The following is a 57,529-nucleotide window of genomic DNA, read 5'->3' on the forward strand; positions in this document are numbered from 1 at the left end:
GGCCCTGGCGCGTTGCGAAGCGAATGTGGTGTTGGGCGTTTCGTCATGGAGGTTGGACACAAAGACCAGCGTACGCCCGCCCTTGCTGGCCCAGCCGACAAACCAGCCGGTCTGCAGTTTTTCGCCGCGCGCCGAGCGCCGGCTGGCGTTGCCTGTCTTGCCATAAATCTGCCAGCCATCCATATCGGGCAAGCGGAGAATGTCGCGCGTGCAGCGGTAAGCTTCATCCGACACCGGCAGTTCGTGCCTGACCAGTCTGGTGAGGAAGGCGGCCTGCTCGTCGGGGCTGATGGCCAGCGAAGAACCCAGCCATGACTGGGTCAGGCCATCATGCTTGCCCATATTGCCGCTCAGATCGCGGTTGCCGTATGCAAAAGCATCGACATAGCGCTGGAATTTATCCATCCCCAGGCTTTGCGTCAGCCGTTGCGAATACCACACCACCGAATAGCGCATCCAGTGTGCGGGCGTGGTGGTTTGCGCCCACTGTGGCAAAAAGGCTTCGTCCTTGCCGTTGTAAGGCAGTGCAGGCAGCGTCGCTGTGCGCAAAAATCCGCTGTCGTAGCCCATCAGGCTTAACGGAATCTTGAACGTGGAGGCGGGCGACATGCGGGTGCTACATTCGCCCTGGCGGCTGACGGTTTTGCCCTGACTATCCTGAACCAGAAAACAGCTGGTAGCTTGAGCCGGTAGCGCCGACAAGCTGATGCAAAACAGGGCAAGGGACAGGGATCGGGACATCAATATAGACCGGAATGTAACAAGTAGCAGAGGATGCTAAAACAAAACCGGTATGCGATGAGGTTCAAGCGGGGGCGTGGTGTAACAGGCGCGCCTGCCCGCAAGCATGGGCAGGCGCGCTGCGATCAGGCCGTTTGTTTGGCGAGAGCCGGATCAAAACGCTGTTCCAGATAGGCGATAATGGCTTTGGATTCATACAGCCAGCGTGTCTTTCCGCCTTCTTCTATGCGCAAACACGGCACCTGCACCTTGCCGCCTTCACTTTGCAGGCGCGAGCGCGCGGCCACATCGTTTTTGGCATCGAGCAGCGCGATATTCAGGTTCAATTTGTGCAGGGTGCGCCGTGTCTTGACGCAGAACGGACAGGCGTGGAACTGGTAAAGCGCGAGCGACTCCGTGGCGGCGTCAACATCGGCCTGCTCGGCCGGACTGCGTTTGAGTTTGCCCGGGCGGGTCAAAAAGTCGATGCCAACAATCAGCTGCCCCAGCCCTACACGTAAAGCCTTGATAAACATGATGCGTTTCCCTTTTATGTGTGCTTTGGCCGGCAGTTTACCTGAATGGCTTACTGGCTGTCTGCCAGATAACGTTGTTCCAGATGTGCGCGCAGATACGCCGGGTTCAGCGCCTCGCCACTAGCTTGCAGAATCAGCGCCGGCGTTTCCAGCAGGCTGCCCTGTCGCCAGATGTGGCTATCCAGCCAGCCCGTGACCGGAGCCAGATTGCCGGTGCGGATGTGCGTTTCCAGCTCGGGGGTATCCCGGCGTAAGGTGGCGAAATATTGAGCGGCGTACATCGCGCCCAGTGTATAGCTGGGAAAGTAGCCGAAACTGCCATCGGTCCAGTGAATATCCTGCAAGCAGCCGTCGCGGTAGTTGCCGCGCGTGTCCAGGCCAAGCGCAACCTGCATTTTTTCATCCCATAGTGCCGGAATGTCCTCGGCCTCTATTTCGCCGGCAATCAGCGCCGCCTCGATCTCGAAACGCAGGATGATGTGCGCGGGGTAGGTCAGCTCGTCGGCGTCGACGCGGATCAGCCCGGGTTTGACCCGGCTATAAAGCCGGGCAAGGTTGGCGCTATCCAGTGCTACCTGATCGCCCAGATGCTTTTTCACCAGCGGCGTGATCAGCTCGAGAAATGCCGGACTGCGCCCCAGTTGCATTTCAAAGGCCAGGCTCTGGCTTTCGTGTATGCCCATCGAGCGCGCCTGCCCGACCGGAAGGTGGACCAAGTCTCTTGGCAGATGCTGCTCGTAACAGGCATGACCGGTTTCATGCACGATGCCCATCATGCTCTGCATGAAATCGTCTTCACGGTAGCGTGTGGTGATGCGCACATCCTCGGCCACCCCGCCACAAAACGGATGCAGGGAGATGTCCAGCCGGCCGGCGTCAAAATCGAACCCCAGCAAGCCCATGATTTCCAGCCCCAGTGCGCGCTGTGCTGCGACGGGAAAAGGGCCGTCAGGGCTTAGCGTGACTTCGCCGGCCTGCTTGTCCATCACCTCACGAATCAGGCCCGGCAGCCAGCTTTTGACCTCGCCGAAGATGTGCGTGAGTTGCGTGCTATGCATGCCAGGCTCGAACTGCTCGAGTAGCGCGTCGTAAGGGGCTAGTCCGCTGGCCTCGGCCAGGCGCTGTGCTTTTTCCCGCGCGCATTCGACGACGGGGCGGAAGTTTTGCAAAAAACCTGTCCAGTCGTTGGCGGCACGCTGTGTACGCCAGCCATGCTCGCAACGCGAGCCGGCAAGACTGGATGCCTCCACCAGGCGCTCGGGCAGCAGGTTGGCCTGCTGCCATACCCGCTTCATTTCACGCAGAGATGCGCGGGTTGCGTTATCGGTGGCTTCCGTTTCGGCCTCTTTCAATAGCGTTTTGAGGGTAGGGTCAGTCAGCGTGCGGTGCATCAAGACCTGCAACTCGGCCATGGCCGCGCCACGCGCCTCATTGCCCTTGGTCGGCATCATGGCCGCCTGATCCCAGCCGACCATCGCCGCCAGATGCTGGTAACGGTAAAGCCGGGTAAAGCTGGCCACTAGCGCGGCATAAGACGAGTTGGACATGAGGACTCCGTTGAAAGGTGTGTGCGCGTGATGCGTATGGGTGATTTTATCTGGGTCTTGACCTATATCGGCCAAGACTTGGGTTAAAAATTACCTTGCCCTGTGTATGGGCCCCAATTTTATCCGTGGCCGGTAAAAAATTCCGATAAGTATAATTATCGGAAAAATATTATTATTATGATTTTGTATTTCATGTATTACGTAATAATTTTACATGGTAAAATATCGCAATAAACACCAACAGGAAGTAGCACCATGGCTGAAGATATTTACGCCCGTATACGCACGGCAGCATTCGAACTACTGGCAGAAGGCACCTGGCCAACCGTGGTCGAGGTCAGGGCACGATTAGGCAGCGGCTCCAACACCACCATCAACAACACCCTCAAACTGTGGCGTCAAGAATTCCTCGCAAAAATGGCCACTTCGGCACGGCGGCCGGACTTGCCTTTGGCACTATCGGAAGCGTTTGAAGTCGTCTGGCAACAAGCTTGCGAGCACGCTGAAAATGCACTGGACGTCATGCGTGCCGAAATCGTGACCGAGCGCGTACAGCTACAGGCACAACTGCAAACAGCACAGCAGCTAGCAGAGGACAGACTCGCTTTACTCGCCGAGCAAGCACAGGCACTTGAACTCGGTGAAAAGCGGCAGGCAGAAACGGCTTCTGCCTTGCAAGCCGAAACACAGGCCAGGCAGCAACAGCAGGAACTGCATAAACAGATCTCCGAAAAATTAAGCCACGCCGAGGTGCAAATAATTGCGACCGAGGCGCAGCTGACCGCCAAGCTGCTTGAAGCAGAAGAAGAAACCAAGCGACAGTTACAAGAAGTCAGAGTCGAAGCCGAAAAACGCGAGGCGCTCGCTTATGAGCGCCTTGAGGGCTTGCGCATCAGGCTGTACGAGCAGATAGAAGAAGAACGCAAACAAATGCAGCAGGAGAGGCAACGACTGGAAAACGAAACGCAACAGGCACGACAGGAAACAGCAAGAGTAGAAGCTCTGTGGCAAGAACGCCTGGCTGGGCGCGAACGTGAGATAGGCCATATAAAGGCCAAACTCGAAGGGCTGACCGAGCGCCGCGACGAACTTGAAGTGGCTTTGCAGGCAGAAAAAGAGCAGGGCAGAGCCGCATCCGAAAAGTTGCTGCAACTATCCGGCGATTTGGCTCTGGCCCATGGCGCTGTCGCCGCACAAGAAGAGCGCATTGTCGCGCGCCTGACCATGCTCGTCACCACACAAGGAGAGGCACTGGGTCTATTGACCGAAGCTGAACGCTACGATTATTTACACAAGGCGCTGATCGGCTAATTACGCCTTAGTCGAATAATGGTGTCAGCCAGGTGGCTAATTGCTCAAGTGCGGCGCGATCAATCTCGTCATATTCGCCCAGCCGGCTTGAGTCGATATCCAGAACGGCCTTCACCACGCCTTGGCTATCAAAGACCGGCACCACGACTTCGGATCTGGCCAGCGAAGAACATGCAATATGGCCAGGGAAAGCATCCACATCCTGAACCAGCAGGGTGCAGCCTTGCTGCCAGGCTGCACCACATACCCCTTTGCCAAAATCAATGCGGGTGCAAGCCAATGGCCCCTGAAATGGCCCAAGCACCAACTGCGGCCCTTTAACCAGATAAAAACCGACCCAAAGCCAATCGAAACAGGCATTTAAAGCCGCGGATACATTAGCAAGCGAGGCAATCTGATCCTGTTCGGAGGCAATCAAAGCCTGCAACTGTGGCAATATCTCCGCATAACGTTGCGCTTTATCACCACCGGACACGGCAACTTGATATGACATTTTTTCACCCGGCACATTTACGAAACGGCAAGCCTAACCGGAACATGCAAAAAAGAACACCCGCCACACGGGCGGGCATTCACTCGGCAGCGGGACAATCCGGCATTACATCATGTGCTGTCCGCCATTGATGGCAAAATCAGCGCCGGTAATAAAGGCTGCCGCATCGGAAGCGAGGTAGGCGACCAGACTGGCAATTTCCTCAGGCTTACCCAGACGGCCCACAGGTATTTGCGCAATGATCTTGCTACGCACCTCCTCAGGCACTGCCATCACCATATCGGTACCGATATAACCCGGAGAAATCGTATTAACCGTGACACCTTTACGCGCAACCTCTTGCGCTAGCGCCATGGTAAAACCGTGCATGCCGGCCTTGGCCGAACAATAGTTGGTTTGACCAAACTGGCCTTTCTGACCGTTAATGGACGAAATACTGATAATACGACCCCAGCCTCGCTCCATCATGCCATCAACCGTAGGTTTGGCCGTATTGAAAACCGAGTCCAGATTGGTACGCAGCACCGCATCCCAATCCTGCTTGCTCATTTTGCGGAACGAAGCATCACGGGTAATCCCAGCATTATTGACCACCACATCAATGGCACCAATTTCAGCGGTAATGGCTGCCACCAAATCTTGGCAAGCATCAAAATCGGTTACATCACACTGAAATGCGTGAAAATCGTAACCGCCAGTTTTCATATCGGCAAGCCAGGCGCTTTCCTTGCCGGGCTTGCTATAGGTAGTCACAACGGTATGCCCCGCATCGGCCAGAGCACGGCAAATAGCCGAACCGATGCCCCCCATGCCACCAGTGACCAGTGCAATACGCTTGTTCATGATTGTCTCCTTTATTTGGTTTTATCAAAGTACATGCATTGCATTACTGCAGCATGCTGAAAACAGACAACCAAAACAAGGATGCCGAGCATTCACTCGAAAAAGTGTTGCGCAAGTGCACATCATTCTGACAACCAAGGGTGGGGCATGGCGTGTTTGTACTTTAGTTGCGTGGTGCATATTATTTTACATAATGCACATTATACGAAATACTAGTAGTTACGTGGTTATTGGGGTTTCTGTGATATTTACTGCGACACTACACTGAACATCTTGTAGGTTTTATTTTTGTCTGCTGGAATTTGTAGCATAAATACGCGAGCGCGCTGTGTGCGTATTTCGCAGAGGCGGAGCTTGTCTGCCATGTATGATCCGCTATACCACGCAACAGACCAAAGCCAGCATCGAACCTTCAGTTGGCAGTACTGCGGACTGCTACGACAATGCGCATGCGAAAATCATCAACGGCCTGTACAAGGCGGAGGTTATTCATCGCCGGAGCCCATGAACGAACATGAAGTCCGTAGCGTTGACGACGCTGGAATGGGTTCAATCAGCAACGTTTGCTGGTGCCTCTCGGTTACATTCCGCCAGCGGAGGCAGAAGCAAACTACTATCGCAGTCTGAGCGAGCAGGCAATACCTGCCTGACTCACAAGAGCATAGGTAGGGTATGTGCGGGCGGGGTGTTACCCGCTTCGTGGCGATCCTAGCCCCCTGCCCTGTTGCGCTTAATGGCTTAGCCAGGCATTAAAGCGCATCTCCAGTGCCTGACCATGCTTGACCCAGAAAGCACTGTCTATAGGTGTGGCGTGTGCGAGATTGGCAGGCGCTGTCGGCATACGCACAGCCGTCTCCGCGGGGAGTAGTTGCAGCGCCGACAAGCGGGTCGGGCCGTAATCGATATAGCTGGCGTAGTTTTTCTGGTTTTCCGGCTGGCTGGCAAAAACGACAAAGCGGGTCGCATTGTCAGTGTCGGCGCCCTTGGGAATGGCCCAGTAGTTGAGGTTGTAGATATTGTCGTTCCACATTACGCGCAGCTTGGGCCAGTCTTTCTGTGCGGCGGTGATGCGGCCGTTATAGGCCACGCTCATCACTACCTGATCATAAGCCAGCATATTGGCTGGTTGTGCCGGCGACTCCCACCAGACAATATGCGGCTTGAGCTGTGACAGTTTTTTGAAAGCGCGATCCACACCGGCAGGCGTCGCCAGCACCTGGTAGACATCGGCCGGGGGCACGCCATCGGCCATCAGGGCAAACTCCAGCGTATAGCGTGCACTTTGGTGCATGCCGCGCTTGCCGGGTATACCTTTTACGTCCCAAAAGTCCCGCCAGTTTTTCGGCACGCGCGCGACTTGGTCGGCGTTGTATGCCAAGACTGCAGACCAGCTGAAGATACCGACGCCACAATCGGTGACGCTGCCATTGACGAAATCTGCCGGCATGCCTATACGGCTCCAGTCCAGCCGGGTCAGTCGTCCTTCACTGCAGGCGCGAGTAAGCTCCGGGGAGGAAAGTTCAACCACGTCCCATTGCTTAGTTGGTTTTTTAGCCTGAACAATCTCCCGGTAATAGTCACCGTTGTAGTCACCGCCATTGACGACTATGCCGCTGCTGTTGTGAAAGGGCTGGTAAAATGCAATTTCCTGTGCTGCCTTGTTGGCACCGCCGAATGACAATACGTTAAGTTCCGCAGCTTGCACGTGACTCACCCATGCGCTGGTTAGCACCAGAATCAGGCCTCGAATATGCATATTCCCTCCTAGCTTGCGATTGTTTTATGACTTAGCCGTTTTTAAACAAAGTTAGCTGAAGCATCAAGAAAATCAAACATCCAAAGCTGCTGCATGCCCCGCCCGCAGCGCACCTTCGATAAAGCCCAATGTAGCCGCATCACCAGCCAGCCTGACATCCAGCCCGGCCCGCTCCAGTTTTAGCGCCAGTGTATTGTCCGGCTGCGCTCCCGTTGCCAACACCACCGAGTCGGCCTTTAGCCTCGCTTCTCCTTGTGCGGTATGGTAAATGAGCGTGTGGCCATCGATCAGCGACACGGTCGCGCCTGCTATCAGGGTGACCCCATGTTCATTCAGCTCATGCAACACGCGCCAGCGGCGCACGATAGATAACTCCTGGCCGAAGTAGCCCTTTTCCTCCAGCACTGTCACCTTGCGCTTACGCGCCAGCAAGAACTCGGCCAACTCCAGCCCGACCAGGCCGCCACCGATAATGGCGACATGTTCACCCAAAGGCATCCACAGGTGGCTGAGCTTTTGCAGCGCGGCACTGCTATCGGTCACGCCGGACAAATTACCCGCTTTCATCATGACGCGCTGCGGCAGCGATAACTTGCGTCTGGCAACTTCTTCCGCGCCATCGCCGGTCAGCAGCGCCCGAAGTTCATCGCCACTAAACACATGGGACTGCTCGACACCGGCAAGAGCAGGCGCTGCGCGGCGTGCACCGCTAGCGACAATGACGGTGTCAGGCTGCAAGGCCGCGACCGTCTCGGCGCTAGCTTCGAACTCCAGGCGGATATCGATGGGCAAGACCCGTACTTCATGCAGCAGATAATCCAGCAGTTTGCCGTTTTCCGGGTAAGCCAGCGCGGCAAAAAACAATGTGCCACCCAAGCGTTTGCCTTTTTCCAGCAGCGTGACGCGATGACCGCGCATGGCGGCACTGCGCGCCGCCTCCAGACCGGCTGGGCCGCCGCCGATTACGACGACATGGCGCGCCTGCCCGGCCGGTGTGGTGGGTAGCTTGTACTCGTGGCCGGTTTGCGGGTTGACTGCGCACTTGACGCGCTCGTTAATGAAAATCTGGCTGACACAGGCATAGCAATAGATACAGGGGCGGATGGCTTGTGCGCGGTTTTCGATCAGCTTGATCGGCAAGTCGGGGTCAGCCAGCAGTTTGCGCCCCATGGCAACAAAATCGCACAGACCCGCTTCGATCGCGCTATTCGCTTCGCCAGGTTCCAGCCGGCCTACCGCAATCACGGGGATACCGATGGCGGTTTTGATTTTTCCGGCCAATGGCAGCAAGGCGGCGGGGCTTTGCATCAGAGGCGCGACCGTAAAATTGGCCCCCTTGCGGGTGGAAGCATAAGCAGAGACATGTACCGCATCTGCACCCGCTTCCTCGGCCAGACGCGCAGCAGTGACCGCATCCTCCTGGCGGACACCGCCGTCAAAGTCGATTTCTTCACCGTCGAGTCGCACCCAGACAGGAAAACCTGCGCCGCAGCGCGCCTTGACGGCACGTATCACTTCACACATCAGGCGGGCACGCTTAGGCAAGCTGCCGCCATAGTCGTCGTCACGCAAGTTGGTGTAAGAAGATAGAAAGCCGGCAATGATATAGGTGTGTCCGGCGTGGATTTCGACGCCGTCAAAACCGGCCTGTTTGGCCCGTAGTGCCGCAGCGGCGAACCATTCGACCATCTGGGCAATATCGGCGTGATCCATCACGCGTATTCTGGGCGCACTCTTGATCTGGTTACTGATAAAGCCGGCCTTTTCTTGAGGGGTGAGCGCCGCCATCATGTCCGAATTTTGCTGCCTGGGCATGGAGGGCACCCATAGCTCGCGTCCATCAACCAGATCGCGAATGGCTGTTTTACCTGCGTGTTGCAGTTGCGCTGCAATCTTGCCGCCATGGCTATGCACGCGGCGGGCAATTTCGGCCATGCCCGGAATAAACCGGTCGTCAGACAAGCCAACCTGATACGGCTCGGCGGTGCCTGCCGGAAAAGCCACCGACACCACACCCATAATCAATAGCCCGGCTCCGCCTTTGGCACGCGCCTCGTAATAAGCCTGGATGCGTTCACCGCAACTGCCGTCATGCTCGGCAAAGTTGGAACCCATCGGCGCCATCATAATGCGGTTTTTCAGTTGCAGCGTACCGATACGGGCGGGCGAAAGTAAGGCTGGATACGCACTCATCGAGGGCTCCTGGCTTGAGTCTGGACGCGCCGGCTTGGGGTCGGCAGTATGGTAAGGCAATGTCGTCCTTAGCCAGAGGCCATACATCGTCCATATGGAGGGTGTCACCGGCCTGGCACGCTTACAAAATGGCCCGGCATCCAAATAAAGGGGACAGCATGAAAACCATCGTGATCACCGGTAGCGCCTCGGGTATTGGTGCCGCAACCGCACAGCACTATAGCGCGGCAGGCTGCCGTGTTATCGGCATCGACCTTAGGGGGGCCGATATCGAAGCCGACCTCTCCTGTGCAAGCGGACGAGACAAGGCCATCAGTGAAGTTCTGCAAAGAAGTAACGGTCATATAGACAGCCTGATTTGCTGTGCAGGCCTTGGCGGCAATCACCCCCCGGCTTTGGTCGCCTCGGTCAATTACTTCGGCGTCACGGTTTTGCTTGACGGCCTATTCGAGGCACTGCGCGCCTCAGGCGGCAATGCCGTAGTGGTGGCCTCGGTAGCCGCGACACAGGGCAACTGGGATGGCCACCCGTTACGCGAGGCTTTTTTGGCCGGCAATGAGGAGCAGGCCCGCACTTTGGCCACCGATGCCGGACACGGCATGCTGGCTTACGCAGCCTCCAAGCATGCCATCGTCTGCCATATCCGCGCCCAGAGCAAAATCTGGGGCGAGGCCGGCGTTCGCCTGAATGCCGTAGCACCCGGCGCGGTAGAAACTCCGCTTTTGCAGCAAAGCATGGATGACCCGCTGATAGGCAAAGCGACACGCGATTTTTTGCCGCCATTGGGGCGACGCGCACAACCTGCCGAAATCGCACAGGTGATTGCCTTTCTCGCCTCCGATGCGGCCGTCTATGTGCATGGCAGCTTGCTGGTAGCAGATGGCGGCATCGATGCCATGTCGCGGCCGCAACGTTTTTAAGCCGAACCAGGTTTGCCTAGTCCATTTCAGGGAGGCCGATCGTGCCATTCACCGGCAACATCCCTCCCTCTAGTAGGTCTTTACTGCGATACACCCCGTGATGGAGGATAAAGATGACTGATATGGCGATCTCCCTGGAGCTGCCCGTATTCAAAAGCGAATTGCCTACCCGCTTTGCCCGCGGCTGGCACTGCATCGGCGTTGCTGCCGACTTCCATGACGGGCAGGCGCATACGCTGAACCTGTTCGGCACCCGTCTGGCCGCATTTGCCGACAGCCAGGGGCAGGTGCATGTGCTGGACGCGTACTGCCCGCATATGGGCGCCGACCTGTCGCGCGGCACGGTTGAGGGCGACTTGCTGGTCTGTCCTTTTCATCACTGGCGCTTCGGTGCGGACGGCAAGTGCAAGGAGGTACCGTACTGCAAACGCGTGCCGCCCAAGGCCAAGACCCGCCGCTGGCTGACCTGCGAGGAAAACGGCCTGCTGTTTGTCTGGCATAACGCCGAGGGCAAGGCACCGGCGGCGGAAGTGGTGATCCCGCACCTGCCTGAGCTGGACAGCGACGAATGGTCGAGCGACTGGATGCTGGATACGCTGATCATTGATACCAACCCGCGCGAGCTGGTCGACAACCTGGCCGACGCGCAGCACTTCGGCCCGGTGCACGGCTCGCCGACCAAGTATTTTGCCAATGTGTTCGAAGGCCATATCGCGCAGCAGATATTCCACGGCGACTCCGAGCGTCTGGGCGGCGATCTGGTGGCCGAATCGGCGTACTACGGCCCGGCCGTGCACCTGACACGCATGCGTGCCGAGTTTGACGGGCGCGTGGTTGAATCGATTCTGCTCAATGCCAATACGCCGATCACCCAGACCAGCTTCGAGCTGCGTTTTGGCGTGCTGGTAAAAAAGCAGCCTGACTGGAGCGAGGCGCAGAACGCGGAGCTGGCACGCAATTATGTGCAGCAGAACCGCAATTCCTTCTATCAGGATGTGGACATCTGGAAGAACAAGATCCGCGTCAACAACCCGGTGCTGGCCGAAGGCGACGGCCCGGTCTATCAGCTGCGCGAATGGTACGAGCAGTTCTTTATGGATGAGAACCAGGTGCCGGCCAAGCTGGCAGAACGCGTCGAGATCGTGACGTGGGACAAGCGCTAAATTGAAGAACATAAAACCGGCCTCGGCCGGTTTTATGCTTTTGCTGCACGGCAGCTTACCTTCGTGGCAGGTGTTCGCAATGTACTAAGCCAAACAAGAAAAAGGCAGCTTGCATCTGCCTTTTTGCTTTGAGAGGTTGCCGGAGCCGGCAAATTTGCCTGCCTGTGGCTGGCTGAGCATGATACGCACCCGTTCGGTTTGTCGGCGCACACCAGTTTTGGTGAAGATAAAGTGCAGATGGGCACGCGCGGAGTCGTGGCGTATACCCAGTTCCGCCAGTGCATCTTCGTGCCACAACCATGGCTGCCTGTTTTTTAGGCGGACCATCCCAAGCATTGCCAGGCAAGGCCTTCCCGAGTTTATCCACAAGCCACCCCCAGCTTTGTCCGCGAGTACGGTGGATGAGTCGGCGTATGGAAAAAGGGATGGCGTGCGCTGCATGATGTCCTCCCATTAATGCGCCGGAGTTTGCCATTTAGCCCACGCCATCCCTGGCTCAGGTTTGACTCGCCTGTTGCCCGCTAACTGCCCCACACTTTTTTGGCGGGGATAGCGACACCCAGCAAACCCTGTATCGCCGTCGAAATGCCGTCGACCGGGTAGGCCTTGCCGCCGTTGCGCGCCTCCGGCCCCGAGCGCCAGCCATCGCACACCGATACCCGGTCGCCCTCGATCTCGAACACCTGGCCGCTCACCCCGCCACTTGCCTTGCTGGCCAGCCACACCACCAGCGGCGCGACATTGGCCGGGTCGTAGTGGTCGAAGCCGGCGTCCGGCTTTTTCACCAGCTCCGGCATGCCCTGTTCGGTCATATGGGTGCGCGCCGCCGGTGCCAGCGCATTGGCGGTAATACCGTAGCGCGCAAGCTCGGCCGCCTGCACCAGCGTCAGCGTCGCGACGCCGCCCTTGGCTGCGGCGTAGTTGGACTGGCCGATCGAGCCTTGTAGCCCGGCGCCCGAGGCGGTGTTGATAATGCGCGCATCGATCTGGATGCCGTCTTTGCTGAGGTTGCGCCAGCGCTCAGCCAGCACCCGAGAGAGGCAGAAATGCCCCTTCAGGTGCACGCGCATCACTGCGTCCCAGTCATCCTCGGACAGCGACACGAACATGCGGTCGCGCAGGATGCCCGCGTTATTGACCACGGCGTGCACCTCGCCAAATGCGGCCAGTGCCGCATCGACGATGGCGCGCGCGCCATCGAGCGAGCAGATGTCGCCGGCGTTGGCCAGCGCCTTGCCGCCACTGGCCTGAATGTCGGCAACGACAGCTTCTGCTGCCTCCAGCCGGATATCGTTGACCACGACATTGGCGCCCTCGCCTGCCAGCGCCAGCGCATAAGCGCGGCCAAGACCTCCGCCGGCGCCGGTGATGATCACGGTACGGTTGTCACAGTGTTTCATGATGTTTCCCATGCTTGGTGTGGGGCTGCCGCGTGGCCGCGCTCCACCATGTTTACAAACGCTCGATAATGGTGACGTTGGCCTGGCCGCCGCCTTCGCACATGGTCTGCAGGCCGAAGCGCCCGCCCGTGCGTTCCAGCTCGTGCAACAAGGTGGTCATCAGCCGTGCGCCGGAGGCGCCCAGCGGGTGGCCCAGCGCGATCGCGCCACCGTTAACATTGATGCGTGCCGGATCGAAGCCGGTTTCGATCTGCCATGCCATCACCACCGAGGCGAAGGCTTCGTTGATTTCAACCAGGTCGATATCGGACAACTTCATGCCGCAGCGCTTGAGCGCGTATTCGGTCGCCGGAATCGGCGCGCGCAAGTGCCAGATCGGGTCATCACCGCGCACCGACAGGTGGTGGATGCGCGCACGTGGCGTCAGGCCGTAGCGCTTGAGCGCCGCCTCCGACACCACCAGCACGGCAGCAGACGCATCGGCCGTCTGGCTGGATACCGCCGCGGTGATGCCGGGGTAGGCTGCATCAACCGGCTCCAGCTCGGCCATTTTGGCGAGGCTGGTCTCTCGCACCGTCTCGTCAAAATCAAGGCCGTTCAGCGCGACAATCTCGCGCGCGAAATGGCCCTCTTCTGTGGCGTGGCGCGCCTTGGCGTGGCTTTCCAGCGCGAAGGCTTCCATCGCTGCGCGCGACAGGCCCCAGTGATCGGCGATGCGCTGGGCGGCGTAAAACTGATTGACCGGCGCGGCGCCAAAACGCGCCTGCCAGCCCCGGCTTTCAGCAAACGGTGTGCTGTAGCCATAGGCTTGACCTGCCAGCATCGCCGCCGAGATCGGGATGCGGGTCATGGTCTGCACGCCGCCGGCCAGCACCACGTCCATGGTGCCGGACATCACCGCCTGCGCGGCAAAATGCACCGCCTGCTGGCTGGAGCCACACTGGCGATCAATGGTGGTGCCGGGTACAGCCAGCGGCATGCCGGCAGCGAGCCATGAAGTACGGGCGATGTCGCCGGCCTGTGAACCGATGGTATCGACACAACCGAACACCACGTCGTCGTAGTCCTCGGCCGGAATCGCATTGCGAGCAACGATGGCGCGAATCACATGCGCGCCAAGGTCGGCCGCGTGCACATCGGAGAGCGAACCCTTGCGTTTGCCTGTGGGGCTGCGCAAGGCATCGACGATATAAGCTTGAGCCATGGGGCTTCCTTGTCAGATAAAGGTTTTGCCTGGACCGATCTCGGTGTCGGGCGCGAACAGCCAGTCGGCGACGCGGGCCTTGTGAAACGCGGCGTCGCCCCATGACGATGCCAGCGCCCAGATGCGCTTCATGAAAATCTGCAGGTCGCACTCCCAGGTGTATCCCATCGCGCCATGCAGCTGGATGCCGTTACGCGCCGCCAGTGCCGCCGCCTCGCTACAGGCCAGACGCGCCTGCGACACATACACGTCGCGCAAGGGGTGGCCATGTTCGACAGCCCAAGCCGCGCGATTGAACACCGGTTTGGCGAATTCGCTTTGTACCGCCACATCGGCCATATGGTGCTTGACCGCCTGGAAGCTGCCGATCGCCTTGCCGAACTGCTTGCGCTGCGCGCTGTAGTCGATGGAAATATCAAGGATGCGCTGGGTCAGCCCCAGCAGCTGGCCGCAGATGGCAAGGTTGCTGCGGTTGATGAGCTCTCGCCACAGCACCTCGCCCTGAGCCGCATCGGCCACACGGGTGCCGGCGCCAGTCTCCAGGCTGACGCGGTACAGCCGCCGCGCCGGGTCCACGCTGGCCAGCGCACTGACATCGACCGCGCTGCGCGGTACGGCATGCACCTCCGAGTCGGCCCAGGCCAGTACCAGATCGGCGCGATCGGCGTCGGCCACCAATGGGTTAAGCGGATGGCTGATGGCAAGTTGCAACTCGCCGGCAGCCAGGCGCGGCAAGGTCGCTTGCTGCAAGGATGGCGCATCGGGCAGCGCCGCGATCAGGCAGGCGGCCGGATAAGCGGTATTGAGCGCAGCGTCCGGTACCGCGTAGTAGCCGAATTCCTGGCTCAGCAGCGCCCAGTCGGTGTCAGCAAGCCCCAGTCCGCCAAAGGCCTCGGGCACCGACAAGGCACTCAAGCCCTGCGCGGCGATCAGCTCTTGCAGCTGCGGGCTGATGCCTGCATCCAGCTCCCAGCCTTCGCGCACGCGTTCGGGGCTGGCTTCGACCATCAGGAGAGCGCGCATGGCATCGCGAAATGCGCGCTGGTCGTCGGTATAGGTAAAGTCCATCGTATTCCCCTTTACTGGCGCGGCATGCCGAGCATGCGTTCGGCGACGATATTGCGCTGAATCTCGTTACTGCCGGCGTAGATTGGACCGGCCTGCGCGAACATGAAACCCTCCATCCAGCGCCGTGACTCGGGCGTATCCAGCTCGGCGCGACTGCCCAGAATGCGCAAGGCGGTGTCGTGCAGCAGCAGATCAAGCTCGGACCAGAAAATCTTGTTGGTGCTCGATTCCGGCCCGATCTTGCTACCCTTTGCCAGCATGGAGACGGTGCGGTAGGTCGACAGCGCATAGGCCTCGGTGGCCGAGATCGCGCGTATCACCGCATCGCGGATGGACAAGTCACGGTCGGCAGCGTCGCGGTTGGCCAGATACAGCGTGCGCAGGCGGCGCGCGGTCTGCTGGTAGCGCGCAGGCGAGCGCAGCAGCAGACCGCGCTCGAAACCGGCGGTAGCCATCGCCACATTCCAGCCCTCGCCCTCGGCGCCCAGACAGCAGTCGACGGGCACGCGCACATTGTCGAAGAAGATTTCGGCAAAGCCGGCCAGACCGTTGAGCTGGCGGATAGGCCGTATCGTCACGCCGGGGGTATCCAGCGGCACCAGCAGATAGGACAGGCCGTGATGGCGCTGTGAACCGGCTTCGGTGCGGAACAGGCCGAAAATCCAGTCGGCCCAGCGTGCGCGCGTCGACCAGGTTTTCTGGCCGTTGATCACGTAATGGTCGCCGTCGCGCACGGCCGTGGTGCGGATTGCCGCCATGTCCGAACCGGCACCCGGCTCGCTCCACGCTTGAGCCCACATATCGTCGCAGGCGGCCATGCGCGGCAAGAAGCGCGCCTTCTGCGCCTCGGTGCCGTACTCCATCAGCGTGGGTCCCAACAGGAACACGCCGTTCTGGTTCAGGCGCAAGGGCGCGTCGGCTGCCCAATACTCTTCCTCGAAGATCAGCCACTCGAACAGGCTGGCGCCGCGCCCACCCAGCGCTTCAGGCCAGGTGATGCCGGCGTAGCCTGCGCTATTGAGCGTCTTCTCCCAGGCGCGGTGCGCCTGAAAGCCCTCAAAGGTGTCGTAATCCGGCAGTGCCTCGCGCGGCACATGCTGTTGCATCCAGGCGCGCACTTCGGCGCGAAAGGCGTTTTGTTCTGCTGTGTAGTGCAGGTCCATGGCCAGGCTCCGCTTAAAAGTGCGCCGTGCGCTTTTCGACAAAGGCGTCCCGGGTCTTGGCCGAGTCCGGACTCATATACGCCTGCAGGGTAAAGCCCTGCTCCCAGCGGTATTTGGCTTCCAGATCGCCATCCTCGACCCCGTTCAGCGCCTCTTTGGCGATGCGTATCATCGCCGGGCTCTTGGCGGCGATGCGCGCAGCCACCTCCAGCGCGGTGTCCCGCAGCTCGGCTGCGGCCACCACGCGCTCGAGCGCTCCCAGGCGCAACGCCTCCGCCGCACCTATCATCTCGCCGGTAAAAAACAGATAACGCGTCTTCTGCACGCCGAACATGCGCTGCAGGTGTGCCGCACCTCCCATCGCGCCGCGGTCGACTTCGGGCAGGCCAAAGCTTGCGTTGTCGGCCGCAATCACGATGTCGGCCGCGCCGCAAATGCCGATGCCGCCACCCAGTACAAAGCCGTGCACGGCAGCAATCACCGGTACCTTGTTGCGGTGTACCGCCTTGAAAGTTTCATAGTTGCCGGCATTGACCGAGACGATCAGCGTGTCGTCGGCGGCCAGTTCCTTGATGTCGACGCCGGCACAAAAGCCGCGACCCTCGGCGCGGATCACGATGGCGCGAGTGCGCGCATCGTCGCCGCGTACGGCGATCTCGGCCGCCAGCGCATGCCAGCCGGCAGCAGGCAGCGCGTTGACCGGTTTATGGTCGATCACGATCTCGGCTACGCCGTTGTCGTGCAAGGTGGTTTGAAAATACATGGACGCTTTCCTCCTGCTGTCTGCCCGTCATGGCGGTGATTTTTGCCATCATCCGGCTAAAAACCAGCCGACGCGCACTACAAACGGACTAATCCGCGCTAAACAGCAGGCTGTATTTCCGTGCGTAGTACGGTGGAGGGCATGCGATGCGCGCTACATTTTAGGCCGCAGGCCGTAAGCCACTATCGGCTCGACCTTGCCCGCGTATTGGTGAGTTACCCGCATGTTGCGATCCTCCCTCCCCTTACGCGGATGGTGATATAGCGAGACAAAAATAGTGCCTAAATTTGACATGTGCATACGCGGTCAGATGTAATGCCGTATTGGCTGCTTGCGGCGCAAAGCAGTTGGAATTGCGCCACATCTACAGTCCCCTCTGGATGTGTATATTCCGTCCTGAATACATCGATGCGATCGAAAACTCATGCCATGCAGCAATGGCTTTTGCAATTATGCACATGAATCAAATAGATATGCACCTAGCAGGACTGTGCGTTTAATGTTAAACACAATATAAAAGGAAAATAAAAATGGCAAATGGTGTAGTTGCTGACAACTGGTCACTACAAGAAATTTCTTCGTTGCTGAAAAATGGGTTTAATTCAGAACCATCTGAAGAAATTGTCGTTTCGGATGTAGGTCATTCATATAAACCTGTCTCAAGTGCCGCGATTCAAACTGAAGCCCTTTTTGACTTGGTAACAGATATTATCCTCAGGGATGAAATACTTGTAGAAGAAAAATTTACTAATGCTTGGAAGGTGAACGGCAGCCCAATTAACCAAGCCATGAGTGCCGGCGTAATTAGGAGTTATCCATTCCTCGATGAACCAGAAAGATTAAAAGAGCCTCGAGATAGAATCGTACAGCACATTTGCTCTACGAAACATCTTGCTGACGCACACAAGAAAAACGTTGAGGAGTGGGGTAAAACCAAAACAACCCCAGATGGTCTATTATCTGCCACATTGTGGGGTGGGGCAGGAATGTGTGCCAGGAGCTTTGTTTACGAAAAAAGCTATACTCCCCATCCACTACGTAAGAGACTTTTCCTTAATTCAGGTTTCCTCCTTCCTGCTCAAGATGCCCTGCATCAAGTGACTACTTTCCTAGACGATAACAGGGTAAAAGTCTCGAAAAAAATATACGGCAACGACTCTCTTTACTCCGGATGCTTAAAGATACCTTCTTTACCTGTACGCGTAATTCAAGAGTCTTCGTCAGCCAGTCAAATCATCTCAATTGCACTGGAAATGAGATCAGACTTCAAGAATCTAAGAGAGTGGTTAAAAATTTTTCAGAACTCGATGACATTAGAAGACACACAAGAACTTATTAAAAAAAGAAAAGAACTAGATTCAGTTGCGGAATATGTAAGCAACAAAATTGGATTAGCCGATGAAAAATCCACTTCTTCTTTAGAAGTTGGCATAGGGATATTCAAGCTGTCATTTGGCATAGGAAACCAAATCAATCACTTGAAAAATCAATTTGGGGTAAGAGCCACGCTTAATAGGCTAATTTTTGGCTCTAGTGGAAAAAAAGAATTAGAAAAATATGTCAACATGTTCGATGAAAAAGGCTCCGGCATTGGTTACGAAGTTCAGCGCCACTTTAGCGGAAATTCTTAAGCTGGCGCTCAACACTCACAGGCTAAAACTTGCACTTTTGCTCTGTACGTTAGCTCCACGTTATGCACTAAATCAAAGGAATAGATTACCCTTTACTTTCCGGATACCGCGACGGCTGCGCAAAACGCGATAGCAAGGCTTCGGCTTGTGCCGCGATGCCGGAAATCAAAGCCTCGCAACTGACGAGTTCGTCTATCGCCGCCGCCACCTGGCCGCTGGCCAGCAGGCCCTCGTCCGGTACGCCATCGACCATGGAGCGCTGCAGCAGCATGGGCTGGCTCGCTGCCATCACCGTCTGGCTCAAGGCCGCCGGGTCTTCCTTCAAGGCCCGCAACAGGGTTTTCAGCATATGGGCGTTGCTCATGCCGGTTTCGTTCTGAAAGCGGTGCGCGCTCTTGATCGCCAGCCACAGCCGCCCCAAGGGACTGGCCTGCTCCAGCTTTTCCAGCACCGGGTTGCGGATCAGGCGGTGGCGCATGCCGTCGACCGCCAGGCTGACTTCGATGCGGCTGACGTCATCGACGGTAACGTATTTTTGCAGCGTCGATGCCGGCACCGGCGAATCCGAAGTCATCAGAAAGCGCGTCCCCATGGCGATACCGGCGGCGCCGGCCGCCAGTGCCATCGCCAGGCCGCGCCCGTCGTGAAAACCGCCGGCGGCCAATACCGGCACCTTGACCGCATCCAGCACCTGCGGCAACAGGATGGTGGTCGGCACCGAGCCGGTATGCCCCCCCCCCTCGCCGCCCTGTATCGTCACCGCATCGGCGCCCAGCGCGATCGCCTTTTGCGCGTGCTTGAGCGCACCCACAGTCGGGATGCACAGGATGCCCGCATCTTTCAGGCGCTTGATCTGCGCCTTGTCCGGCCCGCGCCCGTAGCTGACGGCCTTGAGGCCATGCTTGATGGCCAGCCCGATAATCTCGTCGGCGTTGGGCTGGAACAGGTGGAAATTGATGCCGAATGGCGCGTCCGACAGCGCCTTGACCCTGAGGATTTCCGGCTCGACCGCTTCCGGACGCAGCGTTGCCGCCGCCAGAAAGCCGAAGCCGCCGGCGTTGCCGGTGGCAGCCACCAGACGCGCATCGGCCACCCAGCCCATCGCGGTCTGGATAATGGGGTAGCGGCAACCCAGCAAGCGGGTGATATCGGTGTCCAGCAAACTCATGCCTCGCCCTCCTTGTTGGCCTTCACCATCGCGCGCGCGTCGTAGCCGCCCAGCTTGTCGCCGGACAAGAGCTCGTTGTGGCTGTGGGCGAAGTGGTGCCAGGCAAAGGCCGCGTCCATGCTGGCACGCTTGCCCATCAGGTCTTCGGCGTGGTTGATCGCCTGCTTGGTCAGCGCCAGCCCCATGCGCGGCATCGCCGCCATCTTCGCCGCCATGCCGGCCACCGTGTCCTCCAGCGCCTCGCGCTCGACCACACGGTTGACCATGCCCATCTGGTACGCCCGCTCGGCACTCATCTTCTCGCCAAGGAGCAGGAACTCCTTGGCAATGCGCGGATGCAGTTCGAACGCGTGGGCGAAATACTCGACACCGGGAATGCCCATCCGTACCACCGGATCCTGAAAGTAGGCATCGCTGGATGCCACGATCAGGTCGCACACCCAGGCCAGCATCAGGCCGCCGGCAATGCACGCGCCGTGCACCATGGCGATGGTCGGCTTGGGCAGCTCGCGCCAGCGCCGGCACATGCCCAAATACACCTCCTGTTCGCGTGCATACAGAAATTCGCCGCCGGGCTTGTTCGTGTGGTCCCACCACAGGGACGCATTGGCATCAAAAGACTTGTTCACATCGCGCCCGGGGGTGCCAATATCGTGACCGGCCGAGAAATGCCGCCCGGCACCGCCAAGCACGATGACCTTGACGCCATCGTCACGCGAGGCGCGCACCAGTGCCGCGTCCAGCGCGTAGGTCATCTGCGAATTTTGCGCGTTATTGAAGCCCGGCCGGTTGAGCGTGATCCACGCCACCTGTTCTTCGACACGGTACAGCACCGGCTCGTCGGTCTCGTATACCGCATCGTCCGGGCGAGAGACAAAATTCTGGTCGTTCATGTTCGGCCTCTTATTTGGTGCGTCATCGCTTGGCAGTGCAGGGGGCTGGCTGGGCAGGTAGCAGCATCGATGGTGGGTTACGCCGGCAACGCCGGCTAACCCACCCCACACCACCAGGCCCACCCTGCCCGCTCACAACGCGGCGCGGTTGGCTGGCGGGTTGCCCTTGATCTGGGCCGCGCGCATGTCGTGCGGGTCGAGGCGACGGATGATGACCAGCTCCTCCTGGCTTGGCGCGCGCGTTTCGGCCAGGTTCGCTATCGCCAGCAAGGGGAAACCGGTTGCTGCCTGCACCTGCTCGAGCGTCACCCCGGGGTGCAGCGAGATCACGCGCACGGCGTGATCCGGACCGCCGAAGTCCATCACACACAGGTCGGTGATGATGCGCCGCAGATCAACAAAATCGGCCTTCACCCCCTCGCCCCAGCGCGCACGGTTGTAGCCGACGCCGGACACCATATCGACTTCGCCCGCGACAAAGACGCGCGGATTGTGGCTGGGCACCAGCATCGAATTGGCGTGGTTGATGCTGTTACCCGGCAGGCCGCGTACCCCCAGCATCGCTGCCTTGGGTTTTTCGTAGCTGCCGATCACCGACAGATTGGTCTGCCCGAAGCGGTCGATCTGGGTCGGCCCTATCATCGCGTGCCGGCGCCCGCCCCAGACGCACTCGAACACCCGCTCGAAGCCCATATAACCGGCGTAACGGGGCTCGAAATCGCCACGCGGCCCCAGCGGAATCGGCTCTTCCACCAGGAAGGCTTCGCTGTCGGTCATCAGGAGTTCCGGCGTATGGGTGAGTTTGGCGAGGCTGGCGCCCAGGCGCGGGATCACGCCGATGCCGGAGGCGAGAATCTCGCCGTCGCCACGCCAGGCGTCGGACGCGGCCGTGATCATCAGCTCGGCCAATGTGTAGTCAGAATGTTGGCTCATGCGTCTTCCCTCAAAAAACCGGATGTTGCAGATCAAGGAGCCGTGCCGGCAGGCCCGCCTCGTGCCGGTAAGCCTCTTCGCCGCCGGCGATATAGCGCGCACGGTAAGCCTCCCAGCCGCCATCTTCTGTCGCCGCAGCGGCGTAGGTTTTCATATGCGCCAGATCCCAGCCGTAGTCGGGGTTGTTGAGCGTCGGGTGCGCGCCGCCGGGCGCATGCACCACCCCCGTCACCAGATAGCGCTCGAACAGATTGGCTTTCGCCTCGGAGGCGGTCAGCGAGAACTTGTCTTGCAGACGCTCGCAGCTGACAAAGCTCTCTTTGGCCGCGCGGGCAAACAGAGCGTCGAAGTAGGCGTCACGGCCGGTAATCAGGGTATTGCCCCAGCGGTCGGCGTCATTCACATGCAGCAAGGCCACGTCCAGTTCCAGCGCAGGCATCGCCAGCAACACCTCGCCGTCGTCGTAGGGCGAGGCGATCGTCTTGATTTCGGGGTTTTTCGCCAGCACGTCGGTGGCGAGGCCACAGCGCGTGGGCAAAAACGGCAGGCGCATGCCGGCGGCGCGCAAGCCCCACTCCAGCATGCCCTCGTCCAGCTCCATCAATTCCAGCATGCCCGCTTCGCGCGCCTTGCGGTAGAACGGTTCCAGCGGGATCGCGTCCATGGTGACAAAGCCGAACACCAGTTTTTTCACCTTGCCGGCGGCGCACAGCATGCCGACTTCCGGGCCGCCATAGGCCACCACGGTCAGGTCGGTCACGTCCGAGCGCAGGATCTCGCGCACGATGGCCATCGGCTTGCGCCGCGGGCCCCAGCCGCCGATACCGATGGTCATCCCCGATTTGATACGCCCCGCTACCGCCGCGAGCGTCATTTCCTTGTTCATGCCGCGTCCTTTTTTTCGTTGAAGCCGACACTGAAGTCGTGCCCCCAAATACTGACCTCGGTTGCCTCGAACACCGTATGCCGCTCCCAGTCGCACACCAGGCCGCCGTAACCGTATTCGAGTGCGAAGGTCGACGGCGTCTGCATGTAAAAGGAGGTCATCTTGTCGTTCAGGTGCTGGCCCAGCGTCGCCATCTGCTTGACGCCGTGTTGCTGCATGCGGTCGTGGGCACGACCGACATCGCTCATGCCCGGCACTTCCAGCATGATGTGCACACAACCCTCGGGCGACGGAAAACCGGCCAGCGCCAGGCTGTGATGGCGGCCGTTGGCGCAGTGCAGGAAATGGATGGGAATGGCCGGCGCCGACGGGTCGGGACGGAAGTTGAAGATGTCCGACACGCCAAAACCCAGCACCTTGGTAAAGAATTCCAGCGTGGCGTCGAAATTGAGCGCCGGCAGCACAGTGTGCCCCAGCCCCATCTCGCCGGTTACGAAGTACGGCACGCCCTGCGGCGAGGCAAAGGGGCGCGCATCCAGTTGCGGGCCCCAGAAGAATTCGTGACGGTTGCCCGAAGGATCGGTGACCCGCGCCAGCGCATTGACCTTGCGCGATGTGCAAAGTATTTCGTTTGCCAGCTCGAATGGGATACCGGCACGGTCGAGCACCAGTTGCAGTTCCTTGAACGCTTCCTTGCCGGCAAGCTCCCAGCCCGAAGCCAGATAGCGGTCTTCATGCCCCTGCTCAACCAGAATGCGGTAAGGACGCGCATCGAGCTTGACAGAGACCCCGCCCTCGTCCGTCGTGCTTGCCATCGCACCCAACACATCATGCGCGTAGCGCACCCAGCGCGCCGGGTCGCGACACTGTGCCACCACATACGCCAAAGACCTGATTTCAACCATCACTGCCTCCTCTGCATCGCGATGCCCATGCGGGCAATTGCAAGGATTGTGCGATGGCGCGCAAGCGGCAACATCGTCCATCCGGACGGTCTGCAGGGCATGCAGTTCAAACGTGGCGACTGCAATGGCAAACGATAAAGCAGGCGCGTCCAATTACTGGAATGCATCTCTGCACTAGCCTGCCGCACCCGCGCCTAAGCCAATCAGACGATTCAGCATGCGTGGCCGCGGGTAACACTGACGCGTCAACAGCCAAGGTGAGGCCTTATGCACGTCCATCCTTCCCCCATTCCCGAGGGCCGCTTCGTCACCCTGCCTGACGGGCTCAAGCTGCACTACCACGACGAAGGCACAGGCTTGCCGGTGTTGTGGCTGCACGGTAGCGGCCCAGGTGCCAGCGGCTACAGCAACTTCAAGGGCAATGTGCCGGCCTTTAGCGCTGCAGGCTACCGCTCGCTGGTGCTCGATCTGCCCGGCTTCGGCCTGTCGGACAAGCCGGACAATGTCGATTACGACCTCGACTTCTTCGTCGCCAAGGTGGCCGCCTTTCTCGAAGCCGTCGGCGTGACGCGCTGCGCGGTACTGGGCAACTCGCTGGGCGGCGCCATTGCGCTGGGTCTGGCACTCAAACACAGCGAACTGGTCTCTGCGCTGATTCTGATGGCCCCCGGCGGCGTCGAAGAACGCGAGACCTATTTCGCCATGGCCGGCATCCAGCGCATGGTCGAGACCTATAGCAAGGGGCCGATGGGGCCGGCCGAGATGCGTCACGTGATGACGCTGCAGCTGTTTGACCCGGCGCTACTGTCCGACGAACTGATTGCCGAACGTGCCGCCATCGCCCCGTCGCAACCGAAAAACCTGTTTTCCACCATGCGTGTGCCGAACATGACGCAGCGCCTGGCCGAGCTTGCCTGCCCGGTGTTCGGCTTCTGGGGCCAGGACGACCAGTTCAACCCGGTGTCCGGGGTGATGAAGTTTCTCGCGCACACGCCCGATGTGCGCTTTACCGTGCTCAACCGCTGCGGCCACTGGGTGCAGGTCGAGCACCGCGAACTCTTCAACCGCCAGTGTCTCGATTTCCTCAAGGAGCAAGCATGCCCACAGCCCTGATTCCGCATCTTGCGCGCGAGCTCTATCGCGCGCTGCGCGAGCGGCAAACCGTTGCCCCGCTCAAAGCGCGCCACCCTTCTATCTGCATTGAGCAGGCCTACCATATTTCGCAGGCCATCCTGCGCCTGCGCGAAGGTGACGGCGAGCGCGTGATCGGCAAGAAGATCGGTGTCACCTCCAAGCCAGTGCAGGACATGCTGGGCGTGCACCAGCCCGACTTCGGCTTTTTGACCGACCGCATGCAGCTCGCTGACGGCAGCACGGTCAGCCTCGCCGGCAGCGGCCTGATCCAGCCGCGCGCCGAAGGCGAGATCGCCTTCTTCCTCAAGCACGACCTCACCGGCCCCGGCGTCACGCGCGAGCAAGTACTCGCGGCCACCGCCTGGGTGGCGCCCTGCTTCGAGATCGTCGACTCGCGCATCGCCAACTGGCAGATCGCGATCGAAGACACCGTCGCCGACAACGCCAGCTGCGGCGTGTTCGTGGTGGGGGACGCACGCGTGGACCCGGCCACGCTGGATCTGGCGGCCTTGCGCATGGATATCGAAAAAAACGGCGTGCACGCCGCCAGCGGCCTGGGCTCGGCGGTGCAAGGCCACCCGGCCGAAGCGGTGGCATGGCTGGCCAACACCCTGGGCGAATTCGGCATCGCGCTCAAGGCTGGCGAAGTGATCCTGTCCGGTTCGCTCGCGCCCTTGCTGCCGATTGTTGCCGGCGACCGTTTCAGCATGCAGATCGAGGGGCTGGGCGGCGCGTCCATCGCCTTTAGCGAATAAGCCCCCGCGACTATCAGGAGAAAACCATGAACAAGATCAAGTGTGCACTGATAGGTTCGGGCAATATCGGCACCGACCTGTTGTACAAAATCAAACGCAGCGAAGTGCTGGAGCCGGTATGGCTGGTCGGCATCGACCCCGACTCCGAAGGTCTCGCGCGGGCGCGCGAAATGGGCATCAAGACCACCGCCGATGGCATCGCAGGCCTGCTGCCGCATATCCAGGCCGACGGTATCCGCATCGCTTTTGACGCCACCAGCGCCTATGTGCACAAGGCCAATTCGGACGCGCTGACTGCGCTCGGGGTCAAGGTCATCGACCTCACTCCGGCCGCCATCGGCCCCTATTGCGTGCCGCCGGTCAACCTGGCCGCGCATCTGGACGCCAACGAGCCCAACGTCAATATGGTGACCTGCGGCGGGCAGGCCACCATTCCCATGGTGTATGCGGTCAGCCGCGTACAGAGCGTGGCCTACGGCGAGATCGTCGCCACCGTGTCCAGCCGCTCGGCAGGGCCCGGCACGCGCAAGAATATCGACGAATTCACCCGAACCACCGCCGGGGCGGTGCAAAGCGTGGGCGGTGCGCGCGAAGGCAAGGCCATCATCATCCTCAACCCGGCCGAGCCGCCCTTGATCATGCGCGACACCATCCACTGCCTGACCGACAAGACGCCGGACGAGGCCGCCATCACCCGCTCGGTGCATGCGATGGTCGATGCGGTGCAAAAGTATGTGCCCGGTTATCGCCTGGTCAACGGGCCGGTATTCGACGGCAAGCGCGTCTCCATCTACCTCGAAGTCGCCGGCCTTGGCGACTACTTGCCGCGCTACGCCGGCAATCTCGACATCATGACCGCTGCCGCTGCCAGCACCGCCGAAGCCTTCGCGCGGCGCATGCTGAAAAACGACAAACTCGCGACTGTTTAAGGAATACTGCCATGAACCTTTCCGGCAAGAAAATCACCGTCCACGACATGACGCTGCGCGACGGCATGCACCCCAAGCGCCACCAGATTTCGCTTACGCAGATGGTCGACATCGCACGCGGGCTGGATGAGGCCGGCGTGCCGCTGATCGAAGTCACCCACGGCGATGGCTTGGGTGGCGCCTCGGTCAACTACGGTTTTCCGGCACACTCGGACGCCGAATACATCGGCGCCGTCGTCGAAACCGTCAAACAGGCCAAGGTTTCGGCGCTGCTCTTGCCCGGCATCGGCACCGTCGACCACCTGAAAATGGCGTTCGACCTGGGGGTGAACACCATCCGCATCGCCACCCACTGCACCGAGGCCGATGTGTCCGAACAGCATATCGGTGCCGCGCGCAAGCTGGGCATGGATACTGTCGGCTTTCTGATGATGGCGCATATGAATACCCCCGAGGGGCTGGCGCGCCAGGGCAAGCTGATGGAAAGCTATGGCGCCAACTGCATCTATATCACCGACTCGGCCGGCTATATGCTGCCGGAGGATGTGAAGGCGCGCATCGCTGCACTGCGCGCCGTGCTGGACCCGGCCACCGAGATCGGCTTTCACGGCCACCACAACCTGGCGATGGGCATCGCCAACTCGCTTGCCGCCATCGAAGAAGGCGCCACCCGCATCGATGCCGCGGCGGCGGGCCTGGGCGCAGGGGCCGGCAATACGCCAATGGAAGTGCTGATTGCAGTGTGCCAGCGCATGGGAATCGAGACCGGCGTCGACCTGTTCAAAATATCGGACGTGGCCGAAGACAGGGTGATCCCCATCATCGATTTCCCGATCCGCATCGACCGCGACGCGCTGACTCTGGGTTATGCCGGCGTCTACGGCTCCTTCCTGTTGTTCGCCAAGCGCGCCGAGAAGAAGTACGGCGTGCCGGCGCGCGAAATCCTGCTCGAACTGGGCCGGCGCGGCATGGTCGGCGGGCAGGAAGACATGATCGAAGACACCGCCATCAATATGGCGCGCGAACGGCAAGCGCGCACACAGGCCACCTGCTAAGCCTGCACCTTGCAGCCCTGCTGCCTGATGGCGCGGGGCTGCTGCACACGATGCCAAATCTCGCGCCTGCCGTGCGCGCCTGAACCGGGAGCCTGCCTGATGCCACCCATGACCTCCCAGCTGACCCGCCCGATGTGGGGCGCGATGCTGGCCGCGAGTTTCGCCTCGACCATAGGCGGCTTGCCCTTCAATGCGCTGCCCATCCTCCTGGGCACGCTTTCCGACAGCTTCAGGCTCGGTGCCGCCGCTACCGGCTTGCTGGGTTCAAGCTGCTTTGCCGGCTACCTGCTGGGCACCTTGCTGTCCGCGCTCTATATGGACAAGTTCAACTGGCCATGGCTGACGCGACTGTCGGCGCTGGGCGCCGCCGGCGCGCTGTTGCTGTCCTCGCAGTTGCCGCTGTGGTTCCAGTATCCGCTGTGGGCGCTGGTCGGCTTTTTTGCCGCGCTGATGACCTGCCTGGGGCTGCGCATCATGGGTGCGCTGCCGGACAAGGAGCGTGCGCTATCGCTGAGACTGGCCGTCGAACTGGCGGTGACCTCGGCCGTACTGTTCGCGTTGCCGCCGCTTGTCATCGCCCGCTGGCACTACCCGGGGCTGGTGCTGGCGCTATCGGCCATCATCCTGCTGCTATCGCTCTCCAGCCTGAAGTTGCCACGGCGCGACGCACTGCCCGGTACCCGTGCCGGTGGCGACGCGCGCAGCATCGCCGACTCGCTGCGCCTGCCATGGCCGGCCTTTGCCGCACTGGCGTGCTTTTTTGTCTACGGCACCGGCCAGATCGGGCTGTGGGCATTTCTCGAACGCATCGGCCACAGCCATGCGTTAAGCGCGTCCGAACTGGGGCTCACCTTTGCCGTGCTCAAGCTGCTGGGCGGCGCCGCCGCCGGCTCGCTGATTCTGGTCGGTGAACGCCTGGGCTACCGATTACCGCACGGCATCGTGCTCTTGGTGATTGCCGCCGGCCTGTTCTTGATGAGCCAGGGTGGTTTTGCCGGCTTCGCCATCGGCGCCTGGGTATGGGAAGCCGGCTTCACCTGGGGCTGTATCTACCAGACCGCCGCCATCGCCCGGCTGGATGCGTCCGGGCGTTCGGTGATGCTGATTCCGGCGGCGTTTGCACTGGCGGCCATGCTGGGGCCGGGACTCGCCGGCTTTCTGTCTGCCAGCGGTTTTGCCCCGCTTTACCTGCTGGCTGCCGCCACCGCCCTGCTGCCCGTTGCCGTTTACACCCTGTTCCTCGCGCGACGCATGACCCAGCCCACCGCCCCGCAAGCCGGCGATGTGGCCCAGGTAGCCGATGTACTCTGACGCACAGCCAAGACACACATTTAGTCTGCCCGGACGATGACCCACACGGCATGCACCAGGCAGTATGATGACAGCAATAAGAACCCGGGAGACAGTAATGACGCAGGCTTACATTTTCGACCATGTGCGCACGCCGCGCGGCAAGGGCAAGGCTGACGGCGCGCTTGCCGAGGTCACCCCGACGGCACTTGCCGCACAGACCCTCAAGGCGCTTGCCACACGTAACGAACTGGACACCCGGCAGGTGGAAGACGTGACCCTCGGTTGCGTGGTTGCCGTCGGCGAACAAGGCGGCAATATCGCCCGCATCGCGACCCTGGCAGCCGGATTTGACGAGTCTGTTCCCGGTGTGCAGGTCAACCGCTATTGCGCCTCCGGCCTCGAGGCGGTCAACCAGAGTGCAGCCAAGGTGATGGCTGGCCAGGCGCAGCTTGTCATCGCCGGCGGCGTCGAGAGCATGAGCCGCGTACCGATGGGGGCTGACGGCGGCAGCTGGGCCATCGACCCGGCGGTCGCCTTTCACACCCGCTTTGTGATGCAGGGCGTCTCTGCCGACCTTCTGGCGAGCAAATACGGCTACAGCCGGCACGAGCTTGACGCCTACGCCGCCGAAAGCCACCGCCGCGCGGCGCAAGCCTGGGCCGAAGGCCGCTTTAAACGCTCGATCGTGCCGGTGACCGACATCCTCGGCCTGACGCTGCTCTCGAACGACGAAACCATCCGTCCCGGCACCAGTGTCGAGAGCTTGGGCGCACTCAAGCCCGCCTTCGCCCAGATGGGCGAGCAGGCCGGTTTTGACGCGCTGGCGCTACAACGCTACCCGGATGTGGAAAAGGTCCGCCACCTGCACCACGCCGGCAACAGCTCAGGCATCGTCGACGGCGCGTGCGCGCTGCTGATCGGCTCACTGGAAGCCGGCCGCGCACTGGGACTCACCCCCCGCGCGCGCATCAGAAGCTTCGCCAGCATCGGCTCCGAACCGACCATCATGCTCACCGGCCCGTCATTCGCTGCCGAGCGCGCGCTGAAAAATGCCGGCATGCGCGCAGCCGACATCGACCTGTGGGAGCTGAACGAGGCATTCTCGGCGGTGGTGCTGCGCTTCATGCAAGCGATGGACGTCGCGCACGACAAGATCAACGTCAATGGCGGTGCCATCGCCATGGGCCACCCGCTGGGTGCAACCGGTGCGATGATATTGGGCACCCTGCTGGACGAGATGGAGCGCCGCGGCGACGCCACCGGCCTCGCAACCTTATGCGTCGGTGCCGGCATGGGCATCGCCACCGTTATCGAACGCGTCTGAGAGGGCGGATCATGATCGATTATTTCAAGAGCGAACTGGCCGGTAACGGCATTTTGACCCTGACCATAGACCAGCCTGACAGCCAGGCGAACGTGATGGACCGCCACTTTATCGACAGCTTGCGCCACCACGTCGATGCGGCGCTTGCCGATCCGGCGGTCAAGGGCGTGCTGCTGACTTCGGCCAAGAGCTCCTTCGTTGCCGGTGCCGACCTGAAAGCGCTGGAAGCTTCACTGTCCGAGACTCCTGATGCGGCCAAACTCTACAGCGAGTGCCGCGCGTTTTCCGCCTTGCTGCGCAAGATAGAAACCGGCGGCAAACCCTTTGCCTGTGCGCTCAATGGCGCGGCGCTGGGTGGCGGCTTCGAGATCGCACTGGCCTGCCACTACCGTTGCGCGGCCGACGTCAAAGGCATGATGGTCGGTCTGCCCGAAGTCGGCGTCGGCCTGCTGCCCGGTGCCGGCGGCACCCAGCGCTATTTGCGCATGCTGGGCGTGGCGCGCGCCCTGCCCTTGCTGCTGCAAGGCTCGCAGATCAAGCCGGCCAAGGCGCTGGAGATGGGCCTGATAGACGCGCTGGTGCCGGCCGAAGCGCTGCTGGACTGTGCACGCACATGGCTTACGGGCTCACCCGACGCAAGCAAGCCATGGGACCGCAAGGGTTTTCGCATTCCCGGCGGGCAAAACCCGCTGGAGCCGGCCATTGCCCAGCTATTTTTGGGCAGCAACGCGTCGGTACAAGCCAATACCTGCCACAACCTGCCGGCACCGCAAGCCATCTTGAGCTGCCTGTACGAAGGCATGCAACTGCCCATGGACAAGGCGCTGGACATCGAGTGCAAATATTTTGTCAGGCTCAACCTCGATCCGGTCGCCGGCAACATGATACGCACGCTGTTTATCAACAAGGGCAAGGCCGACCGCCTGATGCACCGTCCGGACAGCATCGCCAGACACAAGCACCAGACAATCGGCGTACTGGGCGCCGGATTGATGGGCGCGGGCCTCGCGCTGGTCGCGGCGCAGGCCGGCATCGCGGTGGTGCTGATCGACCGCGACCAGGCGGCAGCCGACAAGGGCAAGGACTATGCGCGCACCCGTCTGGCGCGCGACGTCGAAAAGGGGCGCACGACGCAGGACAAGATGGACGCGATCCTGTCCCGCATCACCGCAACCAGCGACTACGCGCTATTGCAGGACGCAAGTCTGGTTATCGAGGCAGTGTTCGAGGACCGCGCGGTCAAGGCCGAAGTCTTCGCCCGCGCCGAAGCGGCACTGTCGGCCTCGGCCATCCTCGCTTCCAACACCTCGGCACTGCCGATTACCGGCCTCGCCGCCACGCTTGGGCGCCCCGGCAACTTTATCGGCCTGCATTTCTTCTCGCCGGTCGAGCGCATGCCGCTGGTCGAGGTCATCAAGGGCCATGAGACATCCGAGCATGCACTGGCGCTGGCACTGGATTTTGTCGGCCAGCTGAAAAAAACGCCGATCCTGGTCAACGACAGCCCGGGTTTCTTTACCAGCCGTTTCTTTGGCGCCTTCCTCAACGAGGGCATCACCATGGTGGCCGAGGGCATCTCGCCGGTACTGATCGAGCAGGCGGCACACCTGGCCGGCTACCCGGTAGGGCCGCTGGCGGTGGCCGACGAGGTGGGGCTGGATCTCGCGCACAAGGGCGCACAGCAGCGCCGGCAGGACGAGGGCGATAACTATCACCCGGGCTCGTCGGTGCCGGTGATCGCCGAGCTGGTCGTCAAGCACGGCCGCCACGGCCGCAAGAACGGCATGGGTTTTTACGAATATGGCGACAGCGGCAAACAGTTGTGGAGCGGGCTTGCCGCCATCTGGCCGCAAAAAACCGAGCAGCCTGATGTCGAGCAGGTGAAAGCGCGGCTGCTGTATGCACAACTGGCCGATGCCGCACGCACCATGGCCGACGGCGTGCTGTTTGATGCCGCCGACGGTGACGTCGGCGCCTGCCTGGGCGTCGGCTTCCCCGCCTATCTTGGCGGGCCGTTCTCCACGATGGACACCCTGGGTCTGGCTCAAGTAATAGCGCGCTGCGAGCTTCTGGCACGCGAAGTCTCGGCCGAGCGCTTTGCCATCCCCGAACTGCTGCGCGACATGGCGAAAAACGGCCAGCGCTTCTATGGCAAAAACGCCCTCGTTGCGCCTGCATCGCGCAAGGGAGAGGCGGCATGAGCGCGCCACTGAAGGGTGTGCGCATTCTGGACCTGACCCAGCTCTTGCCCGGGCCGATGTGCACGCTGCATCTGGCCGATATGGGTGCCGAGGTGATCAAGGTCGAACCACCCAAGGGCGGAGATGCCGCACGCGGCATGGGACGAGGCGAATTCTCCACCCTGTTTTGCATGCTGTCGCGCAACAAGGGCTCGCTGGCGCTGGATCTGAAAACCGATGCCGGCGTCGCCATCATCAAGGCGCTGGTCAAATCCGCCGACGTGCTGGTCGAGGGCTTCCGTCCCGGCGTGATGGACAAGCTGGGTCTGGGCTGGGCGGCACTATCGGCCATCAACCCCAAACTCGTCTATTGCGCGATCTCCGGCTACGGCCAAAGCGGCGCACGTGCGGCGCTTGCCGGTCACGACATCAACTATCAGGCACTGGCCGGCACGCTGGACCAGAACGGCGCGGCCGGGATGGACCCCATCAGCGGCAACTTCCCGCTTGCCGATATCGCCGGCGGTGCGCTCAGCGCCGCCACCGCCATTCTCGCGGCACTGTTTGATGTCGCGCGCGGCGGCGAAGGGCGTTATATCGATGTCGCCATGGCAGACAGCGCCACCGTGCACAATGTGATGGCGCAAGCCGGCGCGGCGCAGGCCAAGACGGCCCCTGCCCGCGGCGAGGATTATCTCTCCGGCGCGCTGGCCTGCTACGGCGTCTACCGCACCGCCGACAACCGCCACCTGGCCGTCGGCGCCATCGAATTCAAGTTCTGGCAGGCGTTTTGCGAACGCATCGAACGCAACGACCTGATCGCACAAGGCCATGTCGCAGGCGAGCCAGGGCGCGCTGCACGCGCCGAGCTGGCCGGCGAAATTGCCCGCTACACACAGGCGGAATGGACGCAGAAACTGGAGGGGCTGGACGCCTGCGTCACCCCGGTACTCAGCACCGAAGAAGCGCGTACCGATGCCCTTAAGCGTGGTGTAGCCTTTGACGGTGTCCATCCGCTATTCGGTGCCTACCCTGGCTTTGCGCCACCGTTTCGCATGAACGGCTGCGACTTTACTGTCGCGCGCGAAGCGCCGGCACTGGGCGCGGACAATGCGCGCCTGCTGGCTGAAATCGGCTACACGCCACGCGATGCCAACTAAATCCCAACGGAGCCTACGATGACGCAAGCTTCCAGCTACAACCTGGCCGACCTGTTTGAACAGGTCGCTCACGCCGTTCCCGATCGCAGCGCCGTCATCAGCGGCGAAGCCACGCTCAGCTACCGCGAACTCGAAGCGCGCGCCGACGCGCTGGCAGCCCTCCTGGCCCGGCGCGGCATCCGGCGCGGCGACACCGTCGGCCTTTTGCTCTACAACGGCGCCGAATATCTGGCCACGTTTTTTGCCGCCTGCAAGCTGGGCGCGTTGCCGGTCAATATCAATTACCGCTATGTCGGCGCCGAACTGGCCTATGTATTCGACAACGCGCGCCTGTCGGCGCTGGTGTACGCGCCCGCGCTCGCCTCCACCGTTGAGGCACTGCTGCCAGACTTTCCCGCCATTCAGGTGGCGCTCTGTTGCGACGCGGCACTCGAGGCCGAACTGGCCGCCCCTCACGAACCGGCACCCAGGGACGGTCGCAACGACGACGACCTGATGCTGCTGTATACCGGCGGCACCACCGGTGCGCCCAAGGGCGTGATGTGGACGCACAAGGCACTGTTCTTCGGCGCCTTGGGCGGTGGCGATATGTACCGCAAGAGCGGCCAGCCCGTCACCAGCCCGCAAGAATTGGCGGCCATCGCCCAGGCCGGCACGCCTTTGCGCTTCATGCCGGTCGCGCCGATGATGCACGGCGCGGCGATGTGGGCGACGCTGGTATCGCTGTTTGCCGGCCACACCGTGGTCACCACCACGCAAACCGGCTTTGATGCCATGCATGTGCTCGATACCATGGCGCAGCAGCAGGTCAACATCACCGCCATTGTCGGTGATGCGATGGCGATGCCGATACGCGATGCGCTGGAGGCGAATCCGGGCCGCTGGGACTTGTCTGCGGTGTATGTATTCGGCTCGGGCGGCGCACCGTTTGCCCGCCATCTGCAGGACGACATCAAGCGCCACATGCCCAATGCCCATATGGGCAACGGCTACGGCACCAGCGAAGGCGGCGTGATCGGCCAGGGGCCGCGCCCCGACGGCGAAGGGCTGATGACCCTGCAACTGGGGCCGGAACTGGCGGTACTCACCCCGACCGGCAGCTCGCATGTCGTGCCGGGCGAGACCGGCATCCTCGCCCGCGCCGGCCATGTACCCTGTGGCTACTGGGGCGACGAGAGAAAAACCGCCGAGACCTTTATTCAGCTGGACGGCGTGCGCTACGCGCTGCTGGGGGACGCCGCGCGTCTGGAAGCCGACGGCAGCACCATCACCCTCTTGGGCCGCGGCTCGCAGTGCATCAATACCGGTGGCGAAAAAGTCTTCCCCGAGGAAGTCGAGGATGTACTGCGCCGCCACCCTGACGTCACAGATGTGCTGGTAGTCGGCATCCCCGATCCGCGCTGGGGACAGAAAGTCACCGCCGTGGTCAGCCTGCGCCGTGCGGCCAGTGCCGGCGACGAGGCGCTGCTGCGCGAACACTGCCGCGACTTGCTAGCCGGCTACAAGCTGCCCAAACATGTTGTGGTGGTGCCCGAAGTCGCGCGTTCGGTCGCCGGCAAGGCCGATTACCGCTGGGCACGCCAGACGGCCGAGAGCACACTGAAAAACGGAGAAAACTCATGAGCAAGGTCTTGACCCGTATCGATGGCCGGGTTCTTTCCATCACCATCAACCGCCCCGAGGTGATGAACGCACTGGACAGCGAAACCCACCGCCTGATGTCCGATGCGCTGGATGCTTACGCGGCAGATGACGAGTTGTGGCTGTGCGTGCTGCGCGGTACAGGTGGCCAGGCCTTTTGCGCCGGCGGCGACATCGGCGCCATGCATGCAGCCGCCAACGGCGGCGAACCCTATGTGGTGCCGGCCAGCGGCTATGGCGGCCTCACCAGCCGCTTTGACCTTAACAAGCCGGTGATCGCCGTGGTTGACGGCATCGCCATGGGCGGCGGCTTCGAGATTGCACTGGCGTGCGATCTGGTGATCGCCGGCGAAAGCGCACGCTTCGCCCTGCCCGAACCCAAAATCGGTGCCGTCGCCTACGCAGGCGGCATGCACCGCCTGCCGCGCCAGATCGGCATGAAGCGCGCCATGCAGCTTTTGCTCACCGGCGAAACCGTGCGCGCCGCCCAGGCGCTGGATTGGGGGCTCATCAACGAGGTCGTGCCTGACGCCGAGCTGGACGCTGCGCTCGCACGCTGGACAGGCAAGCTCACTGCGTGTGCACCACTGGCGATACGGGCGACCAAGGCCTGCGTCAACGCGGGACTGGATCAGCCACTCTCGGCGGCACTGGCGCTGCAGGACTCAGGCGGCATCGCCGCGCTGGAAGCAATGCGCACAAGCCGCGACGTGATCGAAGGCATTGCCGCCTTCAGCGAAAAACGCAAGCCGCAGTGGCAGGGACGCTAAGCCTCCTCCAAAAGGACGATGAAGCCTGCAAGCACCATGGCAGAATGAAGGTATCAGCCGGGCGACAGACCCGCAACACAGGAGACCAGCATGCCCAGATTGTTCGATCAATGGCGTCAGCACAGCCCGCATTACAACGAGAGCCACGATGCCTGGGGCGAGTCGGTGCGCCGCTTCGTCAGCCGCGAAGTGACCCCCCATATCGATCAGTGGGAACAGGACGGCGAACTGCCGCGCTCGCTGCACCAGAAAGCGGCTGAAACCGGCATTCTGGGCATGGGTTTCCCCGAAGCCTATGGCGGCATCAGCGAAGGGCTGGATACCTTTCACGGCATCATGTTCTCGATGGAAATGGCCGAAGCCGCCTCTGGCGGTCTGCTGGCCGGCCTGATGGTGCACTCGGTCGCGCTCAAGCCGGTGATCGCGCTGGGTTCGGAAGAACTCAAGGCGCGCATCGCACCGGCGGTGCTCTCCGGCGACAAGATCATGGCGCTGGCGGTGACCGAACCCTCGGGCGGGTCGGACGTGGCCAATCTCAAGACCCGTGCCGAGCGCGTCGGTGACCATTATGTGGTCAACGGCTCCAAGACCTTCATCACCTCGGGCATGCGCGCCGACTACTACACGGTGGCGGTACGCACCGGCGGCACCGGCGCCGAAGGCGTGAGCCTGTTGCTGATCGAGAAGGACGCACCGGGCTTTAGCCGCACCAAACTCGACAAGATGGGCTGGCACTGCTCGGATACTGCCACGCTACATTTCGACAATGTCCGGGTGCCGGTGGAAAACCTGATCGGTGCCGAGGGCCAGGCATTTCGCGGCATGATGAAGAACTTCAACGGCGAGCGCCTCGGCATCGCCACCACCTGCTGCGGCTTTGCCATGGTGGCGCTGGAAGAGGCGCTGGCCTGGGCGCAGGAGCGCACCACCTTCGGCAAGAAGCTGGTACAGCACCAGGTAGTGCGCCAGAAACTGGCCGAGATGACGCGCGAAATCTACGCATCGCTGGCCTGGGTTGAGCGCTGCGCGGCCGCAATCGACGCCGGGCACGAAAACCCGGCCGAGATCGCACTACTGAAGGTACAGGCGACGCGCATGCTCGAGTATGTGGCACGCGAATCCTGCCAGATCCTGGGCGGTGCCGGTTTCATGCGCGGCGTGAAGTCCGAACGCATCTTCCGCGAAACCCGCCCGCAGTGCATAGGCGGCGGTACCGAAGAAATCATGCTGGATCTGGCTGCGAAGCAGCTGGGTTATCTGGGATAAAACCGCTAGAGAACGGCGGCCGTGCCCCAAGCGGGTCGGCCGTCTCTGTCTTGCCTGTCACCCCCGAGGAGGCTGCATGTCCGCACCCGAACACTCCCCGATGAACCTTGCCAACGCATTTGACGCCATCGTGCATGGTCGCACCTCGACACGTGCCTTTCTGGCGGAAGCGCTGCCACGCGCCGCTATCGAGCACGCGCTGCATCTGGCCTGCCAGGCCCCGTCCAACTGCAATACCCAGCCATGGCAGATTGCCGTCGCATCGGGCGACGCGCGCGCGCGTCTGGCACAGGCCATCGCCGGTGAAATGGCCAGCGGGCGCATGACGCCGGATCTGCCCTACGACGGCCGCTACGACGGCGTCTACCGCGAGCGCCAGAGCGGCGCTGCCGAGGCGCTGTACGGTGCCTGCCAGATTGCGCGCGACGACAAGGCCGCGCGCAGCCGCCAGTTCATGCGCAATTTCGATTTTTTCGGCGCACCGCATGTGGCGTTTTTCTTCCTGCCAGCAGGTTTTGGCACACGCGAAGCCGCCGACCTTGGCATGTGCGCGCAGACCTTCATGCTCGCGCTGACCGCCATGGGCTACGCCAGCTGCCCGCAAACCTCGCTCAGCTTCCACCCGCAGCAGGTGCGCGCCGAGTTCGGCATCACCGAAGCCTGGCAGCTGATGTTCGGCATTTCCTTCGGCCGCGCCGATACGGCAGCCGCCGTCAACCAGGCCGCCACTACACGCGACATCGGCAGCTGCGTGCTTTTAGCCGGAGACTGAGATGGAAGCTTTCGACTATATCGTCATCGGCGCCGGCAGCGCCGGCTGTGCACTGGCAGGCAGGCTCAGCGAAGACAAGAGCGTGAGCGTGCTGGTACTGGAAGCGGGCGGCAGCGACAAAAACCTGCTCATCGACATGCCTGCAGGCTGGGGCATGACACAGACCCCCGGCCATGCCATGAACTGGTCGTACCAGACTGGCCCCGAGCCCGGGCTGAACGGGCGTCATGTGCCGCTGCCGCGCGGCAAGGTCATCGGCGGCAGCTCCGCTATTAACGGTCTGTTGTATGTACGCGGCCAGCGCGAGGATTACGATGACTGGGAAGCTGCCGGCGCCAAAGGCTGGAGCTGGCGCGAGGTCGAACCCTATTTCCTGCGCTCGGAAAACAACCAGACCCAGCCAGGCGCCGCCCATGGCCACGCCGGTCCGCTCAAGGTGGCCAATCTGGTTGATCCCTCGCCGCTATCGGCCACACTGATCGCGGCGGCAATCGAAGCCGGCATCCCGGCCAGCGCTGACTTCAACGGCGAGCAGCAGGAAGGCGTCGGCTACTATCAGGCGACGCTGAATGGCGCGCGACGCTGCTCGGCTGCGCACGCGTATCTGGCGCCGGCATTGGCGCGCGGCAACCTGACGCTGATCTCCGGCGTCACGGTGACCCGCATCGTATTCGATGGCCTGCGCGCGGCCGGGGTCGAATACCGTCAAAACGGCATTTTGAAGCTGGCCGCTGCCAGGCATGAAGTCCTGCTGTGCGCCGGCGCCATCGCCAGCCCGCAATTGCTGATGCTCTCCGGCATCGGCCCCAAGGAGCATCTGGCAAAGCATGGCATCCCGACGCGGTTCGATGCCCCGGGCGTAGGCGCCAATTTGCAGGACCATCTGGTGGTGCCGCTGATGTGGCGGCTAAAGGCGGGGCAGGCGTCGATGAACAGCCGCCTGACCGGCGTGGGCGTGCTGCGCGAAGTGCTGGCCTACTGGCTGAAAAAACAGGGCGCGATGACCATGCCGGCGGCTGAAGTCGGCATTTTCTGCAAGAGCTCGCCGCAACTGGCGCGGCCCGACCTGCAGTTCCATCTGCTGCCCCTGTCGGGCGAACTGGAATCGGCCAAGAAGTCGCTGCATGCTTACCCCGGCTACACCCTGGCGCCCAATGTATGCCGCCCCACCTCGCGCGGCTATATCCGCCTCGCGTCGGCCGACCCGGCCCAGCCGCCGCAGATCGTGATGAACTATCTCTCCACCGACTACGACATCGACACCACACTGGCAGGCATAGACTGGGCACGGCGCATTGCCGCCGCCCCTGCCCTGGCTGCGGTAACCGAATCCGAGACTTACCCCGGCGCGACCATCCGGGAGCGCGAGGACTTGCTGGCGTTTGCCAGACGAAGCGGCACCACTGGCCACCATCCGGTCGGCAGCTGCCGCATGGGCAGCGATGAGGCTTCCGTGGTCGACACCGAACTCAGGGTACGCGGCGTCAGCGGCCTGCGCGTGGTCGACGCGTCGGTGATGCCGCTGTTGATTTCCGGCAACACCAACGCCACCGCGATCATGATAGGCGAGCGCGCAGCCGAGTTCGTTGCCAAGGCGCGCCGTGCCCGCCTCAGAGCTGGCGAGAAACACAGTGCCTCCATGACACCCAGCCCTGCCGCCGCGCTGTAACGGCAAGATATACGCATGGCACAAGTCCCCGCCATGGCCGCCGGGGTGCGTAAACGGCAGTTCAGTGCCGGCAAACTGCTAAAAGCGGCGCCACCGTGGGCCGAACGCGTCCCCTCTACAGAAGGCCTGACATGCAGCCACAGCAAGCACAAGACATCGCCCCGGCACTGAGTGCCTGGCTCGCCCAGCGTCACGGCGGCAGCGCACGCATTCTGGCACTTCGCCCGCCGGTGCAGGGCTATTCCAACGAGACCTGGCTGCTCGATGCCGAACTCGGGCCGGAGGCCAGACGCCAGCATCTGGTGCTGCGGCTGGCACCGGCTGGGGTCGGCCTGTTTCCCGGCTACGATCTGGCGCTGCAATACCGGGTGATGGCGGCACTGGCCGGCAGTGCCGTGCCGGTGCCTGCGCTCTACGGTTTCGAGGACGACGCCTCCGTGCTCGGGCGGCCGTTTTACCTGATGCAGCGAATCGAAGGACGGGTGCCAAACGAGAACCCGCAATACCATATTCAGGGCTGGCTGGCCGAGCTTGACGCCGACAGCCAGCGCCGCCACTGGTTTGCCGGCATAAAAACCGCCGCGCAGGTGGCGCGCATAGACTGGCGCGCGCAAGGCCTGGATGCCCTTGCCCCCGACGGCGACCCGGTCGCCGTTCAACTGGACGAGCTGGCGGCCTTCCTTACGTGGACCGAGGCGCAAGCGCGCCCCTATCCGCTGATCAGGCGTGCGCTAGCCTGGCTTACCGCGCACCGTCCGCCTTCTCGCCGCGCGGCGCTGGTGTGGGGCGATGCCAAGCTGGGCAACCTGATTTTCGACGACGCAGGCAGGGTCGCTGCCGCGCTCGACTGGGAGAGCGCACATATCGGCGACGCGCTCGAGGATCTGGCGTGGTTTCTGGTGCTCGACCGCTCGTTGTGCGAAGGCTACGGCGTGTCCCGCCTCGCCCACCTGCCCTCACGTGAAGAAAGCATCGCCTGCTGGGAAGCGGCCAGCGGCGAATCTGCGGCATGCCTGCCGTGGTTCGAGCTGTTTGCCGCCGCCCGCCTCGCGGTGATCATGGCACGGCTGGGCAAGCTCTTTACCGAGCGCGGCCTCGTCCCGCCCGAGTTCGAGATGGACACCCACAACGGCGGCTACGCGGTGCTTGAACTGACACTGGCCAAACTGGGCATCACGGAGCAGGCCACATGCTAAGCCGCGGCGATGACTACCCCATCCACCAAAGGCCGGTTCCGCTGGCCGATGCTGGCAGCGAGCGCAACTTTTACGACCGCTACTACTTCAACGCTTACAGCGATGACGGTGGCGTCTATTTTGCCGCCGCGCTTGGCGTCTATCCCTACCTTGGCATCATGGACGCGCATGTCTTCGTGCAACGCGCAGGCGTGCAGCACTGCGTGTTCGCGTCGCGCGCCCTGGGAGGCGAGCGCATGGACACCCGCGTCGGGCCGGTCGCCGTCGACATCGTCGAGCCGCTGGCCCGTCTGGATGTGCGCATCGCCGCGCCCGAACTCGGCCTGTGCGGCCGGCTTTCATTCGCAGGGCGCAGTGCGCCGCTGGAAGAGCCGCGCTTCGTATGGCGCGACGGACCGCGCACCGTGCTCGACCTGACGCGCATGACCCAGCTCGGATACTGGCAGGGCGAGTTGCAACTGGATGGGGAAACCATCGTCGTTGACGGCTGGCACGGCACGCGCGACCGCTCGTGGGGTGTGCGCCCGATCGGCGCGCGCGACGCGCAGCCCATGCTGCCGGCCTCGCCGATGCAGTGGTTCTGGCTATGGGGCCCCACGCATTTTGACGACTGTGTCGTGCACTTTCATAGCAACGATGATGCGCACGGCAACGGCTGGAACCGCCAGTGCGTACTGGTGCCGACCGACGGCGGCCCGGTGCGCCACCTGAGCCAGCCGCGCGTGCATGTCGAATACCGCGAAGGCTGCCGCCAGATCGCACGCGCAAGCGTGACGGGCACCCTTGCCGATGGCCGCGACGCGACCCTGACGCTTGAGTGTGGCGAGCGCGTCTACATGCAGGGGGCCGGCTACAACCACCCCGAGTGGGGGCACGGCCGCTGCCACGGCGAGTTTGCCGTGCATGGCGAGACGCGCGATTGCCGTGCGCTCGACCCCAACGACTTGGCGCAGGTGCACCTGCAGTCGCTCACCCGCGCAACGCTCGCCATAGACGGCGAGCGCACGCGCGCGGGGTGTGGCGTACTCGAGCAGATGCTGCTCGGCCCGCACGCAGCGTCGGGGTGGACATGATGCTGCCAAGCGACGCCTGCCAGGGGTTGCCGCTCAGGCGCGGGATGCTCTTTCGCGCCGGCGTGCTGAGCACACACGACGCGGCGCTGATCGCGCCCGCGCGCGCGCTCGGCATCCGCCACGTCATCGACTTCAGAAGCGTACACGAGCGCGACAACGAACTGTGTCTGTGGGGTGCGCTCTTGGGCGTGCGCAGCCAGCGTGCGCCGGTTGCGTCCGATGTGCGCGCCAGCGATGCGGCGAGCGATGCGCTGATCGCCGCCTTTATCCGCCAACCCGACGCTGGCGCAGCGCGCACCCTGATGCGCGTGCTGTATCACAGCTTCGGCTATGCCTTTTTGCCCCATCTGCGCACCCTGCTTGCGCCTTTGGCGCTGGGCGAGCCGCTGCTGGTGCACTGCACCGCGGGCAAGGACCGCACCGGCTTTGCCTGTGCGCTGATTGCCAGCGCCGCCGGCGTTCCCTACCCGCAAGTTATCGACAACTACCTTACCCATGGTCAGCAGGCCGCCTGCGGCCCTCAGGCGGCAAGGCTGCGGCAGATGCTCGCGAATTATCTGTGGTCAACGCCCGACGATGCCACCCTCGCCGCCCTGAGCGGTGTCGACGCAAGCTATCTGGACACGGCATTCGATGTGCTCCTTACGCGGCACGGCAGCATCGAAGCCTATCTCGCGGCAGGCGGAATCGATGCGGCGATGCTCGCAAAAGTGCGCACCACGCTGGTGCACGAGCGGTGACGGCAAGGCTGCGTAGCGCCCCGGGCGCTAACGCAGCAAGAATCCCCGCCCGATTTCATCTTCCGGCTCCAGCGACCAGCTGGCGCGGCCGCTGTAACAGGCCCGCCCGCTCACGCGCACCGTCACGGCCTGATGGCCATCAAGCGGGACTTCCCCCGTCACGCGGCCAGCAAAACGCGCACCGGTCAGGCTTTCAAACACACAGTCCTCACCCACGGCAACCTGGTTGCGGGCGTGGCGCAGCGCCATGCGCGCAGTCACGCCGGAACCGGTAGGGCTGCGGTCGACCTCGGCATCGGCAAAGACGCACACATTGCGGCTGATGCCGTCGCCGGCGCGCTCGCGGCCATCGGTCAGGATGCTGCCGTAAAGAAAGCCCAGATCTTCCGCCGCGGGGTGACGCACACGGATGCTGCGCCGCACCGCCTCCGACAACGCGCTGGCGGCATCGACCAGATCGCGTACCCTGCCGTCCAGCGACACGCCAAGACAAGCGGCATCGGTTACGGCGTAGAAAGCACCGCCGTAGCCGATATCCACGCTGACCTCGCCCACGCCCGGTACGCTGACCCGGTGGTCCAGAGCCAAGGCGAACGCCGGCACACTGTCGAAACTGACGCTGCCATCTGACCCGACCTGGGCGTAAACCAGTCCGCACGGGCATTCGATGCCGACCCGCGTGCAAGGCCCGCTCACCGGTACCAGACCATGATCGACCGCATAGCGCGCCAGCGCGATGACCGCATGGCCACACATGGTGCTGTAGCCTTCGTTGTGGATGAACAGCACAGCCAGGTCGGCGCCCGCCAGGCTGGGGCGCACCAGTACCGCGCCATACATGTCATGGTGGCCGCGCGGCTCGAACATCAGCAGGCGCCGCACACCGTCCAGGCGGCGCTGCATGTCGCGGCGCTTGGCCAGAATATCGTCACCGAAGATGCTGTCCATCAGCCCGGTAATGATGCGTACCGGCTCGCCACCGGTGTGCATTTCCACGGTCTCGAATACCTGCCGTTGCCAGTCTTCGCTCATGCGGTGCTGTCTCCTTAGGTCGTTGCCAGTGCACAGCGGGCGGCCGCCAGATCCCAGGCCGCGCTGCCCACGCTCTTGAAGAGTCTGGGTTTTTTCATATCAATCCGTCCGGCCAGCGCTTCGGCCAGAGAGTGCACGCGTGACCAGTCCACACCGGCCTGGATCAGGTCGCCCGCTTCGTGCCTTGCACCGGCGACGTCGTCACAGAACACCTGGCTGGAAGCGATGCTGCAAGGCCCAAGCTCGGCCATGTCGGGGCGGAAGGCGCCGGTGCCGATCAGCAGACGGTCGCGCCGGGCACTCTCGTCGTAAAGCGGCGTACGGCTGGTAGTCAGCAGGATCACCACGTCCGCGCCGCCGGCGATGGCGCCGCTGCCGGGCGCAAGCACCAGCGGCAAATGCGCCAGCTGATGGCAACAGGCGATGGCGCGCTCTCGCGTGCGCCCATGCACGTCCAGCCGCAAACCGGGGTAGAGCTCGGCCAAAGCCTGTGCATGGGCACGCGCCTGCGTCCCGGTGCCGATGAGGGCTACATGCCGCGGTGGCGCCTGCTGCAAAGTACGCACCGCCAGTAGCGACACGGCGGCGGTACGTCGTGCGGTGACGGTGGGGCCGTCCAGCAGCAGGCGCGGCACGCCCGTTATCGCGTCATATACGCTGACCACACCGTGAATGGTGGCCAGTTGTCGTGCCGCGTTGCCCGGGCAGACATTCACCAGCTTGTGGATGGCGATATCACTGGCACTGGCCGGCATCGACAGCATGTTGCCGCCTGCCGGCAGCGCCAGCACCTGGCGCGCCGGGCTCTGGATCCGCCCTGCCGCCATCTCGGCCGCCGCAACTTCAATCTGGCGGCACAGTTCGGCCATGGGCAGTCGCGCCTGGGTCTGCGACGCGTCCAGTACAGGCAAGTCGGGGCTGGTCATGGCCGCTCCTCCGCTCTGGCAAGAAAAACCGCGGCTGGCTACCGCCAGCCGCTAGATGGCGACGACTTGTCAGGCGCCGCGTTCACTGCACAACGGATTTCACCTTCCAGTCGTTGCCTTCCACGGCCGAGATGGTGACCGGTGCATTCTTCAGGTTGCCAGCGGCGTCAAAGCCGAAATCGGCAGTTGCCCCCTGATAGCGGGTCTTGGCGATATAGGGCAGAAACTTGGCGGGGTCGGTGGAGTCCGCGCGTTTCATCGCATCGGCCACGATCATCACGCCATCGTAAAACTGCGGCCCCAGCAGCACCACGTCCTCTTTGAAGCGCGCCTTGTAGCGGGTTTCAAACGCCTTGCCAGCGGCGCGCGAGCCCAGTTCCCCGCCCGGCACCGCCGAGTAATGCCCGGCCGCATCGGCACCGGCCAGCTTGATAAAGTTCGGCGTACTCAGCATGTCGCCCCCCATCAGCTTGGCGTCCATGCCCAGGCGCTTCATCTGTTTCGCCAGCGGTGCAGCCTGCGCATCCGCGCCGCCATAAAACACCAGGTCCGGCTTTTGCGCCTTGAGCGAGGTGAGGATGGCGGTGAAATCGGAAGCCTTGTCGTTGGTGTATTCGCGCTTGATCGGCTTCTTGCCCTGCGCCTGCAGCGACTTGATGAATTCGTCGGCAATGCCCTGGCCGTAAGCCGTGCGGTCATCGATCACCGCGATCCGCTGGGCCTGAAGCTTTTTCACCGCATACTGGGCCAGCGAGCCACCCACCTGGCTGTCACTGCCGACCAGACGGAAGGCCGTCTTGTAACCGGAGGTGGTGTAAGCCGGATTGGTTGAGACGGAGAGTTGCGGGATACCGGCATCGGCATAAATGCGCGACGCCGGTATCGACACGCCGGAATTGAAGTGCCCGATCACGGCCTTGACGCCGGAGTCGACCAGCCGCTGCGCCACCTGGGTGCCGACGCGCGGGTCGGCCTGGTCGTCTTCCGACACCAGTTCGAATTTCACTTTCTGCTTGCCGATGGTGATGGGCGCCGCGTTCAGCTCGTCAATCGCCATACGGGTAGCGTTTTCGTTATCCTTGCCATAGTGCGACTGCGGGCCGGACAGCGGCGACGCAAAACCCAGTTTCACCACGGTATCGGCGTACGACGCGCTGATGGCAAACGGTGCCATCATGCCGCCCAGCGCCAAGACCAGGTGCAGCGTACGCGGTGCGATGTGATGCTTCATTTTGTCTCTCCTTTAGGTACACGACTGAAGGTTGGCCGTTAACGGCCCGCTGCTACTTGCTGTCTCTTTGCGCGCCCCTGGCCGCTGGCGCTCAATACCTGCCCGGCAGGTAGGCCGTGCCATCCAGGCTGCGAGCCTTGCCGCAGATCTGCTCGGTCAATAAGGCGCCGGTGGTCGCCGCCAGGGTCAGGCCCAGATGGCCGTGGCCTGTGGCGAAATAGAGGCCGTCCACGTCCGGCGCCGGGCCGATTACCGGCACGGTGTCAGGCAGTGATGGCCGGTTGCCCATCCAGACACTCATGCCCTCGGTACTGAAGTCGCCCACGATGCGTCTTGCCTTGTCGATCAGGATATGGGCGCGGCGCCAGTCAGGCGGCGCATCGCGGTGCGCCAGCTCGACGGTGCCGGCCAGGCGCAGGCTGTTGTTCGCCATCGGCAGGATCACGAAGCTTTCGCTGGCGCACTGGATAAAGTGGTGCAGCGGCACGCCGGCATGCGGCAAGGTGACGTGGTAGCCGCGCTCGCTTTCCAGCGGGATGGGATAGCCATGCTGGCGGGTGAAACGGTCGCTCCAGACACCGCAGGCGATCACCACGCAGTCGGCATCGATCCGGCCACCATCCCGGGCGTCCACGCCACCGATACGCCCGCCCCTATTCACAGTGGCGAGCACTTCGTCCTGTACGAAACGCCCGCCGGCGCGCACGAAGGCGTCAAACAGCCCGCGGCTGAACAGATAGGGATCGTCCACATGCGACCAGTCCGCCACCTTGACCGCGACCTGCCACTCTTCTGCGATCTGCGGTTCGAGCACACTGAGCTCGGCGCGATCCAGCTCTCGCCAGTTCACGCCGTGCGCGCGCTTGCTCTGCCAGGCAGCAGCCGCGGCGGCCCGATACTCCGCGGCGCTGCGGTACAGGGTCAGGTTGCCGTGACGGCGCCACTGCGCGGTCAGGCCGGCCTGTTCGATCAGCGGCGCGTAATCTGCGTTGACGCGCCCAAGCAGCGCGGCCATGGCACGGGTGAGTTCGGCCACCCGGCGCGGCCGGCTGGCGGCGACAAAACGCGCCAGCCATGGCGCAAGGCCAGGCAGGTAACGCCAGCGCAGCGCCAGCGGCCCTAGCGGATCCAGCATCCAGCCGGGCACCCTGGCCAGCACGCCGGGTTCGGCCAGCGGGATCACATCGCTGACGGCAAAGGCGCCGGCATTGCCGTAGCTGGTTTGCATGGCGGCGTCGCCACGATCCAGCAAGGTGACCTCGCAGCCCGCCAGCCTGAGCTGCAGCGCACTGGCGATACCGACAACGCCGGCCCCCACCACGATCACATGTTCCGGCCGGCATGGGGCGCGCGCGTTCATCTCAGCCCACCACGAAGCCGTGGACATAGGGGTCGGCATCGTCCAGAAAAATACGGTTGTAACCGGTGGTGACCGCCCAGCCCTCGATACCGGGAATGATGGCGGGAAGGCCGGCGACGTCGGTTTCCGCCTCGATCGTGCCTTTGAACTGGCTGCCGATAATGCTCTCGTGGATCAGCGTGTCGCCGGGCTTCATCAGGCCACGGGCGTAACGCTGGGCCAGGCGGGCGGAGGTGCCGGTGCCGCACGGCGAGCGGTCCAGTGCCGACGCGCCATAAAGCACGGCGTTGGCAGCATGCGAGCCGGGGGTTTTCGGGCGTCCGGTCCATTGCACATGGCGCACGCCGCTGATATTCGGGTCCAGCGGATGGATCACGCGGTAATGCGCATTGATGTAGTCGCGCAGCTCGTTGCCCATGCTCACCAGTTCACCTGGCGTGTAGTCGGCCATGTCGCGGTAGTTGTCCTGCGCTTCGACGATTGGGTAGAAGTTGCCGCCGTAGGCGATGTCCACCGTCAGGCGTCCCAGCGCGCGGATCTCGACTTCGACATCCTGCATCAGCAGAAAGCTTGGCACATTGCTCAGTTTCACCGACTTCACCTTGTTGCCAAGCAAGGTGTAGTGCGCCACCACCTTGCCCGCCGGCGTGTCCAGGTTCAGCACGCCCGGTGTCGCCGGGGAAACCAGGCCATGCTCGATGGCCATGGTGACCACGCCTATGGTGCCGTGGCCGCACATCGGCAGGCAGCCGCTGGTTTCGATGTAGAGCACGGCAACGTCACAGTCCGCCCGGGTCGGCGGGTACAGGAAAGCACCAGACATCTGGGCGTGACCGCGCGGCTCGAACATCAGCCCGGTGCGCATCCAGTCGTAGCGCGCCAGGAAGTCGAGCCGGCGCTCGGCCTGGGTGTCGCCTTGCAAAGCGGGTGCGCCCCGGGTGACCAGCCGTACCGGGTTACCACAGGTGTGACCGTCTATGCATTCAAATTCGGTGCTAGGCATCGCAGAACTCCCTCTCTGACATTGCCTTACTGTAGGACGCTGCGTTTTTGAATACAATTTCACTAAGCAAATTAGCAAAAACACCACAGTGCCAGATAGACGAAACCATGGCGCAAATAAGCGAAAATATTCAATTAAATCAACAAATTAAACCTTTGTTGCAAAAATACACAACTGCAATGCAGCATTTTAATCCGGCACATAAGCAGCCATATTGAATGCAAAATACATTGAGTTTTGCATTCAAAAACACCTAGCATGAAACCGACTGCAGCATCGCGGCTGCACCCAACAGCAAGGAGCGAAACCATGGCGCATCTGTGGACTGGCGTTTTTCCGGCCGTCACCACCAAATTCCACGCCGACGAATCACTGGATCTCGCGGCGACGGCCAAGCACATCGAATGGCAGCTAGCCTGCGGCGCGGACGGCATCATCGTCTGCGGCTCGCTGGGCGAGGCGTCAACCCTGGTCGCCGACGAGAAAATTGCGATCCTGAAAGCGGCCAGGGAAGTCGCCGGCAGCAAGCCGGTCTTGCTGACCGTGGCCGAAGACAGCACCCGCGCGGCCTGCGCGCTGGCGCAAGCGGCCTACGCCGCCGGTGCCGACGGCATCATGCTGCTGCCGGCAATGCGTTACGTGTCGGATGAGCGCGAAACGCTGAACCACTACCGGCAGGTCGCACAGGCCAGCCCGCTACCGATCATGATTTACAACAACCCGGTCGCGTACGGCGTCAATATCACGCCCGCGATGTACCAGGAGATGGCCGCCGAGCCCAAGTTTGTCGCCATCAAGGAGTCCAGCGGTGACATCCGTACGCTCACCAACGTGATCAACGCCGTAGGCAGCCGTTTCGCCATCTTTAGCGGCGTGGACGATCTGGCACTGGAAAGCCTGATGATGGGTGCCGACGGCTGGGTGGCAGGTCTGGTCGTGGCCTTTCCCAAGGAGACGGTGGCGATCTACCGCCTGGCCAAAGCGGGCAACTGGGAAGAAGCACGCCATATTTACCGCTGGTTTGCGCCCTTGCTGCACCTGGATGTCTCAATGAAGCTGGTACAGAACCTGAAGCTATGCGAAGCGATGCTGGGCGTTGGCAGCGAGCATGTGCGCGCGCCGCGCCTGCCTTTGGCCGGCAGCGAGCGCGAGCGCGTGACTCGCATCATAGAGGACGCGCTTGCCCGCCGCCCGTCCCTGCCTGAACAGTAAACGCCGCCCACCCCGCCCCATCCGCGCCCGCCTCTGTCACCGTGGCGGGCGCTTATCGCGCAGAACAACCGCCGCCCGCTCTCAAACCTTCACGCCACCTTGTGCTATGGTAGTGCCGCATTTTTGAGAGAAAGCCATGAACCCTGCGACCGACACCCCACCCAGCCTGACCGTTGTTGCCACCGAAGCCATCCGCCAGCGCATCCTGGCCGGAGAGTGGGCCGATGGCAGCCAACTGCGACAAGAGGCTTTGTCACGCGAACTGGGAATGAGCCGGGTCCCGATTCGCGAGGCCTTGCGCCAGCTCGAAGCGGAGGGACTGGTCAATATCATTGAAAACAAGGGTGCGGTGGTGGCGCAACTATCGCTGCCGGAAATCGTCGAGCTGTTACGGGTGCGGGTACTGCTGGAATGCGACGTGCTGCTGGAGGCGATCCCGCGCCAGACCAGCGCCGACATCGCCGAGGCGGAGGCACTGCTGGCCAGATTTGAAGTGGCGCTGCGCGAGCAGGACATCAGCACTTGGGGCATTCTCAATGCCCAGTTCCATCTGGCGCTGTACCGCGCAGCCGGGCGCAGCCAGACCATGGCCATCATCGAGCAGCTGCACAACCGTACCGACCGCTACACCCGCATGCAGATCCTGCTCACCGGTTTCAACGAGCGCGCACACCATGAGCACAGCCAGTTGCTGACGTATTGCCGGCAAAAAGATGCCATCAGCGCGGCCGCCTTCCTGCGCCAGCACATCCTCCACGCCGAAGAGGCGCTGGAAGCCTGGTACCGTAGCCAGGCGCTGACGCAGCAGGGCAAACGCCGAAAAAAATCGGCTACCAGCACTGACTGACTCCACCGGGTCTTGCAAGGATCAGCGCCTCACCTTCAGGGCAGGCAGCCACACCGGGCCAGGAGCGTCATGGCTGCTGCGCCAAGATGCGCAGCAGCCATGACGTTGACGCGTTCGGCAGCATTCAGCCCTGTGCCACACCCCAGTCATGGCGACCCAGCGCGATGTGCGACCTCGGAGCCAGCCGGTCAAGCAAGGCCATCACGTCGGCCAGCAGCGCCAGCAGTTGGTATCGCCATACCGCCGACGAATCGGGAAAACCGTGCAGCAGCAACACGACCGGCACATCGCGCGGCCCCTCGTCAAGGCAGGCCAGTTCAAGCGCGTCCATCATGCGTCGCGGAAACGATAGCGTATCGGCAAGGACTTGTAGCCGCCGGTAAAATTGGACTGGATCGGGCGCGGCGCGCCATCAAGCTCGACCGATTCCAGTTGCGGCAGCAGGCGGGCAAAGAAGGTGCGGATCTCGGCCAGCGCCACCTGGCGCCCAAGGCAAGCGTGTCCACCCCAGCCGAAGCCGACGTGCCCCTCGCTCTGGCGCTCGATATCGAAACGGTATGGCGCATCAAATGCCGCGTCGTCGCGGTTGCCCGAGGGCAGCAACACGCACACCGAATCGCCGGCGCGGATCGTGACGCCGGCCAATGTGTAATCCTCGGTCGCGGTGCGCATGAAGTGGCGGATAGGCGACACCCAGCGCACGATCTCGTTGGCGCCATTACGCATCAGCGCCGGCTTGTCCTGCACTTTTTTCATCTGATCCGGATTCTTGATAAAGGCCAGCATGCCACCGGCGATCGACGCGGCGGTGGTCTCGTGCCCGGCCGTCGACACCAACAGGTAATACGAGATCGCCTCCAGCGCGCCGATCGCCTCGTCGCCGACCAGGCTGGTGGCAATCACGCTGGCCAGATCATCCTGCGGATTGGCACGGCGCTCGGCCAGCAGTTTGCCGAAATAGGCGGCCACTTCCGGCATCACGTCGGCGCCGCCCTGACGCGAGCGTTGCAACTCGGGGTCGGCCGACGACAACAGCTGCTGGGTGATGCGCAGGATAAACGGCGCCTCAGTTTCTGGCAGGCCGAGAATGGACAGAATCACCCTGAGCGGCAACTGGCTTGCTATTTCATGCGCAAAGTCGATCTGGCCGCCAGCCTCGCGCATCACACCGATATAGCGGTCCGCCAGCGCCTCAATACGCAGCTGCAATTTGACCACCCCCGGCCCCATAAACCAGGCGCGGGTCAGTTCGCGGTAGGTCTGGTGTTCAGCACCATCCATGTCCAGCACGGTACGCACCGTATAACGGCGCCCGCCCAGCGCCTGCTCGGTGGCCTCCTCGACCGCCTTGTCGACCAGAACCAGCCTAGGTTCGTTGATAAACAGCGCGTTCTGCCCCATCACTTCCTTGATGTCGGCACTACGCGTCACCACCCAGAACGGCCGGTAAGGCTCGCGCGCGTACCAGCACACCGGAAAATTCTGGCGCAGGGTCTGCATTTCTTGATGCACGCGGCCGTCGTCCAGCCACGCTTCATGGCGGATAGGGTCGAGATGTGCCGGCATTTCAGGGTATCGCATCGTGCCACTCCTTGCGCTTGGATGATCCAGAATTCGCCCATAATTACCGTTGCCATCTACAAGCAGCATCGTCCATGCAGACCATGCCGCTGCCTGCGCCTGCGGGTTAGCGTTTCCCTATACAAAAGCTTACGGAAAAGAGCAGACCATGCAGCAAGGCGGCAGTATCGGCCCCCTCGTCGGCGCCGACGAAGACTTCAACCACCAGATCGTCGAAACCCACGCATCGGTGCTGCACACCGACCCTGGCTGGGCCGAAAAGGTCTGCGGCATGGTTGGTGCGCGCGATGGCTCGCTGCAGGTCGGTTTCGGCTTCGGGAAATACGTCAACCGCGGCGTCGTCGATGCCTATGCTGGCGTCTCGCGCCAGGCTGAGCAATGGAATGTGCGTGCCAGCCGCGCACTGGCCGACGACCTAGAGTCGGTATCGGTCGGGCCGATACATTACGAAATCGTCGAGCCGCTCAGGAAAGTCCGGGTCACGCTGGAGAAAAACGCCGTACAGCCGATCGCGTTCGAGCTGCTGCTCGAAGGCGCCGTACCGTGCTTTACCGAGGCGCGCGAGGACAGACGCAGCCGCAGCGGCTACCGCCGCACCGCCGACCAGATCCGCTACCACCAAAGCGGGACCGCCAGCGGCTGGATCGAGGTCGACGGCGTGCACCATGAGGTCACCCCCGACGCCTGGGTGATGACGCGCGACCACTCGTGGGGAATACGGCCGGGGGTCGGCGCACCGCTGGCCGACACCGAACCCGAGGCCATGGACAGCGAACAGATGCAGGTGCTGGCAATCTGGAACCCGCTGCTGCTGCAAAACCCGGACGGCAGCCATTACGCCTTTCACCAGTACCTGCTGCGCTACCGCGCACCCGGCCTGCGCCACGAGCTGATGCAGGGCCAGTTCGAATACCCGGACGGGCACTGCATCGCCGTTGTCGACAACCAGCCCAGCCTGAGCTTTCATCCGGTCAACCGGCGCTTTATCGAAGGGCGCTTTGCGCTAGTGCTGGCTGACGGCAGCCGGCGTACCTTGTCGGCACACGCCATTTCGGACACCGGATTTCATCTGGGCGGGGGGCTGTACCACGGCTTTGACGGCCACTACGTCGGCCAGTGGCGCGGCAAGCTGCAGGTGGAAGGCGAGTATTTTGCCGATTGCCGCAGCGAAGAGAGCGTGCGCCGCCTGAACAGTTTTCGCGACGCCATGATCGTCGTGCACGACAGCGCCACCGGTGCTCAGGGCTGGGGCAACCTGCAAAGCTGGGTGCAGGGAAACTGGAGCGAGGCCGGCACGAATGACTGAGCGGCGACCCCGCACAGCAAGACAGGGAACACTCCAGTAGTATCAACAGGAAGGGGCAGAACGTTCAAGTCAGTACACCTGCAAAGGGCAGGCAAACATCTGCAACCCAGTACTGCTCGACCTACTTCAAGACCTTGCGTCTGATTGATCTGGATTGAGCAGGGCGGATTGCAACTTGATTTTCGCGCCTAACCATAGCCGCTGAAATCCGGCAGCAACGAAAACGGACAGCACGCTTTGACGCGTACTGTCCGTTTTTTTATGTTGAATCAACCCAGCGTATGCTGCCCCAGCGCACTGACACTATTGAGCATGATGCGCACCAGTTCAGTCTGGCGGCGCACGCCAGTCTTGGAAAAGATCGAGCGCAGGTGCGCACGCGCGGTGTTGTGGCGGATGCCCAACTCTTCCGCCGCCTCTTCCAGCGACAGACCATTGGCCAGATGCACCGCCAGCGTGGACTCGGCCGGCGTCAGGCCGAATAATTGCTGGGTGACCTTTAACGGGACCTCGCTCTTTTTCTCTGCATCTCGTACATAAACCATCACCGCCGGGCGCTGCTTTCCACCTATCCATTCATTGCTGGGCACCGCCTTGACCACCACCCCGAGATTGACGCGTCCTGACGGGCGCGACAGCGACATGGCTTCGACCATGGCCGGCGTACCACCTGCGGCTATCGGCTTTTGCTGGCGCGCCAGGTTCTGGGTAATCATGTTTTGCAGTTCGCGGCTCTCGGTCGAATAGGATGCGACCAGCTTGCCCTGATAGACTTTGAGTCCGTCTCCTTCTGCCAGCAGTTCGCTGGCAATCTGGTTGCTTTGCAGAACCTGGCCTTTTTCATCGAGGATGATGGTCGCCACCATCATGCGCGACACCGCCTCGGTGTAGAGCATCCCCACAGACTCAGTTGCCAGCATACGGGTCTGGATATTCAGCGTGCGTTTGATATGCGGCAGCAAACGGGTCAGTTCGGCCTTGTCAGCTGCGCTAAAGGGCGCACCACTTTCCGGGCGCGTCACGCGAATTTTGAACTCGCCATTATCCAGCGTACGGATGTCGGCACCCATGACATGAAACACGCCATATGGCTCACAGAAATGGTGATAGAACAAGGACTGCCGCCACTCATTCTCGCGCATCAAGTCGTCTATGGCATACACCTTGTCCGATACCAGATCGACAAACGGGCTGGGGTAGCTGTATTGCGAACGCAAACCGGAATGTGCCTCGAAGACCTGGCCGGCGGTAATCATGGAGCCGGCCTGATCCGAGGTATCCGGGCGAATGATCAGCGTCACGAAGTTGGCATCCAGCTGGTCACGCAATAAAGCAACGGCCTTGGACCAGGTGGTGTTGTCGTAAGCTGTTTCATAGAGCGCACCCAGCAGCTGGCTGAAGCTATCCAGCGCATTAGACTGCCCGCTGCTGGCTAAATCGGCGTCCGGTGCTGGCGATAAGACTGACGAAGGTGGCTGCATGGTGTGCCCTGTGGTGGTGTGATCTCGATACAGTTGTGCTGGATCTTGCTGAGCAGCAATTTACATTCCGTATGCTTAACCTGTAAATCATGCGCCGCAGCAAACTGAAGCGCGCACCGCTGAAAACCCGCAGTGCGCGCTTGCCCCATTGTGGTCACACCGTCTGATGTTTTTGCACCCCGTCGGCAATAGCAGCCGGTACTGTCTTGCGTTGCCATCGCGCCAGATTCAGCCAGTAGGCCAGCGCCGGCGCCAGCGTAATGGCACCAAACACGTTCACGAAGAACATGAAGGCCAGCAGAATGCCCATATCGGCCTGGAACTTGAGCGAGGAGAAGGCCCAGGTACCGACGCTCAGCGCCATGGTGAAGGCGGTAAACACCGCCGCCGTACCGCGCTGGCGCAAGGCCTCGTACACCGCCTCGCGCAAGTCCAGCCCGCGCTCCTGCATCTCGGTTTCGATGCGCTCGAACAGATAAATGCCGTAATCAACCCCGACCCCGACCCCAAGCGCGATCACCGGCAGCGTCGACACCTTGAGGCCAATGCCCAGCTGCGCCATCAAGGCATTGCACAGGATGGACACCAGCGCCAAAGGCACGATGATGCACAGCACAGCACGCCAGGAGCGGAAGGTCAGCAGGCACAGCAATGAAATCGCACCGAAGATGGCCAGCAGCATGGTCACTTCGGCATGCTCGACCGCTTCATTGGTGGCTGCCGCCACGCCGGCACTGCCGCCGGCCAGGCGGAACTTCACCCCCGGGGTCTGATTGTCGGCGATAAAGCGCTTGGCTTCGCTTAGCGCATTGGCCAGCGTCGCCCCCTTATGGTCCTTGAGATAGACCAGCACCTGTTGTGCACCACAATCCTCAACTGTCAGGCCTGTCTCCGGCCCCATGGCGCGCGCACCCTGGCGCAGCGCTTCCGGGGTTTGCGGAATGCCCGCCCAGCGCGGGTTGCCTTCGTTCTGCCCGGCGATGGTGAACTTGACCAGCGTCGGCACTGCCACCACCGACTGCACACCCGCAACGCCCTGCATCTGCAGACTGAAACGGTCGACCGCATTCATCAGCGGATATTTGAGGCAGCTACCCTCGGGGTTATCGGTCCTGGATTCGACAATCACCGACAGGACATCCATCCCTATGGCGTAAGAACCGACGATCTGGCTATGGTCGCGGTTATAGCGCGAATCGGCACGCAGTTCGGCCACGCCGGAACCGGTATCACCAACTTCGAGCTTGCGTGACTCCATCGTCCCCCAGCCCAATAGCAGCATCGCCACCGCAATGCTGAACAAGCCCGGCCATGCAGTGGCATAGCCCGACAAACGCCACCATAGCGCCTGGCGCCCGTCTCTGACACCGGCGGCAGCGCGCAAGGCCGTGGGCTCGAGTTTCAGGAGCGACAACACCAGCGGCAGCAGCAGCTTGTTGGTCACGATCATCAGCGTGACCCCCAGGCATGCGGTCGCGCCCAGTTCACGCACAATCTGGATGTCGATCAGCATGATGACCATAAAGCCCAGCGCATTGGTCAACAGCGCGACCGAGCCGGGCACGAACAGCTTGCGAAACGCCGCCTTGGCCGCCTCGCGCGAGTCCTTGCCTGCCGCCACTTCCTGCTTCCAGGCGTTGGTCATCTGCACCGCATGCGACACACCGATAGAGAAAATCAGGAACGGCACCAGAATCGACATCGGGTCGATCCCCAGGCCGAACACTGGCAGCAAGCCCACCAGCCATACCACCGGCAGCAAGGCCACCAGCAGCGCCACCACCGTCAGCTTGAGCGAACGGCTATAAGCCAGCAGCAGCACGGCGGTAATGGCGAAGGCAATACCGAAGAAGGCAAACACCTGCCCCAGCGCTTCCTGCACATCCCCCACCACCTTGGCAAAGCCGATGATGTTGATTTCTATCTTGTCGTTGCCGTATTTGCTGCGGATCTGCTCGAGCTTGCCGGCAATATCGGCGTAATCAACCTTGGCACCGGTTTCCGGGTTGATGTCCTGCAGATCGGCCACGATCATCGACCCTTTCTGATCGGTGGCGATCAGGCGGCCGATTTCCCCCGAACGTGCCACATTGCGCCGTACCACATCCAGCTCTTCTGGCTGGGAAGTAAAGCGCGCCGGCACCACCACATCGCTGAGAAAGCCCTCTTCGGTCACTTCGGTGTAACGCACGGTCGGACTATACAGCGACTTCACCCGCGCCCTATCCACACCGGGAATAAAGAAGATCTCGTCGTTGATATTCTTCAGCGCGTCCATATACGGCTTGCTGTAGATATCCGAGCCATCCTTGGTGCGCACATTGATCAGGATGCGGTTGGCGCCGGAAAACACCTTGCTGTAGTCGCTCAGCGTCTGCATATACGGATGCGACAACGGGATCAGCTTGTTGAAGCCCGGATCCAGCCGCGCCTGCGAAGCACCCCAGCCCAGTGCCAGCGTGATCGCGGCAAACAGCAGCAGCAAGGTATTACGGTGGCGGAACAGCAGTTCGGCGCAGGCATCCACCATGCGGCGCAGACGGTTATTCTTGCTTTCATGGCTCATGGCTCAGTTCCCCTTGGCTGCGATCCGGTACAGGCCGTTCTCGCCGGCCACTACCAGGCTGTTGTCAGGCTGCGGTGCGATAGCTGTCAGGCTCAGCGCGCCGTGGCGTTTCACCAACGTGGCGCTGGACAAATCCGGCGCCAGCTGCAGCACCACCCCGCCTTGACCGACCAATAACAAGCGCCCGGAAGCATCCCGGGCATGCCCGAACAAAGAAACAGGCAACGGCAAGTCGAGCTTGTGCCAATTCGCACCGAAATCTCGGGTTACAAAGACATTGCCGCGCATGCCGTAGGCGACCCAGCTGGCGGCATCGATACGAGCCACACCGAATAGCGAGCCATTATAAAAAGACGCGATCTTCTGCCATGACACCCCGCCATCGCTCGATCTGAACGCCATACCCTGCTCGCCGACCAGCATCAGTTGCCCGTCGGCAGCGCCATCCATCGCATTGACGTGAAAATCCTCTACACCGACGTCCTGCGGCGCCCAGTTGTTGCCTCCATCAGTGGAAGCCAGGAAACGGCC

The 57,529-nt window shown here is 62.1% G+C and carries 50 protein-coding genes and 1 pseudogene (2 of these 51 only partly in view); 24 read left to right on the forward strand and 27 right to left on the reverse strand.

Going from position 1 to position 57,529, the window contains the following annotated elements:
- The 3 genes from blaOXA to GQF02_RS10710 all read right to left on the reverse strand — a co-directional run.
- Window positions 1-741, reverse strand: partial view of a class D beta-lactamase gene (gene blaOXA / locus GQF02_RS10700; RefSeq protein WP_160797013.1) — the 5' portion only. Its footprint begins 48 nt before the window's first position; the window shows 741 of its 789 coding nt (coding positions 1-741); its start codon is at window positions 739-741; its stop codon lies off the left edge, out of view.
- A gap of 125 nt (window positions 742-866) precedes the next feature.
- Window positions 867-1,256, reverse strand: a complete 390-nt coding sequence (locus GQF02_RS10705) for a glutaredoxin family protein (RefSeq protein ID WP_160797015.1) — start codon at window positions 1,254-1,256, stop codon at window positions 867-869.
- 50 nt (window positions 1,257-1,306) lie between these two features.
- Window positions 1,307-2,803, reverse strand: a complete 1,497-nt coding sequence (locus tag GQF02_RS10710) for a carboxypeptidase M32 (protein WP_160797017.1) — start codon at window positions 2,801-2,803, stop codon at window positions 1,307-1,309.
- Window positions 2,804-3,058: 255 nt separating this feature from the next.
- Between GQF02_RS10710 and GQF02_RS10715 the strand changes: the two genes are divergently transcribed.
- Window positions 3,059-4,114: a DNA-binding protein gene (locus tag GQF02_RS10715; RefSeq protein ID WP_160797019.1), complete on the forward strand. Its 1,056-nt coding sequence runs from the start codon at window positions 3,059-3,061 to the stop codon at window positions 4,112-4,114.
- Window positions 4,115-4,121: 7 nt separating this feature from the next.
- On the opposite strand, the gene GQF02_RS10720 is transcribed toward GQF02_RS10715, so the two are convergent.
- Entirely contained in the window at window positions 4,122-4,607 is a 486-nt protein-coding gene (locus GQF02_RS10720) for a GAF domain-containing protein (protein WP_160797219.1), read from the reverse strand.
- A 105-nt stretch (window positions 4,608-4,712) separates the two neighbouring features.
- Window positions 4,713-5,450, reverse strand: a complete 738-nt coding sequence (phbB, locus tag GQF02_RS10725; protein ID WP_160797021.1) for an acetoacetyl-CoA reductase — start codon at window positions 5,448-5,450, stop codon at window positions 4,713-4,715.
- A 370-nt stretch (window positions 5,451-5,820) separates the two neighbouring features.
- Between phbB and GQF02_RS15985 the strand changes: the two are divergent.
- A pseudogene (locus GQF02_RS15985) lies at window positions 5,821-6,100 on the forward strand (IS3 family transposase); the annotation flags it as partial.
- Between the two features lie 80 nt (window positions 6,101-6,180).
- Here the strand turns inward: GQF02_RS15985 and GQF02_RS10730 are convergent.
- Together GQF02_RS10730 and GQF02_RS10735 are read right to left on the reverse strand one after the other, a co-directional pair.
- Window positions 6,181-7,206 carry an ABC transporter substrate-binding protein gene (locus tag GQF02_RS10730; RefSeq protein WP_160797023.1) on the reverse strand — a complete coding sequence of 342 codons (1,026 nt, stop codon included), beginning with the start codon at window positions 7,204-7,206 and terminating at the stop codon, window positions 6,181-6,183.
- Window positions 7,207-7,278: 72 nt separating this feature from the next.
- A complete protein-coding gene (locus GQF02_RS10735) occupies window positions 7,279-9,399 on the reverse strand; it encodes an FAD-dependent oxidoreductase (protein ID WP_160797025.1) in 2,121 nt (706 codons plus the stop codon).
- A 158-nt stretch (window positions 9,400-9,557) separates the two neighbouring features.
- Here GQF02_RS10735 and GQF02_RS10740 point away from each other — a divergent pair, with 158 nt between their 5' ends.
- The gene (locus tag GQF02_RS10740) at window positions 9,558-10,319 is read left to right on the forward strand and encodes an SDR family oxidoreductase (RefSeq protein ID WP_160797027.1); all 762 of its coding nucleotides are present in this window, start codon (window positions 9,558-9,560) and stop codon (window positions 10,317-10,319) included.
- A gap of 122 nt (window positions 10,320-10,441) precedes the next feature.
- Complete coding sequence (locus GQF02_RS10745; protein ID WP_220789432.1) at window positions 10,442-11,482, forward strand: Rieske 2Fe-2S domain-containing protein; 1,041 nt, start codon at window positions 10,442-10,444, stop codon at window positions 11,480-11,482.
- A 521-nt stretch (window positions 11,483-12,003) separates the two neighbouring features.
- On the opposite strand, the gene GQF02_RS10750 is transcribed toward GQF02_RS10745, so the two are convergent.
- From GQF02_RS10750 to GQF02_RS10770, 5 genes are read right to left on the reverse strand one after another with little or no spacing between them, the layout of a single operon-like run.
- Window positions 12,004-12,882, reverse strand: a complete 879-nt coding sequence (locus GQF02_RS10750; RefSeq protein ID WP_160797031.1) for an SDR family oxidoreductase — start codon at window positions 12,880-12,882, stop codon at window positions 12,004-12,006.
- Window positions 12,883-12,934: 52 nt separating this feature from the next.
- The gene (locus GQF02_RS10755; RefSeq protein WP_160797033.1) at window positions 12,935-14,086 is read right to left on the reverse strand and encodes an acetyl-CoA C-acetyltransferase; all 1,152 of its coding nucleotides are present in this window, start codon (window positions 14,084-14,086) and stop codon (window positions 12,935-12,937) included.
- A gap of 12 nt (window positions 14,087-14,098) precedes the next feature.
- Window positions 14,099-15,154 carry an acyl-CoA dehydrogenase family protein gene (locus GQF02_RS10760; RefSeq protein ID WP_160797035.1) on the reverse strand — a complete coding sequence of 352 codons (1,056 nt, stop codon included), beginning with the start codon at window positions 15,152-15,154 and terminating at the stop codon, window positions 14,099-14,101.
- Window positions 15,155-15,165: 11 nt separating this feature from the next.
- On the reverse strand, window positions 15,166-16,317 hold the full coding sequence (locus tag GQF02_RS10765; protein ID WP_160797037.1) for an acyl-CoA dehydrogenase family protein: 1,152 nt from the start codon (window positions 16,315-16,317) through the stop codon (window positions 15,166-15,168).
- A 13-nt stretch (window positions 16,318-16,330) separates the two neighbouring features.
- Window positions 16,331-17,080 carry an enoyl-CoA hydratase family protein gene (locus GQF02_RS10770; protein ID WP_160797039.1) on the reverse strand — a complete coding sequence of 250 codons (750 nt, stop codon included), beginning with the start codon at window positions 17,078-17,080 and terminating at the stop codon, window positions 16,331-16,333.
- Between the two features lie 530 nt (window positions 17,081-17,610).
- On the opposite strand from GQF02_RS10770, the gene GQF02_RS10775 reads away from it, so the two are divergent.
- The gene (locus GQF02_RS10775; RefSeq protein ID WP_160797041.1) at window positions 17,611-18,711 is read left to right on the forward strand and encodes a hypothetical protein; all 1,101 of its coding nucleotides are present in this window, start codon (window positions 17,611-17,613) and stop codon (window positions 18,709-18,711) included.
- An 85-nt stretch (window positions 18,712-18,796) separates the two neighbouring features.
- On the opposite strand, the gene GQF02_RS10780 is transcribed toward GQF02_RS10775, so the two are convergent.
- The 5 genes from GQF02_RS10780 to GQF02_RS10800 all read right to left on the reverse strand — a co-directional run bounded on the left by GQF02_RS10780 (window position 18,797) and on the right by GQF02_RS10800 (window position 23,496).
- Window positions 18,797-19,879, reverse strand: coding sequence for an NAD(P)H-dependent flavin oxidoreductase (locus GQF02_RS10780; protein ID WP_160797043.1), 1,083 nt, complete (start codon window positions 19,877-19,879; stop codon window positions 18,797-18,799).
- Window positions 19,876-20,772, reverse strand: coding sequence for an enoyl-CoA hydratase (locus tag GQF02_RS10785; RefSeq protein ID WP_160797045.1), 897 nt, complete (start codon window positions 20,770-20,772; stop codon window positions 19,876-19,878). Before GQF02_RS10785 ends, GQF02_RS10780 begins: the two co-directional genes overlap by 4 nt.
- Before the next feature lie 132 nt (window positions 20,773-20,904).
- On the reverse strand, window positions 20,905-21,705 hold the full coding sequence (locus GQF02_RS10790; RefSeq protein ID WP_160797047.1) for a CoA-transferase subunit beta: 801 nt from the start codon (window positions 21,703-21,705) through the stop codon (window positions 20,905-20,907).
- A gap of 10 nt (window positions 21,706-21,715) precedes the next feature.
- Entirely contained in the window at window positions 21,716-22,591 is an 876-nt protein-coding gene (locus tag GQF02_RS10795; protein WP_160797049.1) for a CoA transferase subunit A, read from the reverse strand.
- The gene (locus GQF02_RS10800; RefSeq protein WP_160797051.1) at window positions 22,588-23,496 is read right to left on the reverse strand and encodes a VOC family protein; all 909 of its coding nucleotides are present in this window, start codon (window positions 23,494-23,496) and stop codon (window positions 22,588-22,590) included. The genes GQF02_RS10795 and GQF02_RS10800 overlap by 4 nt, the downstream gene beginning before the upstream one ends.
- Before the next feature lie 267 nt (window positions 23,497-23,763).
- On the opposite strand from GQF02_RS10800, the gene GQF02_RS10805 reads away from it, so the two are divergent.
- From GQF02_RS10805 to GQF02_RS10880, 16 genes are all read left to right on the forward strand, one after another.
- Window positions 23,764-24,609 carry an alpha/beta fold hydrolase gene (locus tag GQF02_RS10805; RefSeq protein ID WP_160797053.1) on the forward strand — a complete coding sequence of 282 codons (846 nt, stop codon included), beginning with the start codon at window positions 23,764-23,766 and terminating at the stop codon, window positions 24,607-24,609.
- Window positions 24,594-25,385, forward strand: coding sequence for a fumarylacetoacetate hydrolase family protein (locus GQF02_RS10810; protein ID WP_160797055.1), 792 nt, complete (start codon window positions 24,594-24,596; stop codon window positions 25,383-25,385). The genes GQF02_RS10805 and GQF02_RS10810 overlap by 16 nt, the downstream gene beginning before the upstream one ends.
- A gap of 26 nt (window positions 25,386-25,411) precedes the next feature.
- Window positions 25,412-26,314, forward strand: coding sequence for an acetaldehyde dehydrogenase (acetylating) (locus tag GQF02_RS10815; RefSeq protein ID WP_160797057.1), 903 nt, complete (start codon window positions 25,412-25,414; stop codon window positions 26,312-26,314).
- An 11-nt stretch (window positions 26,315-26,325) separates the two neighbouring features.
- A complete protein-coding gene (gene dmpG / locus GQF02_RS10820; RefSeq protein ID WP_160797059.1) occupies window positions 26,326-27,369 on the forward strand; it encodes a 4-hydroxy-2-oxovalerate aldolase in 1,044 nt (347 codons plus the stop codon).
- A 99-nt stretch (window positions 27,370-27,468) separates the two neighbouring features.
- The gene (locus tag GQF02_RS10825; protein WP_220789433.1) at window positions 27,469-28,680 is read left to right on the forward strand and encodes an MFS transporter; all 1,212 of its coding nucleotides are present in this window, start codon (window positions 27,469-27,471) and stop codon (window positions 28,678-28,680) included.
- 97 nt (window positions 28,681-28,777) lie between these two features.
- Window positions 28,778-29,986, forward strand: a complete 1,209-nt coding sequence (locus tag GQF02_RS10830; RefSeq protein WP_160797061.1) for an acetyl-CoA C-acetyltransferase — start codon at window positions 28,778-28,780, stop codon at window positions 29,984-29,986.
- An 11-nt stretch (window positions 29,987-29,997) separates the two neighbouring features.
- A complete protein-coding gene (locus GQF02_RS10835) occupies window positions 29,998-32,187 on the forward strand; it encodes a 3-hydroxyacyl-CoA dehydrogenase NAD-binding domain-containing protein (RefSeq protein ID WP_160797063.1) in 2,190 nt (729 codons plus the stop codon).
- Window positions 32,184-33,326, forward strand: coding sequence for a CaiB/BaiF CoA transferase family protein (locus GQF02_RS10840; RefSeq protein WP_160797065.1), 1,143 nt, complete (start codon window positions 32,184-32,186; stop codon window positions 33,324-33,326). Before GQF02_RS10835 ends, GQF02_RS10840 begins: the two co-directional genes overlap by 4 nt.
- Before the next feature lie 18 nt (window positions 33,327-33,344).
- Window positions 33,345-34,949, forward strand: a complete 1,605-nt coding sequence (locus tag GQF02_RS10845; RefSeq protein ID WP_160797067.1) for an AMP-binding protein — start codon at window positions 33,345-33,347, stop codon at window positions 34,947-34,949.
- Window positions 34,946-35,737: an enoyl-CoA hydratase-related protein gene (locus GQF02_RS10850; RefSeq protein ID WP_160797069.1), complete on the forward strand. Its 792-nt coding sequence runs from the start codon at window positions 34,946-34,948 to the stop codon at window positions 35,735-35,737. Before GQF02_RS10845 ends, GQF02_RS10850 begins: the two co-directional genes overlap by 4 nt.
- Window positions 35,738-35,827: 90 nt before the next feature.
- Window positions 35,828-37,003 (forward strand): acyl-CoA dehydrogenase family protein, encoded by a 1,176-nt coding sequence (locus tag GQF02_RS10855; RefSeq protein WP_160797071.1) that lies wholly within the window; start codon window positions 35,828-35,830, stop codon window positions 37,001-37,003.
- A gap of 76 nt (window positions 37,004-37,079) precedes the next feature.
- Complete coding sequence (locus GQF02_RS10860) at window positions 37,080-37,775, forward strand: nitroreductase (RefSeq protein ID WP_220789434.1); 696 nt, start codon at window positions 37,080-37,082, stop codon at window positions 37,773-37,775.
- Between the two features lies 1 nt (window position 37,776).
- Complete coding sequence (locus GQF02_RS10865; RefSeq protein ID WP_160797073.1) at window positions 37,777-39,444, forward strand: GMC family oxidoreductase; 1,668 nt, start codon at window positions 37,777-37,779, stop codon at window positions 39,442-39,444.
- Between the two features lie 131 nt (window positions 39,445-39,575).
- On the forward strand, window positions 39,576-40,640 hold the full coding sequence (locus GQF02_RS10870; RefSeq protein ID WP_160797075.1) for a phosphotransferase family protein: 1,065 nt from the start codon (window positions 39,576-39,578) through the stop codon (window positions 40,638-40,640).
- Window positions 40,634-41,713, forward strand: coding sequence for a hypothetical protein (locus GQF02_RS10875; RefSeq protein WP_160797077.1), 1,080 nt, complete (start codon window positions 40,634-40,636; stop codon window positions 41,711-41,713). Before GQF02_RS10870 ends, GQF02_RS10875 begins: the two co-directional genes overlap by 7 nt.
- Complete coding sequence (locus GQF02_RS10880; protein WP_220789435.1) at window positions 41,713-42,453, forward strand: tyrosine-protein phosphatase; 741 nt, start codon at window positions 41,713-41,715, stop codon at window positions 42,451-42,453. The genes GQF02_RS10875 and GQF02_RS10880 overlap by 1 nt, the downstream gene beginning before the upstream one ends.
- Before the next feature lie 27 nt (window positions 42,454-42,480).
- Here the strand turns inward: GQF02_RS10880 and GQF02_RS10885 are convergent, their stop codons facing one another.
- From GQF02_RS10885 to GQF02_RS10905, 5 genes are all read right to left on the reverse strand, one after another.
- Complete coding sequence (locus tag GQF02_RS10885; RefSeq protein WP_160797081.1) at window positions 42,481-43,485, reverse strand: proline racemase family protein; 1,005 nt, start codon at window positions 43,483-43,485, stop codon at window positions 42,481-42,483.
- 14 nt (window positions 43,486-43,499) lie between these two features.
- A complete protein-coding gene (lhpI, locus tag GQF02_RS10890; RefSeq protein ID WP_160797083.1) occupies window positions 43,500-44,411 on the reverse strand; it encodes a bifunctional Delta(1)-pyrroline-2-carboxylate/Delta(1)-piperideine-2-carboxylate reductase in 912 nt (303 codons plus the stop codon).
- 82 nt (window positions 44,412-44,493) lie between these two features.
- Complete coding sequence (locus GQF02_RS10895) at window positions 44,494-45,642, reverse strand: branched-chain amino acid ABC transporter substrate-binding protein (RefSeq protein ID WP_160797085.1); 1,149 nt, start codon at window positions 45,640-45,642, stop codon at window positions 44,494-44,496.
- 91 nt (window positions 45,643-45,733) lie between these two features.
- Entirely contained in the window at window positions 45,734-47,002 is a 1,269-nt protein-coding gene (locus tag GQF02_RS10900; protein WP_160797087.1) for an NAD(P)/FAD-dependent oxidoreductase, read from the reverse strand.
- A gap of 1 nt (window position 47,003) precedes the next feature.
- A complete protein-coding gene (locus GQF02_RS10905) occupies window positions 47,004-48,005 on the reverse strand; it encodes a 4-hydroxyproline epimerase (RefSeq protein ID WP_160797089.1) in 1,002 nt (333 codons plus the stop codon).
- Between the two features lie 309 nt (window positions 48,006-48,314).
- Between GQF02_RS10905 and GQF02_RS10910 the strand changes: the two genes are divergently transcribed.
- Both GQF02_RS10910 and GQF02_RS10915 read left to right on the forward strand, forming a co-directional pair.
- Complete coding sequence (locus GQF02_RS10910; protein WP_160797091.1) at window positions 48,315-49,217, forward strand: dihydrodipicolinate synthase family protein; 903 nt, start codon at window positions 48,315-48,317, stop codon at window positions 49,215-49,217.
- 136 nt (window positions 49,218-49,353) lie between these two features.
- Complete coding sequence (locus GQF02_RS10915; RefSeq protein ID WP_160797093.1) at window positions 49,354-50,064, forward strand: GntR family transcriptional regulator; 711 nt, start codon at window positions 49,354-49,356, stop codon at window positions 50,062-50,064.
- Window positions 50,065-50,188: 124 nt separating this feature from the next.
- On the opposite strand, the gene GQF02_RS10920 is transcribed toward GQF02_RS10915, so the two are convergent.
- Together GQF02_RS10920 and GQF02_RS10925 are read right to left on the reverse strand one after the other, a co-directional pair.
- Window positions 50,189-50,398 carry a hypothetical protein gene (locus tag GQF02_RS10920; protein ID WP_220789436.1) on the reverse strand — a complete coding sequence of 70 codons (210 nt, stop codon included), beginning with the start codon at window positions 50,396-50,398 and terminating at the stop codon, window positions 50,189-50,191.
- Window positions 50,395-51,645, reverse strand: coding sequence for a cytochrome P450 (locus GQF02_RS10925; protein WP_160797097.1), 1,251 nt, complete (start codon window positions 51,643-51,645; stop codon window positions 50,395-50,397). Before GQF02_RS10925 ends, GQF02_RS10920 begins: the two co-directional genes overlap by 4 nt.
- Window positions 51,646-51,793: 148 nt before the next feature.
- Here GQF02_RS10925 and GQF02_RS10930 point away from each other — a divergent pair, with 148 nt between their 5' ends.
- Complete coding sequence (locus tag GQF02_RS10930; protein WP_160797099.1) at window positions 51,794-52,951, forward strand: hypothetical protein; 1,158 nt, start codon at window positions 51,794-51,796, stop codon at window positions 52,949-52,951.
- A gap of 269 nt (window positions 52,952-53,220) precedes the next feature.
- Here GQF02_RS10930 and GQF02_RS10935 read toward each other — a convergent pair whose 3' ends face one another.
- The 3 genes from GQF02_RS10935 to GQF02_RS10945 form a co-directional block, all read right to left on the reverse strand.
- Window positions 53,221-54,432, reverse strand: coding sequence for a helix-turn-helix transcriptional regulator (locus GQF02_RS10935; RefSeq protein ID WP_160797101.1), 1,212 nt, complete (start codon window positions 54,430-54,432; stop codon window positions 53,221-53,223).
- 154 nt (window positions 54,433-54,586) lie between these two features.
- On the reverse strand, window positions 54,587-56,998 hold the full coding sequence (locus GQF02_RS10940; protein WP_160797103.1) for an efflux RND transporter permease subunit: 2,412 nt from the start codon (window positions 56,996-56,998) through the stop codon (window positions 54,587-54,589).
- Between the two features lie 3 nt (window positions 56,999-57,001).
- On the reverse strand, window positions 57,002-57,529 hold the 3' portion of the coding sequence (locus GQF02_RS10945; protein WP_160797105.1) for a WD40/YVTN/BNR-like repeat-containing protein. It continues 429 nt past the right edge of the window; 528 of the gene's 957 nt are visible here — the last part of the coding sequence; the start codon falls outside the window, past its right edge; the stop codon is at window positions 57,002-57,004.

Origin of the sequence: Craterilacuibacter sinensis (genome assembly GCF_009831765.1) — a bacterium.
GTDB classification, from domain to species: Bacteria; Pseudomonadota; Gammaproteobacteria; order Burkholderiales; family Chromobacteriaceae; genus Craterilacuibacter; species Craterilacuibacter sinensis.

Bases quoted from the DNA above. Each gene is read 5' to 3' on its own strand.
- GQF02_RS10815 (WP_160797057.1), top strand. From the start codon at position 25,412: ATGAACAAGATCAAGTGTGCACTGATAGGTTCGGGCAATATCGGCACC.
- GQF02_RS10810 (WP_160797055.1), top strand. From the start codon at position 24,594: ATGCCCACAGCCCTGATTCCGCATCTTGCGCGCGAGCTCTATCGCGCG.
- GQF02_RS10765 (WP_160797037.1), bottom strand. From the start codon at position 16,317: ATGGACCTGCACTACACAGCAGAACAAAACGCCTTTCGCGCCGAAGTG.
- GQF02_RS10710 (WP_160797017.1), bottom strand. From the start codon at position 2,803: ATGTCCAACTCGTCTTATGCCGCGCTAGTGGCCAGCTTTACCCGGCTT.
- GQF02_RS10830 (WP_160797061.1), top strand. From the start codon at position 28,778: ATGACGCAGGCTTACATTTTCGACCATGTGCGCACGCCGCGCGGCAAG.
- GQF02_RS10835 (WP_160797063.1), top strand. From the start codon at position 29,998: ATGATCGATTATTTCAAGAGCGAACTGGCCGGTAACGGCATTTTGACC.
- GQF02_RS10855 (WP_160797071.1), top strand. From the start codon at position 35,828: ATGCCCAGATTGTTCGATCAATGGCGTCAGCACAGCCCGCATTACAAC.
- GQF02_RS10910 (WP_160797091.1), top strand. From the start codon at position 48,315: ATGGCGCATCTGTGGACTGGCGTTTTTCCGGCCGTCACCACCAAATTC.
- GQF02_RS10920 (WP_220789436.1), bottom strand. From the start codon at position 50,398: ATGATGGACGCGCTTGAACTGGCCTGCCTTGACGAGGGGCCGCGCGAT.
- GQF02_RS10915 (WP_160797093.1), top strand. From the start codon at position 49,354: ATGAACCCTGCGACCGACACCCCACCCAGCCTGACCGTTGTTGCCACC.
- GQF02_RS10935 (WP_160797101.1), bottom strand. From the start codon at position 54,432: ATGCAGCCACCTTCGTCAGTCTTATCGCCAGCACCGGACGCCGATTTA.
- GQF02_RS10715 (WP_160797019.1), top strand. From the start codon at position 3,059: ATGGCTGAAGATATTTACGCCCGTATACGCACGGCAGCATTCGAACTA.
- GQF02_RS10840 (WP_160797065.1), top strand. From the start codon at position 32,184: ATGAGCGCGCCACTGAAGGGTGTGCGCATTCTGGACCTGACCCAGCTC.
- GQF02_RS10770 (WP_160797039.1), bottom strand. From the start codon at position 17,080: ATGTATTTTCAAACCACCTTGCACGACAACGGCGTAGCCGAGATCGTG.
- GQF02_RS10860 (WP_220789434.1), top strand. From the start codon at position 37,080: ATGTCCGCACCCGAACACTCCCCGATGAACCTTGCCAACGCATTTGAC.
- lhpI (WP_160797083.1), bottom strand. From the start codon at position 44,411: ATGACCAGCCCCGACTTGCCTGTACTGGACGCGTCGCAGACCCAGGCG.
- GQF02_RS10785 (WP_160797045.1), bottom strand. From the start codon at position 20,772: ATGAACGACCAGAATTTTGTCTCTCGCCCGGACGATGCGGTATACGAG.
- GQF02_RS10870 (WP_160797075.1), top strand. From the start codon at position 39,576: ATGCAGCCACAGCAAGCACAAGACATCGCCCCGGCACTGAGTGCCTGG.
- GQF02_RS10845 (WP_160797067.1), top strand. From the start codon at position 33,345: ATGACGCAAGCTTCCAGCTACAACCTGGCCGACCTGTTTGAACAGGTC.
- GQF02_RS10790 (WP_160797047.1), bottom strand. From the start codon at position 21,705: ATGAGCCAACATTCTGACTACACATTGGCCGAGCTGATGATCACGGCC.
- dmpG (WP_160797059.1), top strand. From the start codon at position 26,326: ATGAACCTTTCCGGCAAGAAAATCACCGTCCACGACATGACGCTGCGC.
- GQF02_RS10805 (WP_160797053.1), top strand. From the start codon at position 23,764: ATGCACGTCCATCCTTCCCCCATTCCCGAGGGCCGCTTCGTCACCCTG.
- GQF02_RS10705 (WP_160797015.1), bottom strand. From the start codon at position 1,256: ATGTTTATCAAGGCTTTACGTGTAGGGCTGGGGCAGCTGATTGTTGGC.
- GQF02_RS10850 (WP_160797069.1), top strand. From the start codon at position 34,946: ATGAGCAAGGTCTTGACCCGTATCGATGGCCGGGTTCTTTCCATCACC.
- GQF02_RS10720 (WP_160797219.1), bottom strand. From the start codon at position 4,607: ATGTCATATCAAGTTGCCGTGTCCGGTGGTGATAAAGCGCAACGTTAT.
- GQF02_RS10735 (WP_160797025.1), bottom strand. From the start codon at position 9,399: ATGAGTGCGTATCCAGCCTTACTTTCGCCCGCCCGTATCGGTACGCTG.
- GQF02_RS10775 (WP_160797041.1), top strand. From the start codon at position 17,611: ATGGCAAATGGTGTAGTTGCTGACAACTGGTCACTACAAGAAATTTCT.
- GQF02_RS10780 (WP_160797043.1), bottom strand. From the start codon at position 19,879: ATGAGTTTGCTGGACACCGATATCACCCGCTTGCTGGGTTGCCGCTAC.
- GQF02_RS10760 (WP_160797035.1), bottom strand. From the start codon at position 15,154: ATGGACTTTACCTATACCGACGACCAGCGCGCATTTCGCGATGCCATG.
- GQF02_RS10730 (WP_160797023.1), bottom strand. From the start codon at position 7,206: ATGCATATTCGAGGCCTGATTCTGGTGCTAACCAGCGCATGGGTGAGT.
- GQF02_RS10925 (WP_160797097.1), bottom strand. From the start codon at position 51,645: ATGCGATACCCTGAAATGCCGGCACATCTCGACCCTATCCGCCATGAA.
- GQF02_RS10905 (WP_160797089.1), bottom strand. From the start codon at position 48,005: ATGCCTAGCACCGAATTTGAATGCATAGACGGTCACACCTGTGGTAAC.
- GQF02_RS10800 (WP_160797051.1), bottom strand. From the start codon at position 23,496: ATGGTTGAAATCAGGTCTTTGGCGTATGTGGTGGCACAGTGTCGCGAC.
- GQF02_RS10740 (WP_160797027.1), top strand. From the start codon at position 9,558: ATGAAAACCATCGTGATCACCGGTAGCGCCTCGGGTATTGGTGCCGCA.
- GQF02_RS10885 (WP_160797081.1), bottom strand. From the start codon at position 43,485: ATGAGCGAAGACTGGCAACGGCAGGTATTCGAGACCGTGGAAATGCAC.
- GQF02_RS10880 (WP_220789435.1), top strand. From the start codon at position 41,713: ATGCTGCCAAGCGACGCCTGCCAGGGGTTGCCGCTCAGGCGCGGGATG.
- GQF02_RS10940 (WP_160797103.1), bottom strand. From the start codon at position 56,998: ATGAGCCATGAAAGCAAGAATAACCGTCTGCGCCGCATGGTGGATGCC.
- GQF02_RS10795 (WP_160797049.1), bottom strand. From the start codon at position 22,591: ATGAACAAGGAAATGACGCTCGCGGCGGTAGCGGGGCGTATCAAATCG.
- GQF02_RS10750 (WP_160797031.1), bottom strand. From the start codon at position 12,882: ATGAAACACTGTGACAACCGTACCGTGATCATCACCGGCGCCGGCGGA.
- GQF02_RS10900 (WP_160797087.1), bottom strand. From the start codon at position 47,002: ATGAACGCGCGCGCCCCATGCCGGCCGGAACATGTGATCGTGGTGGGG.
- GQF02_RS10825 (WP_220789433.1), top strand. From the start codon at position 27,469: ATGCCACCCATGACCTCCCAGCTGACCCGCCCGATGTGGGGCGCGATG.
- GQF02_RS10745 (WP_220789432.1), top strand. From the start codon at position 10,442: ATGGCGATCTCCCTGGAGCTGCCCGTATTCAAAAGCGAATTGCCTACC.
- phbB (WP_160797021.1), bottom strand. From the start codon at position 5,450: ATGAACAAGCGTATTGCACTGGTCACTGGTGGCATGGGGGGCATCGGT.
- GQF02_RS10755 (WP_160797033.1), bottom strand. From the start codon at position 14,086: ATGGCTCAAGCTTATATCGTCGATGCCTTGCGCAGCCCCACAGGCAAA.
- GQF02_RS10930 (WP_160797099.1), top strand. From the start codon at position 51,794: ATGCAGCAAGGCGGCAGTATCGGCCCCCTCGTCGGCGCCGACGAAGAC.
- GQF02_RS10895 (WP_160797085.1), bottom strand. From the start codon at position 45,642: ATGAAGCATCACATCGCACCGCGTACGCTGCACCTGGTCTTGGCGCTG.
- GQF02_RS10875 (WP_160797077.1), top strand. From the start codon at position 40,634: ATGCTAAGCCGCGGCGATGACTACCCCATCCACCAAAGGCCGGTTCCG.
- GQF02_RS10865 (WP_160797073.1), top strand. From the start codon at position 37,777: ATGGAAGCTTTCGACTATATCGTCATCGGCGCCGGCAGCGCCGGCTGT.